Annotated in this window: 65 protein-coding genes and 4 tRNA genes (2 of these 69 running past the window's edge); 25 read left to right on the top strand and 44 right to left on the bottom strand. The window is 59.3% G+C overall.

The genetic code is table 11. From position 1 onward, the window contains the following. From ACKPCU_RS10450 to ACKPCU_RS10425, 6 genes are all read right to left on the bottom strand, one after another. Positions 1–776 carry the 5' portion of a toll/interleukin-1 receptor domain-containing protein gene (locus ACKPCU_RS10450; RefSeq protein ID WP_321346475.1) on the bottom strand. The gene continues 106 nt to the left of window position 1, outside the view, so the window shows 776 of its 882 coding nt (coding positions 1–776); its start codon is at positions 774–776; the stop codon falls past the left edge of the window. A 95-nt stretch (positions 777–871) separates the two neighbouring features. Next, a complete protein-coding gene (locus tag ACKPCU_RS10445) occupies positions 872–1,303 on the bottom strand; it encodes a hypothetical protein (protein ID WP_321346473.1) in 432 nt (143 codons plus the stop codon). After that, positions 1,303–4,596, bottom strand: a complete 3,294-nt coding sequence (locus ACKPCU_RS10440; protein WP_321346471.1) for a tape measure protein — start codon at positions 4,594–4,596, stop codon at positions 1,303–1,305. Before ACKPCU_RS10440 ends, ACKPCU_RS10445 begins: the two co-directional genes overlap by 1 nt. Before the next feature lie 90 nt (positions 4,597–4,686). Beyond that, complete coding sequence (locus tag ACKPCU_RS10435; RefSeq protein ID WP_321346469.1) at positions 4,687–5,529, bottom strand: BRO-N domain-containing protein; 843 nt, start codon at positions 5,527–5,529, stop codon at positions 4,687–4,689. Beyond that, positions 5,526–5,921: a hypothetical protein gene (locus ACKPCU_RS10430; protein ID WP_321346467.1), complete on the bottom strand. Its 396-nt coding sequence runs from the start codon at positions 5,919–5,921 to the stop codon at positions 5,526–5,528. The genes ACKPCU_RS10435 and ACKPCU_RS10430 overlap by 4 nt, the downstream gene beginning before the upstream one ends. Next, positions 5,885–6,034: an Arc family DNA-binding protein gene (locus tag ACKPCU_RS10425; protein WP_407651744.1), complete on the bottom strand. Its 150-nt coding sequence runs from the start codon at positions 6,032–6,034 to the stop codon at positions 5,885–5,887. Before ACKPCU_RS10425 ends, ACKPCU_RS10430 begins: the two co-directional genes overlap by 37 nt. A gap of 66 nt (positions 6,035–6,100) precedes the next feature. Between ACKPCU_RS10425 and ACKPCU_RS10420 the strand changes: the two genes are divergently transcribed. Beyond that, positions 6,101–6,475, top strand: a complete 375-nt coding sequence (locus ACKPCU_RS10420; protein ID WP_321346465.1) for an Arc family DNA-binding protein — start codon at positions 6,101–6,103, stop codon at positions 6,473–6,475. 59 nt (positions 6,476–6,534) lie between these two features. Here ACKPCU_RS10420 and ACKPCU_RS10415 read toward each other — a convergent pair whose 3' ends face one another. The 14 genes from ACKPCU_RS10415 to ACKPCU_RS10350 form a co-directional block, all read right to left on the bottom strand. Next, positions 6,535–7,014: a DUF4124 domain-containing protein gene (locus ACKPCU_RS10415; protein WP_321346464.1), complete on the bottom strand. Its 480-nt coding sequence runs from the start codon at positions 7,012–7,014 to the stop codon at positions 6,535–6,537. A gap of 49 nt (positions 7,015–7,063) precedes the next feature. Next, positions 7,064–7,807 (bottom strand): phage tail tube protein, encoded by a 744-nt coding sequence (locus ACKPCU_RS10410; RefSeq protein WP_321346463.1) that lies wholly within the window; start codon positions 7,805–7,807, stop codon positions 7,064–7,066. A 15-nt stretch (positions 7,808–7,822) separates the two neighbouring features. Next, positions 7,823–8,020, bottom strand: a complete 198-nt coding sequence (locus ACKPCU_RS10405; RefSeq protein ID WP_321346461.1) for a hypothetical protein — start codon at positions 8,018–8,020, stop codon at positions 7,823–7,825. Between the two features lie 12 nt (positions 8,021–8,032). After that, positions 8,033–8,470, bottom strand: a complete 438-nt coding sequence (locus ACKPCU_RS10400) for a hypothetical protein (RefSeq protein ID WP_321346459.1) — start codon at positions 8,468–8,470, stop codon at positions 8,033–8,035. A gap of 1 nt (position 8,471) precedes the next feature. Next, entirely contained in the window at positions 8,472–8,813 is a 342-nt protein-coding gene (locus tag ACKPCU_RS10395; RefSeq protein ID WP_321346457.1) for a hypothetical protein, read from the bottom strand. A 2-nt stretch (positions 8,814–8,815) separates the two neighbouring features. Beyond that, positions 8,816–9,814 carry a major capsid protein gene (locus ACKPCU_RS10390; protein WP_321346455.1) on the bottom strand — a complete coding sequence of 333 codons (999 nt, stop codon included), beginning with the start codon at positions 9,812–9,814 and terminating at the stop codon, positions 8,816–8,818. Positions 9,815–9,892: 78 nt separating this feature from the next. Then, a complete protein-coding gene (locus ACKPCU_RS10385) occupies positions 9,893–10,528 on the bottom strand; it encodes a head decoration protein (RefSeq protein WP_321346453.1) in 636 nt (211 codons plus the stop codon). Next, positions 10,525–11,724, bottom strand: a complete 1,200-nt coding sequence (locus ACKPCU_RS10380; protein WP_321346451.1) for a head maturation protease, ClpP-related — start codon at positions 11,722–11,724, stop codon at positions 10,525–10,527. Before ACKPCU_RS10380 ends, ACKPCU_RS10385 begins: the two co-directional genes overlap by 4 nt. Beyond that, on the bottom strand, positions 11,721–13,193 hold the full coding sequence (locus ACKPCU_RS10375; protein ID WP_321346449.1) for a phage portal protein: 1,473 nt from the start codon (positions 13,191–13,193) through the stop codon (positions 11,721–11,723). The genes ACKPCU_RS10380 and ACKPCU_RS10375 overlap by 4 nt, the downstream gene beginning before the upstream one ends. Then, on the bottom strand, positions 13,193–13,417 hold the full coding sequence (locus ACKPCU_RS10370) for a hypothetical protein (RefSeq protein WP_269687200.1): 225 nt from the start codon (positions 13,415–13,417) through the stop codon (positions 13,193–13,195). Before ACKPCU_RS10370 ends, ACKPCU_RS10375 begins: the two co-directional genes overlap by 1 nt. A gap of 15 nt (positions 13,418–13,432) precedes the next feature. After that, positions 13,433–15,433 (bottom strand): phage terminase large subunit family protein, encoded by a 2,001-nt coding sequence (locus ACKPCU_RS10365; RefSeq protein ID WP_321346446.1) that lies wholly within the window; start codon positions 15,431–15,433, stop codon positions 13,433–13,435. A 4-nt stretch (positions 15,434–15,437) separates the two neighbouring features. Continuing rightward, positions 15,438–16,019, bottom strand: coding sequence for a terminase small subunit (locus ACKPCU_RS10360; protein WP_321346445.1), 582 nt, complete (start codon positions 16,017–16,019; stop codon positions 15,438–15,440). A gap of 170 nt (positions 16,020–16,189) precedes the next feature. Then, positions 16,190–16,921: a hypothetical protein gene (locus tag ACKPCU_RS10355; protein WP_321346444.1), complete on the bottom strand. Its 732-nt coding sequence runs from the start codon at positions 16,919–16,921 to the stop codon at positions 16,190–16,192. After that, entirely contained in the window at positions 16,921–17,292 is a 372-nt protein-coding gene (locus ACKPCU_RS10350) for a phage holin family protein (RefSeq protein ID WP_321346443.1), read from the bottom strand. Before ACKPCU_RS10350 ends, ACKPCU_RS10355 begins: the two co-directional genes overlap by 1 nt. 135 nt (positions 17,293–17,427) lie before the next feature. Here ACKPCU_RS10350 and ACKPCU_RS10345 point away from each other — a divergent pair, with 135 nt between their 5' ends. Then, complete coding sequence (locus ACKPCU_RS10345; protein WP_321346442.1) at positions 17,428–17,715, top strand: hypothetical protein; 288 nt, start codon at positions 17,428–17,430, stop codon at positions 17,713–17,715. Here ACKPCU_RS10345 and ACKPCU_RS10340 read toward each other — a convergent pair. From ACKPCU_RS10340 to ACKPCU_RS10315, 6 genes are all read right to left on the bottom strand, one after another. Beyond that, positions 17,702–17,902, bottom strand: coding sequence for a hypothetical protein (locus ACKPCU_RS10340; protein ID WP_321346440.1), 201 nt, complete (start codon positions 17,900–17,902; stop codon positions 17,702–17,704). The genes ACKPCU_RS10345 and ACKPCU_RS10340 overlap by 14 nt on opposite strands. Positions 17,903–18,203: 301 nt before the next feature. Then, a complete protein-coding gene (locus ACKPCU_RS10335) occupies positions 18,204–18,770 on the bottom strand; it encodes a hypothetical protein (protein ID WP_321346438.1) in 567 nt (188 codons plus the stop codon). A gap of 60 nt (positions 18,771–18,830) precedes the next feature. Beyond that, positions 18,831–19,115: a hypothetical protein gene (locus ACKPCU_RS10330; RefSeq protein ID WP_321346436.1), complete on the bottom strand. Its 285-nt coding sequence runs from the start codon at positions 19,113–19,115 to the stop codon at positions 18,831–18,833. A 229-nt stretch (positions 19,116–19,344) separates the two neighbouring features. Next, positions 19,345–21,828: a VapE domain-containing protein gene (locus ACKPCU_RS10325; protein WP_321346434.1), complete on the bottom strand. Its 2,484-nt coding sequence runs from the start codon at positions 21,826–21,828 to the stop codon at positions 19,345–19,347. Then, a complete protein-coding gene (locus ACKPCU_RS10320; protein ID WP_321346432.1) occupies positions 21,825–22,043 on the bottom strand; it encodes a TraR/DksA C4-type zinc finger protein in 219 nt (72 codons plus the stop codon). The genes ACKPCU_RS10325 and ACKPCU_RS10320 overlap by 4 nt, the downstream gene beginning before the upstream one ends. Continuing rightward, the gene (locus tag ACKPCU_RS10315) at positions 22,036–22,521 is read right to left on the bottom strand and encodes a phage regulatory CII family protein (protein WP_321346430.1); all 486 of its coding nucleotides are present in this window, start codon (positions 22,519–22,521) and stop codon (positions 22,036–22,038) included. Before ACKPCU_RS10315 ends, ACKPCU_RS10320 begins: the two co-directional genes overlap by 8 nt. Positions 22,522–22,858: 337 nt before the next feature. Between ACKPCU_RS10315 and ACKPCU_RS10310 the strand changes: the two genes are divergently transcribed. Further along, on the top strand, positions 22,859–23,062 hold the full coding sequence (locus ACKPCU_RS10310; protein WP_321346428.1) for a hypothetical protein: 204 nt from the start codon (positions 22,859–22,861) through the stop codon (positions 23,060–23,062). Positions 23,063–23,258: 196 nt separating this feature from the next. Here ACKPCU_RS10310 and ACKPCU_RS10305 read toward each other — a convergent pair whose 3' ends face one another. Then, positions 23,259–23,495, bottom strand: coding sequence for a transcriptional regulator (locus tag ACKPCU_RS10305; protein WP_321346426.1), 237 nt, complete (start codon positions 23,493–23,495; stop codon positions 23,259–23,261). 110 nt (positions 23,496–23,605) lie between these two features. On the opposite strand from ACKPCU_RS10305, the gene ACKPCU_RS10300 reads away from it, so the two are divergent. From ACKPCU_RS10300 to ACKPCU_RS10265, 8 genes are all read left to right on the top strand, one after another. Further along, the gene (locus tag ACKPCU_RS10300) at positions 23,606–24,364 is read left to right on the top strand and encodes a S24 family peptidase (protein ID WP_321346424.1); all 759 of its coding nucleotides are present in this window, start codon (positions 23,606–23,608) and stop codon (positions 24,362–24,364) included. A gap of 84 nt (positions 24,365–24,448) precedes the next feature. After that, positions 24,449–24,643 (top strand): hypothetical protein, encoded by a 195-nt coding sequence (locus ACKPCU_RS10295; RefSeq protein WP_321346422.1) that lies wholly within the window; start codon positions 24,449–24,451, stop codon positions 24,641–24,643. Beyond that, on the top strand, positions 24,640–24,915 hold the full coding sequence (locus ACKPCU_RS10290) for a hypothetical protein (protein WP_321346419.1): 276 nt from the start codon (positions 24,640–24,642) through the stop codon (positions 24,913–24,915). The genes ACKPCU_RS10295 and ACKPCU_RS10290 overlap by 4 nt, the downstream gene beginning before the upstream one ends. After that, positions 24,912–25,244, top strand: coding sequence for a phage antirepressor KilAC domain-containing protein (locus ACKPCU_RS10285; protein WP_321346417.1), 333 nt, complete (start codon positions 24,912–24,914; stop codon positions 25,242–25,244). The genes ACKPCU_RS10290 and ACKPCU_RS10285 overlap by 4 nt, the downstream gene beginning before the upstream one ends. After that, positions 25,241–25,621, top strand: coding sequence for a hypothetical protein (locus ACKPCU_RS10280; protein ID WP_321346415.1), 381 nt, complete (start codon positions 25,241–25,243; stop codon positions 25,619–25,621). Before ACKPCU_RS10285 ends, ACKPCU_RS10280 begins: the two co-directional genes overlap by 4 nt. Beyond that, positions 25,618–25,947 (top strand): pyocin activator PrtN family protein, encoded by a 330-nt coding sequence (locus ACKPCU_RS10275; RefSeq protein WP_321346413.1) that lies wholly within the window; start codon positions 25,618–25,620, stop codon positions 25,945–25,947. Before ACKPCU_RS10280 ends, ACKPCU_RS10275 begins: the two co-directional genes overlap by 4 nt. Next, on the top strand, positions 25,944–26,441 hold the full coding sequence (locus tag ACKPCU_RS10270; protein WP_321346411.1) for a hypothetical protein: 498 nt from the start codon (positions 25,944–25,946) through the stop codon (positions 26,439–26,441). Before ACKPCU_RS10275 ends, ACKPCU_RS10270 begins: the two co-directional genes overlap by 4 nt. A 2-nt stretch (positions 26,442–26,443) precedes the next feature. Then, complete coding sequence (locus ACKPCU_RS10265; protein ID WP_321351819.1) at positions 26,444–26,755, top strand: DUF6378 domain-containing protein; 312 nt, start codon at positions 26,444–26,446, stop codon at positions 26,753–26,755. An 11-nt stretch (positions 26,756–26,766) separates the two neighbouring features. On the opposite strand, the gene ACKPCU_RS10260 is transcribed toward ACKPCU_RS10265, so the two are convergent. Continuing rightward, positions 26,767–27,417, bottom strand: coding sequence for a hypothetical protein (locus tag ACKPCU_RS10260; protein WP_321346409.1), 651 nt, complete (start codon positions 27,415–27,417; stop codon positions 26,767–26,769). Positions 27,418–27,488: 71 nt separating this feature from the next. Here ACKPCU_RS10260 and ACKPCU_RS10255 point away from each other — a divergent pair, with 71 nt between their 5' ends. Then, on the top strand, positions 27,489–27,767 hold the full coding sequence (locus tag ACKPCU_RS10255) for a pyocin activator PrtN family protein (RefSeq protein ID WP_321346408.1): 279 nt from the start codon (positions 27,489–27,491) through the stop codon (positions 27,765–27,767). Here ACKPCU_RS10255 and ACKPCU_RS10250 read toward each other — a convergent pair whose 3' ends face one another. Both ACKPCU_RS10250 and ACKPCU_RS10245 read right to left on the bottom strand, forming a co-directional pair. Then, positions 27,768–29,033: a hypothetical protein gene (locus ACKPCU_RS10250; protein WP_321346407.1), complete on the bottom strand. Its 1,266-nt coding sequence runs from the start codon at positions 29,031–29,033 to the stop codon at positions 27,768–27,770. 18 nt (positions 29,034–29,051) lie between these two features. Next, positions 29,052–30,176 carry a site-specific integrase gene (locus ACKPCU_RS10245; RefSeq protein WP_321346405.1) on the bottom strand — a complete coding sequence of 375 codons (1,125 nt, stop codon included), beginning with the start codon at positions 30,174–30,176 and terminating at the stop codon, positions 29,052–29,054. 100 nt (positions 30,177–30,276) lie between these two features. Here ACKPCU_RS10245 and dusA point away from each other — a divergent pair, with 100 nt between their 5' ends. After that, complete coding sequence (gene dusA, locus ACKPCU_RS10240) at positions 30,277–31,293, top strand: tRNA dihydrouridine(20/20a) synthase DusA (protein ID WP_321346403.1); 1,017 nt, start codon at positions 30,277–30,279, stop codon at positions 31,291–31,293. Positions 31,294–31,353: 60 nt separating this feature from the next. Continuing rightward, positions 31,354–32,304, top strand: a complete 951-nt coding sequence (gene tal, locus ACKPCU_RS10235) for a transaldolase (RefSeq protein WP_321346401.1) — start codon at positions 31,354–31,356, stop codon at positions 32,302–32,304. Here tal and rssC read toward each other — a convergent pair. Together rssC and ACKPCU_RS10225 are read right to left on the bottom strand one after the other, a co-directional pair. Beyond that, entirely contained in the window at positions 32,293–32,781 is a 489-nt protein-coding gene (gene rssC, locus ACKPCU_RS10230) for an anti-sigma factor antagonist RssC (protein WP_104738705.1), read from the bottom strand. The genes tal and rssC overlap by 12 nt on opposite strands. Next, on the bottom strand, positions 32,781–33,971 hold the full coding sequence (locus ACKPCU_RS10225; protein WP_104738595.1) for a PP2C family protein-serine/threonine phosphatase: 1,191 nt from the start codon (positions 33,969–33,971) through the stop codon (positions 32,781–32,783). Before ACKPCU_RS10225 ends, rssC begins: the two co-directional genes overlap by 1 nt. 229 nt (positions 33,972–34,200) lie before the next feature. Between ACKPCU_RS10225 and ACKPCU_RS10220 the strand changes: the two genes are divergently transcribed. Continuing rightward, positions 34,201–34,506 carry a PilZ domain-containing protein gene (locus ACKPCU_RS10220; RefSeq protein WP_104738594.1) on the top strand — a complete coding sequence of 102 codons (306 nt, stop codon included), beginning with the start codon at positions 34,201–34,203 and terminating at the stop codon, positions 34,504–34,506. Positions 34,507–34,526: 20 nt separating this feature from the next. Here the strand turns inward: ACKPCU_RS10220 and ACKPCU_RS10215 are convergent, their stop codons facing one another. Beyond that, positions 34,527–35,255, bottom strand: a complete 729-nt coding sequence (locus ACKPCU_RS10215; protein ID WP_229744433.1) for an MlaA family lipoprotein — start codon at positions 35,253–35,255, stop codon at positions 34,527–34,529. 104 nt (positions 35,256–35,359) lie between these two features. Here ACKPCU_RS10215 and ACKPCU_RS10210 point away from each other — a divergent pair, with 104 nt between their 5' ends. The 3 genes from ACKPCU_RS10210 (at position 35,360) to ACKPCU_RS10200 (ending at position 36,765) form a co-directional block, all read left to right on the top strand. After that, the gene (locus ACKPCU_RS10210; RefSeq protein ID WP_321346397.1) at positions 35,360–35,791 is read left to right on the top strand and encodes an acyl-CoA thioesterase; all 432 of its coding nucleotides are present in this window, start codon (positions 35,360–35,362) and stop codon (positions 35,789–35,791) included. Positions 35,792–35,857: 66 nt separating this feature from the next. Next, a complete protein-coding gene (locus ACKPCU_RS10205; RefSeq protein ID WP_321346396.1) occupies positions 35,858–36,412 on the top strand; it encodes a phosphonoacetaldehyde phosphonohydrolase-related protein in 555 nt (184 codons plus the stop codon). A 74-nt stretch (positions 36,413–36,486) separates the two neighbouring features. Beyond that, a complete protein-coding gene (locus ACKPCU_RS10200) occupies positions 36,487–36,765 on the top strand; it encodes a DUF4404 family protein (RefSeq protein ID WP_104738591.1) in 279 nt (92 codons plus the stop codon). Between the two features lie 43 nt (positions 36,766–36,808). Here the strand turns inward: ACKPCU_RS10200 and queF are convergent, their stop codons facing one another. Genes queF through ACKPCU_RS10185 form a run of 3 tightly spaced genes read right to left on the bottom strand, consistent with a single transcriptional unit; the run spans position 36,809 to position 39,407 of the window. After that, entirely contained in the window at positions 36,809–37,645 is an 837-nt protein-coding gene (gene queF, locus ACKPCU_RS10195) for an NADPH-dependent 7-cyano-7-deazaguanine reductase QueF (RefSeq protein WP_104738590.1), read from the bottom strand. A gap of 50 nt (positions 37,646–37,695) precedes the next feature. After that, complete coding sequence (locus ACKPCU_RS10190; protein ID WP_104738589.1) at positions 37,696–38,472, bottom strand: ABC transporter permease; 777 nt, start codon at positions 38,470–38,472, stop codon at positions 37,696–37,698. A 2-nt stretch (positions 38,473–38,474) separates the two neighbouring features. Further along, a complete protein-coding gene (locus tag ACKPCU_RS10185; protein ID WP_321346390.1) occupies positions 38,475–39,407 on the bottom strand; it encodes an ABC transporter ATP-binding protein in 933 nt (310 codons plus the stop codon). A gap of 238 nt (positions 39,408–39,645) precedes the next feature. On the opposite strand from ACKPCU_RS10185, the gene ACKPCU_RS10180 reads away from it, so the two are divergent. The 3 genes from ACKPCU_RS10180 (at position 39,646) to ACKPCU_RS10170 (ending at position 44,176) form a co-directional block, all read left to right on the top strand. Beyond that, positions 39,646–40,956, top strand: coding sequence for a spinster family MFS transporter (locus tag ACKPCU_RS10180; protein WP_104738587.1), 1,311 nt, complete (start codon positions 39,646–39,648; stop codon positions 40,954–40,956). Positions 40,957–41,202: 246 nt separating this feature from the next. After that, complete coding sequence (locus tag ACKPCU_RS10175; protein WP_321351816.1) at positions 41,203–43,671, top strand: acyl-CoA dehydrogenase; 2,469 nt, start codon at positions 41,203–41,205, stop codon at positions 43,669–43,671. A gap of 103 nt (positions 43,672–43,774) precedes the next feature. Continuing rightward, positions 43,775–44,176: a PA2817 family protein gene (locus ACKPCU_RS10170; protein WP_321346387.1), complete on the top strand. Its 402-nt coding sequence runs from the start codon at positions 43,775–43,777 to the stop codon at positions 44,174–44,176. Between the two features lie 562 nt (positions 44,177–44,738). Here the strand turns inward: ACKPCU_RS10170 and ACKPCU_RS10165 are convergent. The 4 genes from ACKPCU_RS10165 to ACKPCU_RS10150 form a co-directional block, all read right to left on the bottom strand. After that, positions 44,739–44,814, bottom strand: a tRNA-Gly gene (locus tag ACKPCU_RS10165). 17 nt (positions 44,815–44,831) lie between these two features. Continuing rightward, positions 44,832–44,907, bottom strand: a tRNA-Glu gene (locus ACKPCU_RS10160). A 334-nt stretch (positions 44,908–45,241) separates the two neighbouring features. Beyond that, positions 45,242–45,317: transfer RNA gene (locus ACKPCU_RS10155), tRNA-Gly, on the bottom strand. Between the two features lie 16 nt (positions 45,318–45,333). Then, positions 45,334–45,409: transfer RNA gene (locus tag ACKPCU_RS10150), tRNA-Glu, on the bottom strand. Between the two features lie 343 nt (positions 45,410–45,752). Between ACKPCU_RS10150 and ACKPCU_RS10145 the strand changes: the two genes are divergently transcribed. Next, a complete protein-coding gene (locus ACKPCU_RS10145; protein WP_321346385.1) occupies positions 45,753–46,517 on the top strand; it encodes a hypothetical protein in 765 nt (254 codons plus the stop codon). Between the two features lie 150 nt (positions 46,518–46,667). Then, complete coding sequence (locus ACKPCU_RS10140) at positions 46,668–47,327, top strand: glutathione S-transferase family protein (protein ID WP_321346383.1); 660 nt, start codon at positions 46,668–46,670, stop codon at positions 47,325–47,327. A gap of 25 nt (positions 47,328–47,352) precedes the next feature. Here ACKPCU_RS10140 and ACKPCU_RS10135 read toward each other — a convergent pair whose 3' ends face one another. After that, complete coding sequence (locus ACKPCU_RS10135) at positions 47,353–48,240, bottom strand: ATP-binding protein (RefSeq protein WP_407651742.1); 888 nt, start codon at positions 48,238–48,240, stop codon at positions 47,353–47,355. A gap of 138 nt (positions 48,241–48,378) precedes the next feature. Between ACKPCU_RS10135 and ACKPCU_RS10130 the strand changes: the two genes are divergently transcribed. Next, positions 48,379–50,721: an ATP-binding protein gene (locus ACKPCU_RS10130; RefSeq protein ID WP_321346381.1), complete on the top strand. Its 2,343-nt coding sequence runs from the start codon at positions 48,379–48,381 to the stop codon at positions 50,719–50,721. A 1-nt stretch (position 50,722) separates the two neighbouring features. On the opposite strand, the gene ACKPCU_RS10125 is transcribed toward ACKPCU_RS10130, so the two are convergent. The 3 genes from ACKPCU_RS10125 to msrB form a co-directional block, all read right to left on the bottom strand. Further along, a complete protein-coding gene (locus ACKPCU_RS10125) occupies positions 50,723–51,196 on the bottom strand; it encodes a MarR family winged helix-turn-helix transcriptional regulator (RefSeq protein ID WP_321346379.1) in 474 nt (157 codons plus the stop codon). After that, positions 51,193–51,675, bottom strand: coding sequence for a glutathione peroxidase (locus ACKPCU_RS10120; RefSeq protein ID WP_407651741.1), 483 nt, complete (start codon positions 51,673–51,675; stop codon positions 51,193–51,195). The genes ACKPCU_RS10125 and ACKPCU_RS10120 overlap by 4 nt, the downstream gene beginning before the upstream one ends. Positions 51,676–51,769: 94 nt before the next feature. Then, positions 51,770–52,168: a peptide-methionine (R)-S-oxide reductase MsrB gene (gene msrB, locus ACKPCU_RS10115; RefSeq protein ID WP_321346377.1), complete on the bottom strand. Its 399-nt coding sequence runs from the start codon at positions 52,166–52,168 to the stop codon at positions 51,770–51,772. A gap of 142 nt (positions 52,169–52,310) precedes the next feature. Between msrB and ACKPCU_RS10110 the strand changes: the two genes are divergently transcribed. Further along, a protein-coding gene (locus ACKPCU_RS10110; RefSeq protein ID WP_321346370.1) for a pyridoxal phosphate-dependent aminotransferase crosses the window boundary here: on the top strand, positions 52,311–52,539 show its 5' end (the start). 983 nt of this gene lie beyond the right edge of the window; only the first 229 of its 1,212 coding nucleotides appear in the window; it begins with the start codon at positions 52,311–52,313; its stop codon lies beyond the right edge, outside the window.

Genomic DNA, 52,539 nt, shown 5'->3' with positions numbered 1-52,539 from the left:
TCCAAGAATTTCAGTGCGTCTTTTGCGTAGAGTCCCCTACTAACGAGCATCTCAAGAGCTTGATCCTCAGTAATAATTCCATCACGAATAGCCGCACCGATCTCACTCGCTTCTGACGCTTTAAATGACTGGTCCAGATTAATATCTGACGTTGCCGACATTGTTCGCGTGGAGTTACCCCTGAAGCTGTTAGACTCAAGATCAGCCACCCGCTTCGACAACCCTCTAGTCAGCATCAATATTTCGCTCAGCATGCTGTCCTCAGTTCTAGGTGGCGAAGGATCTGCGACTGGATTGTCTGCCAATGCCTGGCGTAGCTCAGCCTCAAAACTGGGCCAATAAACTTGGAAAACCTTTTCCAAGATAGCCTGGTCAAGCTTCTGGTCACCTAGGCATCCATTCAGAGTAGACAGCAAACTCCACATTCCGACTTTATCTAGACTGGTATGGTTGAACTGCGCTAGGGGCCCCTCGATGTCAGAAGCTTCTAGATCGATTAATACAGGACACACTCGGTTTGTGGTAAGCCCTTTGGCCAGCGCACCTGCCTCAAAAAGAATCCAAGGCTTCTCTTTATTGCTTTTCGTGAGACAAATTATACCGATAGACGCCTCTTGGAGTCGGCCTGATATCTCCGCGAACCATGCAGCACCACGATCAATGTCATGCGTAGAGATCCATGGCTCGGATGATTGAAGTGTGCACTTAATCCACCCTTTCAGCAGCTCAGCAACCGCCTGACTCGGCTGGCCAGACCAGCTAATGAATACTTTCATCTCAATCCCTTGGACAAGTGAAGAAAGCTCGATGATTGCACAGCTCCCGCAGCCAACACCACCACCGAAGTTAACGGTTGCTGTCTAGGCAGCCTTCACGCTTTAAGATCCGGGTCTAGCGGCGGCGCTACAGTGATCAGCCGCAGGGTCAGCTCGTACACGGTGTCAGCCATTTCCTGCGAGCGCTCGACTTGCTTGGCGGCAAGCGGCGGGCCATCTGCCCTGTTCCAGGTGACCCAATGCTGATCGCCGCGCGGCAGCACCAGCAGCATCTGGGCGCTGGGCTGGTCGCGTAGTGCTTCCAGCGCCCGCACGGTGGCCAGCGTGAACCACGCTCCTCCGTTGCTCTGCAGGGTGATCGGGCGCCCGTACAGCTTGACGCCTTCCTGAACCAGAAACGCACCGGACAAGCTGCGCTCCTGGCTCTGGGTAATGGCGTCCCACTCAAACTCATCTACCCACTCCAGCTGGTCGCCGGCCAAATCCGGGTCATCAGCCAGATCCACAGCGCCAAGGGTTAATGGCATCACACACTCCTCAATCCGGCTTGCTCAAGAATCCCCAGCAGCGCATCTTCCTGCCCTGACGCAACGCTCACATCCACCGAGCTACCGCGCGCCGTCTCCAGCCTGATGATCTTGCTGGGGGTGGCCGCTGCCGCCTCGGGCGCTGCTGCCGCTGTCGGAGCGGTTGCTGGGCCTGCGGCGTTGCGGTTCGCCCGGCGCGTTTCATCCGTAATGGACTGCAGCAGGGTCATGGCCTCGGCAATGTTGCGCACCGCCTCTTCATTGCCAGCGGCCTGCGCCTCAGCCATTTGCGCCTGCAGCTCACGCTGCCGGCTTTCCAACCGGCGGCGCTCAATGGCTTCGGTGTTGCCCTGCAGGCGGTCCAGCTCATCGCGCAGGCTGTCCAGCGTTGCACGGCTGCTGTTGCCCAGCTCCTGCATGCGCTGCTGGGCACCGGCAATCGCGGCGTCCAGCTGCTGCAGATCGGAGTCTTCCAGCAGCTCCAGCTCCTGCCGGGCTTGCTTGGCCTTCGCCGCAAAGTCCTTCAGGTCATTGCCGCCGGCTTCATACTCCTGCATCAGCGCCTGGACGGTTTGCTTCTGGTCCAGAAACTGCCGCTGGATTAGACGGCTGGCCGCAAGCGTCTCATCTGCCCAGCGCGCGAACGGGCTACGGAAGCGATCGTTCAGGTTGTCCTGAATATCGGCCAACTGGTCGTTGACGATGTTCAGCGATGCCGCCGTGCCGTCAATGCTGCTGGTGTCCAGGTCGATATCAACGTTGCTGATGCCCTTGAGCGCATCGAACGCTTCCAGCGCCTTCTCGCTCAGCTCGGCCAGCGGCGCGCGGGCAGCGGTCATCACCTCATCAAAGAAGGTGCTGAACGCATCACGGAACACCGCTTGCTGCTCTGCCCGCGCATCTGCAGCAGCCTGCTCAGCTGCTGCCTGCTCGGCCAGCGCATCGGTCACCGCCTGCAGTTGACGCTCCAGATTAGACTGGGCGTCTGCCTGAGTGCCGGTGGATTTGGTCAGCCGCTGCTGCTGCTTTTCCAGATCCTTGATGGCCTTGTTGTACTGATCAACCGAGAGCTTGCCATCCTCATACAACTTGCTGATGGCTGTGCGCAGTTTGCTGATATCAACGTCAGTCTTGGCGTTGCTGATGGCCTTCTGTGCGCCGGCGAAGTCTTCCAGCTCGTCGATCAGATCAGAGAGGGACTTTGCCGTTTTCTCGGCTTCGCCCCCTACTTCGTCCAGCTTATCGGCAACAATGCCGAGCCCGGCGGCGTATTCCTGCTGGGTGATGGCACCGTCTTGGTATGCACTCAGCATGGCCGCGCGCAGGCCTTGCAGCTGCTCAACAGTGGTAGCGGTGTCGATCAGCTTTTGGGCTTCGGCAAAGTCCGCAATGGCCTTAGTGCCAGTAACTGCAGCATCAATGGCGGCGTTTGCCATGACCTGCTGGGCGATGACCATTTCATCAGCGAGCGCCTGATGCATCATCCGCTGTTGGTCAGTCTCGCTTTTGACCGCCTGGGTTACGTCCCGCGCGCCCTGCACCTGATGCCGGGTGGTCACATCCCAAGCATTGCGAATGCTTTCGCCGGACTGCTCGATCTGATTGACCAGCGCGCCCTGCAGCATTGTGATCTCGCCGCGGGCGTTGGTGATCCTCTCTTTCAGGGAATCCAGATTGAAGGCGTCAGCAATGGCCTCCCCTGCTGCCAGAAACGGGTCAGCGATGTTCTTCGCCAGTGTCACGGCTGCAAGGCCGATTGCCGCGAAGCCAGCCACCAGCCCCTGAAACAGGGTGGTGAAGGGGGCCACAAACAGCTGCACCCGCATGCGGGCATCGTCCAGCTTGGCACCCAGATCGCTCAGCCAGGCGCCTGCCTTGTCGCTCAGCTCGCTGAGGTCGAAGTCGGCAATGTCACCGATGAAGCGCTTAACCCACTCCGACGCCTCGATGAAAGCATCAGACAGCGTGGTCGCCAACTGATCCAGCTTGCCGTCACGATCCATCTGGTCGATGGCGTCGGCCACGCCCAAAAGCTGCTGCTTGACGTAATCGAGCGCGCCGCTTTCGCCAATGCGGTTTAGGAAGCCATCAAACACATCGCGCAGGTTGCTCACGATACCTACCAGCCGCGTCATGTTCGCAGCTGCAGCACCCTCCGCGTCGCGACCGATCTCTTCGATCAACTGCCGGATAACATCACGGCCAAGCTTGCCCTTGCTGGCCAGCTCTTCGACCTTAGCAGCCGTCTGGCCGGTGACTTTCGCAAGCATTTCCCACGCAGGCACGCCGCGCTCGACTAGCTGCAGGATCTCCTCAGTCTGCAGCTTCTGCTTGGCCCAGGCTTGGCCGAGAGCCGACGAGATGCCGGTCAGCTTTTCCAGGCCGCCACCAAGCTTCTGCGACTGGTCAGTAACTGCCTGCAGAGTGCCATCCATGGGGTCAAGGCCATAAGCCTTGAGCAGCGTGAACGCTTCGGTTACGTCCTGCAGCTGGAGCGGCGTGTCCTTTGCAAACCGCGTGATCCACTCCGTCGCCCGCTCACCACCTTCAACAGACCCCATTAGTGCCTCAAGCTGGGTCCGCATTCCTTCAAACTTATCGCCTGTTTCAAGCATCTTGAAGATGCCATCGCGCACCAGATTCAGGCCTTTCTGTACCAGGCCAAACGCGGCATTCAGCGAGATATAGGCCGCAGCAAAGGCCAGCACCTGCCTGGCACCGGAGGACATAGCCGCACGGGCGGCATCAACGCGCGAGCGATACTCGGATGACGCCCGCGACACTCGCCGCAACTCGGCTTCCAGGCGCCGCACCTCATCGGTGTTGTCACCTACTGCCGCCTTGGCCTTGGCCAGCTCGGCGGCTAGCCGCTTCTCTTCGTTGGCCAAGTCTGCCGTATCAATACCCGCATCACGGGCGGCGGCCTCCTGATCGCTCAGGCTGGCGTTCAGTGCGGCCACTTGCTTGGACAGCTTGCGGCCTTCGCGCTCGGCTTCTTTGAGAGACTGTGCCAGACCCGCAGCGCCCGGGGATTGGTTCAGCGCCTCACGCAGCTCCCGCACCTGCAGGTCATTCTGCACCAGCGCCTGCTCTGCCTGCTCGGCAGCGCGCTGGGTTTGCTTCAGGCTCTCAGCCAAGCCACGGGCGGACTTTGCCCGGTCAAACTCGTCACGCAGGCTCTGGCTCTGTGACTGCACATCCTCCAGCGCCTTGGCCGCTTTGCGGGCCTCGGGCGACAGATCATCCTTGCCGCGCAAGATGAACTGAATCAGGCGGTCTTTGATGCCAGCCATGGGTTTTCTCCGGACATAAAAAACCCCGCATTGAGCGGGGTATAAAAAGGCTATCTGGTAGCTCTGGGATGGCCTGCTAGAGGCTCTGCTCTACCCGCGTGCAACTACGGGCAGGGTGGCTTGCAGCTGCCGGGCCAAGCCCTGCAGCACCTGCAATACCGATTCACGCCAGCGTATCTGCTGCACTGGCGTACCGTCTGAGTGCCGCTTGGCGGTGTCCAGAATCACACCGTGCTTGCGCCCCTCTGGCGTCAACTCCCAACGGTGCTTGCCTTTGGCGTATTCAAAGCGGCGCTGCAAGCCAACCTGAGCCAGCAACTTATTCATGGCATTGGCGCTCATGCCGTGCTTCTTACCCAGCTCGGTGGCCGTGTAGTGCAGCTCCTGCTCCTGATTGACCAGCCCGGTGATACCAAGCAGCGCCATTGGTGCAACCCCGGTTTGCTTCTCTACCGCCTTGTTGGTGTAAAGCAACAGCTGGTTGCCCTGCAGCCCGTATGCCGAGCCAAGCGCCATCATGCTGGCGTTGACCTTGACGATTCCCTCAAGAATCTCAGCTCGACTGCTCTGAAACTCCCGGATCGCGCCCTGGGTGAACTCGCCGTTGGCAGCAACATGGTAGGCGCCGGTTTTGCGGATGCTGGGGAGCACCTCTGCCGTCACCCACTTTTTGAAGCGCTTCGCCTCAGCCTTACGGCTGCGAAGGATCAGGCTGTAGAGCCCTGACTCATTGATCAAGATCGGCTTGCGACCCGAACCCGAATACTCTTCGTGTTCACATTTTTCGTCGCTATCCAATCCAAGCAAGGCCTTATTGGTGTCGCTCAGCAAAAGCGCCGCGCAGACATCAACGGCGAAGAACCATGGCTGATCATCAATCAGCAGGGTGCGCACTTCGCGGACATCAAACCTAAACGGAATCACGTTGCTCATGCCGCTTGCCCCCGTTCTGCTGGTTTGCCCAAAAGCTTGATGAGTATCTCTACCTGGCTTTGCAGCAGCCACACACTGTCCAGCATGTGTTTCTGCACCACACTGCCATCCTCCACCGCCACAAACAGCAGCGTAGCCATTGCCTCTAGGCGCGATGCCACGCAGTGAAGCGGGTCGTTGATCTGGTCCAGACTGGTGATACCCCGCACATTGAGCGCCTCTTCCGGGGAGATACAGAATGTCTCGTCTGCTTGCGGTGCAAGCGATTGTCTGTTAGCGTTCGCCATGTGATCGATCCCTAAGTTGATTACATTATCTAAAGCCCCTGACGTTGCCGCGTCGGGGGCTTTCTCTTTTATGCCGCCTGCTTGCTTTCGTCCAGCGTCTGGCATCGCTCCAACTCCCTTACCAATTGTGCGTTCATTGATCTTCCACTATGTTTTGCCTTTGCCTTGAGCCAAGCGGCAACATCATGAGGAAGGCGTATCTGCGTCCTGTATTTCATGCTGCCCCCTTTGAGTGACACAGCTGTCACTATAACCACTTAACGGATAGTGTCAAGATTAGTGACATGAAAGAAGAAATTTACAGATCTCAATTCCGGCTTCCATACGAGCTGTATGAGAAGCTCAAGGAAGCTGCCGACAAAAGCGGATCATCGGTCAATGCTGAGTTGGTATTGCGACTGCAACAAAGCTTCGACAACCCCGACGAACAGCTCAAGAAAATACAAAACAAGCTAGCCGTTCAGGAGCTCAAAGCGATGCTTTCTGAAGCGAGCCTAACCGTTGGCATGATGAACTTGCTCACCAAGGTCGACACGCAAACGCCAGAAACAGCAGAAGCGGCTGAGGAGCTTTTCAATTCACTCCGAAACCGCCTTGCGAACCTCGGCGATCTTGAGCAGCGAGTCGAGGAAATAACGTCCTCGATCATTACGGAATAGCGGTTTAACCCGCGAATAAAAAACCCTGCCATAAGCAGGGTCTATAATCGCGGCGAAGGCTAATTCCAAGAGACAACACACCCAAGTTTGTCGACATAAATATAAAGACGCCCAGGGTATACCCACTGGTCATTGCCATGAGAGCCGCCATTTATCCGTAAAGGCGCACCAAGCGCTTTACGAAGCTGTTCGGTGTTCATGCCGATCAGCGCCCTCTCTTGCACGATTGCCGTGCGAATCTCTCGGTCACTCAGGTCGCTGCACTGGTAGCCAGCACCGACCACATTGATGCGAGAGCCCCCACTCGAACTCCTCTCGGGCAGCACTCCAACGTCGCCCCAAGGAATGTAATCCGAATTCCCGCTTGGCGGGTCGTTTCTTGCGTCAACAGGATCACCGCCAGAGCCGTCCGGGCAGGCCTGCTGGCTAAACACCGTGCTGCCGTCAGCACCCACACACCTGTAAACCTGCGCATACCCCGGCGCGTGCAGCGCCAATGCAGCCAGTCCAACAACTACACATGCCATCCTTGCAGCCATAAGGTGCCCTCCTTTCAACTGAGGGCACCTTAGCACATCACTCACACCATCAAGCCGCCATATCCATCTGGCAGAACTTGCTGATGCCGGTACCGGTAATGCGGTCGTCGGCCAGCGCTTCGCCCGGGATCTCCAGCTTCAGGTATTCCTGACCGAAGGCTTGCATCTGGCTGACAAGGCCCAGCTTCACGCGATGCACGCGCAGGCTGTAGGGCTCGCCCGACTGAGCGTCGTTCAGGCCAGCAATGTAAATCTCCAGCTCGACCGCAGGCGCCGTCAGCATCTGAATGACGCTGGCACCGCGCGGGGTGTAGCTGGCTTTGACGCCGGCGCTGGTGATGTTGGTTGTGCTCAACACGATGATGCCGTGCTGGTTCAGCAGGTAGTCGGTACCGGCAACCAGTGCAGTGTCTGACGCCGTTTTCAGCACCGGGGCAACCGTGAGGTCCGGCAGGTGCTTGAACGGAATCAGCTCACCCAGCACACCGGCGCAGGCCAGGGCTTCATCCGGAATGGGGGTGGTGTCGACCTCGGTCACCGTCGCCCGGGTGGCACGCGCGATGTTCTCAGGCGTGAGATCCCACAGGCCGAGGGTGGTGTTCACGTCCGTCACGCGATCACGGACGTTACGGTTGCCGCCACCGCCACGATAGTTCGGCAGGGCAATGCGGTTGGTCTGGTAGGAGATGTTGAAGACATCGCAGTTGCCGATATCCAGCAGTGCATCCTGGCTCTGATAGGCGCGGGCGTACGCAATGCCCTCACCGATAAACGAACGATCTACTTGTGCCATGAGGAGGTCCTCCCGTTAGGCCTTGGCGGCTGGCTCGGCCTTCTCAGGCGTGGCCGGCTGTTTGGCGGTTGCTTCGGTGGGCTTGGCAACAAACCCGTTTTTGATGGCGTGGGCGGCCACATCCGGCGGCAGATTCTGCTCGCCCTTTGGATAGGCCACGACCTTGCCGCCCGCATTCCAATTGAATGGTGCGGTGACGTTGTGCTTCGGCATGATTGCCTCCGGTTATTTGAGGGGTTGTTGGTAGTTGATTTGCAGCTGCATGACGTGGGCGGCCCACTGACGACCGGGCGCTGGCGGCAACGAGGACTCGCTGGGCATGGCAACCTGTTGCACACCCTGAACAGTCAGCCCTGCCTTCTGCCCTGCCAGCGCGACTTTCACTGCAAGCCGCCCAGCCCGCATCGCCGGCGCGAAAGCCCGCAGCTTGGTGACCAAGGTCACGCTTACCGTGGTTTGCTCGCGCACACCGGCGTCGCCGACGCGCTGCAACTCCTGCGTGTCGCCTGGCTGCAGGATGATGAAGCTGTCCGGCAGCGCGGGATCGGCCTCATCCAGCACCCGCAGCACGCTGTCTTCAAACACCAGCGAGCCAAAGTCGGGCACCGCCGCCAACCGCTGTTCCAGCTCTGCAAGCAGCAGGCTCTGTACGTCAGCAGGCATATCAGGGCCTCACGTAGAAGGTGATCAGGGAACCGTCATCAGACTCAATGCCGTCCAGGTGCATGGTTTTGCCGGCGATCAGCTTGACCGGCTCGCCCGCATTGCTGCGGAATGCGCCCTTGCGGTCGTAGCTGCCCAGCGCGCCTTTCAGCACGCAGATGGTGATCACGCGATCAACAGCACCGGACAGGTCGTTGATGCGCTCGACGTCCTGCTCGACGATGGCATCGATCCCCTCAACCGCAACCGAACCGGATGCGGTGAGGAAGTCGACGCGCCCATCCTTGAGCGAGTCCAGCAGGGTGGCGTCCATGTCGCCTGCCAGATCAGCGAAGCTGGCCACGGTCAGATGGTCAGCGTGCGCACCGCCAGCGGCTTGGTGCACAGGTGCAGCGGGTTGGACTGCGCCTCGCCCGCGATACCCTTATCAAAAGGCATGCGCTCCAGCTTGGCGTAGTACGGCAGGCCCTCGGTATTGACCGTTTCCATATAGTCAGCCGGGGCAAAGGCGCTGATGCACAGATCCGGCACACCTTCCGGCACCAGACGGGCCTCGTTGTCAGCCACGAAGGGCTTGCCGCCCAGCTGGCCGCGATAGCGCTCCCAGAGAATGCCGCCAAACTCGAAGGCCTTGCGACGATCCCCACGCAGAGCGCTGGCAGCCTCGCTGGCCAGATAGGTCTCGCGCACGTTCTTGTGGGAGATCAGGTTGTTCCAGAAGGTCTTACCACACCAGGCGTGAGCGCCGGTGCCAGTGAGCGCGCCCAATGCATCCTCCTGAACATCCAGCACCTCAACACATTTAGCGCTGACATCCGTGTCGGGATTGCCCAACTCAAAAGAGAACGCCTTGGGACGGGTCAGGCCAAAGCGCTGGAAGATATCCAGCAAAGGCGTCTTGCCATCGGCATCCAGCACCAGACCATTGATAGCGCCAACGCGCTGGTACTCATGAGTAACGTCCAGGCTCATCTGCGCCTTGTTAAGACGACGCTCAATAACACGCTGCGCCTGCTGCAGCTCGGTGGTGCTACCCACCGCGCGAATACCCTGGATCTCATCAGCGAGCACCTTAAAGGTCTGCGGCAGGTGCACGGTGTTGAACGGGATCAGATTGCGCTTGTCGGCAAGCACTGTCAGACCGACGCTGCCGCGTTCACCGGCAGGTACGAGTGCCAGAGTGGTGCCGTCCTTTTCGATCTGGACAACAGTGGAGTTGACGCCCTGTTCAGAGAACAGGCCCGAGGCACCGATCTGGCCGGCAACCTGCGGAGTGTCATTGATGACAGCCAACAGCGCCATTACGCCGAAGGCTTCATCTTCAAAAAGGGAAATCTCAGCCATGGTGGGCTCCTTGCAATAAAAAACCCCGCGATAGCGGGGTTGAGGGGTGAACAGTCAGATCAGCTCTGCTGGCTTGGGTCAGGGGCGGATGACGATGCCAAGCGCTGCGAGATCCGTGCGCCCGCTTGCATCTAAGCCAGTCAACAGCCGCTCGGTGACTTCCGCGTCGCGCACTACGCCGACTGCCATGGCATCCACATCGGTGGCGTCCACCGGGCCATACAGAATGGCAGAGGCAGTGCGGCGACCATCGTCGGTGCCGTCATCGTCGTACGCCACGTACTCACCCAGGTTGGCCGTCACCTCCAGCGTGAAAGCGTCGCCCTCGACAAAATCGGTGCTGCCATCAGCCAGAGTGAAACCAAGGCCTGCGGCCTCAAACGCCTCGCCCACCTCACCGGTACCGACCACCGTGCCATTCGATGCGGTGACCTCGAAGGTTCCACCGTTGGCCGCAGCTTCAGTGATGGTCAGCAGGTAAGTGCCAGACACCGCGTCACTGCTGATGGCGATGCTGCCGATGGTGCCGTTGCCGGTGTTACCCCCTGCAGCCGTTGGCACCATAGCGTTGGCGGCGGTGATCATGGCCAACAAGGTGCCAGCAGCCAGTTGACCGGCACCTTTGACGATCACAATGTTTTCTCGGCTACGCGCACCGTTGGCCTCCGAAAGGAGGAATTCACCGGCGTGCACGCCTTCGGTTTTAATGCTCATGCTTGCGCTCCTTTCGAGGCAGTTTGCTGATTACGCCGCTTGGCATACACGGCGCCAGGATCGACCGCCTTCGCACTGGGCGCGGGCTGATCGTCCACCTTGGGGTGGTTGGTGATTTCAACCTGGCCGCTGTTGGCGACCAGCTTGTCGAAGAGCTTGCTGCGGGCCACATCGACCGTGGCGCTGGCTTTGATCAGATCAGCGGCCATGCCTGCTTGCTTGGCGAGCACGCAAAGCGCCTTCACATCCTTGGCCTGTTTCACCGCAGCCATGACGGCCGCTTCATCCTTCAGGCCGCTGGCTTTAATGATCACATCTGCGTGATCAGCTATGCCTGCCTTGCTGCACTCGGCAACGGCCAGTGCGGCCAGCGCGGCCTTTTCCGGATCGTTGCTGTTCTGCGGCTCAGCAGTGGCTGGCTCATCCGTCGGCGGCACATCCGGATCAGCAGGCTGCTCCGGTTCCTTCTCAACCTGCGCACGTACCGAGTCGGGCATATTGCGGTAACGATTGAGGATGCGCAGGCTGGTGGTGTTGCTGACGCTGCCGGCACCGGTGAGCACCTCATCGACAAACCCCATGTCCTTGGCTTCGCTGGCGGTGAGCCAAGTCTCGGCATTGATCATGCGTCGCAACTCGGCTTCGTCGATACTCAACTGGCGATGCTGAAAACTGGCGACGATGCCCTCCACCATCTGATCCATGATGTCGGCGATCTTGCGAAACTCCTCGCTGTCGCCAGCGGCCCAGGTCCAAGGGTTGTGCATCATCAGCATGGCGTTGTCATGCATCTGCACCCGGTGGGCACCCATGGCCACGATGCCAGCAGAACTCAGAGCGAAGCCGTCAATGCGGGCAGTGACCCGTTCGCCGAGACGTTGCAGAGCGTTATGGATAGCGAACCCGTCGCCCACCTCCCCACCGATGCTGTTGATGGCGATTACGATGGGGCGCTGGCCATCGTCGGCGTTTTTCAGTTCAGCCAGGAACTGCTCAGCCGATTTGCCCCAATCTCCGATCTCGCCGTAGATCTCGATCTCCAGCGGCTGGCTGGCATCTTCTGTGCCAGCGTTGTTGATCCGGTACCAACCGCCGTCCGAGCTGCGAGTGCCGGACCCCTTGTTCATGATGCGCCACGGCAACAAAGCCGCAGCGGCCATTGCCATGGCGATGATGTGCTGCCAGTGCTTCTTCATGGTTTGTCTTCCTCGTCGGTGGTGCCCCCGTCGCCAGTGTCCTGAACAGCCGAGGTGTCGGTTTTGTAACTGAGGCCGAGGCGCTTGGCCCGGGCGTTGTCTTGGGCGTTCTCGTTGTCGATCACTTCCGCGTCATACCCCGTGCGCAGCGCATGTTCACTGCGGCTCAGCAGACCTGCTCCGATCTCAAGGATCTTGCCTTGCACGTCCTGCACCGGGTGGTGATATGCCCAGCCCTGCGGAATCCAGCGTGTGCGCCGATAATCCCGGTACCGCGTTGGGTACTCCGGCAGATCAAGCGCGCCGGATAGGTATGCCGTGTCCAGCCAGGCAATACGCACTGGGCGGCAAAGCTGGTGCACATAGACCGAAAATTGCAGCTGCTCAATGCGGCGCCGAAAGTCGTTCAACAGAATGCGCAGCACCCGGTCGCTGATGTCCTTCATGTCGCCAGTGAGCAGCTCATAGGGCAGCTCTACGCCGGCGGCTGCGGCCTGCAGCTGCTGCCGCATGAAGTCGACGTAGGTGTTGCCGGCGTCCGGCGGGTCGGAGAACTCAATCTCCTCGCCCTCCAGCAGCTCCTGCATTGAACCGGGCTCAAGGGCAACCATCGGTGTGCCGTCAGCAGCGGTGACAATCCGCTCGCCTGTTACCGGGTCCACCTCTGGCGGGCCTTCTGAAGGTGGCTTCTTAATGAAGCCGGCAAACAGGTTGCTGACCTCCTGCCGGAACAGCACCGCGTCGTCGTAGTTATCCAACGACTTGAGCCGCAGCAGCACAGGTGTCAGGCGCGGGATACCGCGCAGCTGTCCGGCCTCCAACAGCTCGTAAACGTGCAGTACCTGGTCAGCCGGAATCCGATGCAGCGCGTTGTAGCCAGCAATTTGAGCGCCGCTGTCACCGGGGTTCTGCTGATACATCCAGTAAGCAACCCGCTTGCCGACTGCATCAAACTCGATACCGGCCCGCACTACGTTGCCGCGTCGGGTTTTGAAGTTGCGGTCAATCGGCACAAACTCAGCTGGCAGAACCTGCAGTTGGAACGGCACCGCCAACCCATCACTGTCGCGCCGGTAGCGGTAGCGCACGAAGCACTCGCCGGCCTCTTCCACCATTCGGCCGATCAGGGCCTGCAGACCGTAGAAGTCGGTGCGCTCATCCGCATCGGCTTCGTCGCACCAGTCCTCCCAACACTCCTGCAACAGCGAGCGAATCGCGTCGTCCTTGATCTGCGGGCGCGGCGTGATGCCTGTACCGATGATGTTGGTGACGCGCTTGCTGATGGCCGACAGTGCGTATGGGTCGTTTCTGACCGCTGCGCGGCTGCGACGGCGGAGCAACGGCAACGCCGGCAATGCAACGCTGTTGAGTGCCGCTGCTGGGGCCTCCCAGCCCTTGTCGCGTCGGCCAGTCCCTGCGCCGTCATAACTGTTGCGGATACGTTGCGGGGTAACTCGGATTCTGCTCATCAGATGCCCTTGCCCCCGTGATACAACCGCACTGTGCGTGAGCGGCCAGCCTTGCCTGCGCTTTCGCGCGACAGTTGTTTGATGTACTCGGCCTCCAGCATCCGCAGGCTGGCCAGCTCGGCACGCTGCAGCTCGCGGTCGCCCTTGCGGGTCCGCTGGCCTTTCTTCAGGACTTCATCGATCTGCGCCCGAACACCGTCCAGGCGCTGCTGTGCAGTGCTCATGATTTGCCCCTTGATCTATCTGCGGGACAGGTACCCGCTGCGGGAAGTGCGACGCCGCGCTGCCGCAGGTGCAGGCGCGGGTGGTTTGGGCTCTGGCTTGCTGGGCACCTCTGACGATTCCTGCGGATCATCATCAGCCGGTGCAGGGGCTGTGATATCAGCTGGCTCGCTGAACAGGCTGCGCTGGCTGAAGGCCGTGCGTAGCCGCTCCCAGTCAGCCACGCTGTAACGCGGAATGCTCAGGTAATGCGCCATGGCCAGGTTATAAACCAGCAGGTCGAGACCTTCGTTTCGGTCAGCCTTGGCCTTGGTCCACTCCACGCGCCGGTATCCACGCACATAGCGGGTGATCTTCCGCTCGGCCACGCACTGCGCGTAGAAGTCGTCCGGCAGGTCGTTAGAAAAGTGCAGCGCGCCCGGCCCTTCCTTGAGGCCATACCGGTTGTAGATCCAGTCCTTAGCGGTGTCGGTACCGATCAACCACAGCTCGGCACCCTCTTTCTCGGTGGTCCCCTTCCATGTCACGTCGACCTTGGAAGGTCGCTGTGCAATCACAGGCCGCCCGGTCTTGCTCGCACCCTTCACCGCGAAGATGTTGCGCCAGCGCCGCAGGCGGCAGAACTGGTAAACCTCTTGCGTGTGGTGGCCACCGGAGTCGATAGGTGCAGCGCGAATCGATAGTTCAATGCCAGAGGCATGCAGGTATCGGCGCTTCAGCTCTTCATCCAGCTGCGCCCAGGTACGGTCATCCTCTGGCCGGCCCTGAATCACCTTGTGATCCACAACCCAGCGTTCCAGCCCTTCGCCCCAGCCGATCACCAGCATCTCAAGCCGGTCGTCTTGGGTATCCACTGCTGCAGTCAGCAGCATGGCCAGCGCAGGCACGGTACCCAGCCGATAATCCTCGGCCCGCTTTTGCAGCTCCTCGGCCTTGGTCATCTCCTGCGCGCTGTCCCAGACCTCTGCCAAGCGGGTGTTGTAGAACACCTGCATGGGCTCAAGGTCACCCTTTGCCAGGGCGGCAGCCGCCTTGTCGTACTGACGGGCCAGATCTACCCAGCTCTTCCAGCCCAGCGGCATGTAAAGGGCAGACAGCGTGAAGCTGACCGTCTCGCCATCGCCTGACGAATGGGCTCGCCATTCGCCCTTGGCCAGCATCTCGGCCTTGTGGTGCTCTTCGATAAAGGCACCCTGCCCGCTGCAATGTTCGTTGCAGCAGACCATGCCAGCCCAGCTGTAGTCTTTGGCCCACTTTAGGTTCTGCCACTCCAGGTGCTGGTACTCGCCGCAGTACGGGCAAGGCACGTAGTAGTGGCGCTGATCGCCCTGCTCAAACAGGTCAGTGATGCGCGAGGCACCCTTAACCGTTGGCGAGCTGGAAAAGTAGAACTTGGCGTTGCGGCCAAAGGTGGAACCGCGGGCCTCGGCCAGCTCGACCGGGTCGCCTTCGTTCTGAACGTCAACGTCCCAGCGGTCCACCTCATCGCCGTACACATACCGGGCCGATACTTCCGCCAGGTTGGCAGCGGAGCCTGCCGTGGTGACGTACAGCGTGCCGCCTTCAAATTCCTTTGTGTCCATCGTGTTGCGCGAGTCGCGTGACCGCGAAACAGCCACTTTCTCGCGCAGCGCTGGCGACGCCTTGACCGTCTTGTCGATACGGCCGCTGACCCGCTTGGCCAGGCCGAGGCTGGGCAGCAGCGTCAGGATGTTCGACGGCGCCATGTGAATCACGCCACCAATCCAGTTCAGCGCGATCTGCGTCTTCATCATCTGCGAGGCGACCTTGGTCACCACGCGCTTGGCCGGGTGTGCTGGCGACAAGCAGCGCATCGGCTCGCGGGCGTAGGGCGTGCGGTCAGTCCGGTATGGCCCTGGCTCGGCTGCCCCAGTATCACGCGGAATCCGCATGTACTCGTCGGCCCACTCATCAATCCAAAGTTCGGGGTCTGGCTCCAGCCCACGACATAACGCCGAGCGGTACTGCTCGGCACCGTCCGCGTAGTCAATGTTCATAGGTTCAGCTCAGTGTTTGCAGCACCCGCTCCAGATCCGCCGCGCTCAGTCGGCTTGCATCCTCCAGCACTCGCCGCAGATGGGTAGTCAGTACCCGTTCCAGTTCCCACGGGTCAGTGATGGCCGCCAGCTCTGGCGCAACCTGCTTGGGCAGCCCCAGCACCAGATCGCGCAGCGCGCGCCCGGCAGCAAAAGCCGTTTCTTCCACCGCCTGACGCTCAACCAGGCTGCCGGCTGCCTTACGGGCTTCGCTCTCGGCAAGCTGCGCCAGATAGTGCTCCCGCTGTGCGCGGGATGACTGGTAATCGTATTGGCCGGACGGCTTAGCACCCGGCGGCGCAGTGTCTGCAGGGGCGTTAGGTGCTACGTGAGCGCCGACGCCCTTCTCCACACGGTCGCGCTGGTGACGCTCGGCAACGCCCGCCTTGCTTGGGTCCGCACTGGCCTCCAGCAAGGCGCGCGTCTCGTCCACCAACACCTTGCCGGATTCATCCAGCACCAGCCGCCCCTGCTTAGCCAGCTTGGAGACATAGGCCTTAGAGCAGCCCATCAGCGCCGCAAACTCGGACTTACTGGCTGTCTGCATACCGTCACCCGTTAACCGTTAACCACTCCCGGTTAACCAGTTCACCCTGTTAACTAACTCTCACGCCCTCCCGCTAACGAGAAAACGCGAGCCGAATAACCCTTGCCCGTTTCGGCGCCCCAGGGGCCCCGGCCACCCTGCCGGACACCTCGGGCCAGCAGCCCGCTCACCTACCCCGCGAACCGCTCGATGGCCCGCCCGATGGCGTTCTCCACCAGCGCATCATTCTCGGCCACCCGCCGGACGACGCGGTGGAAGTCGAAGCGGGCCGAGTAGTTGGGTTGCCTAACGAACAGAAGCACCAAAGCGAGAGTCTTGCCTCTTCGCTCAGCGATACCAATGGGGCGTTTGCCACGCTTCATCACGAAGAACGCCTTCGCGTGGCCCTTCTTCAGGGAGCGTGCGCTCTGGGTTGCAACGATGGTCGAGCCTGATGGGTTGTCTGCACCAAGCCCCGATAGAATCTGCTGCATGTGGCCGCGCGACATATTGCCGTGTGCATCCATGCGGGCACCCGGCCCCGGAGCCAGAAACATGCCCGAAGGCAGAATGCCCTGCTCTCGCAGCCGGTACTCCGACCGTTTGACCGAGCGCGCACCGCCGTAGACTTGCGGCTCAAACCACGCCTCGGGCGCCTGGCCACCGCCTGCCCCATCTTTCTCGTCCTTCACCCACACCGCCGCTTCTGGGGCCGATGGCTTGGCACGCAGCAGCCTGAATGCGTTCAGGGTAAAGCGCGTGGGCCTGTCGAATGCAGTGCGGGCCTCGGCCTGCAGCATCTTGATGGCCTCGCCGCCAACCTCGTTGACCGCCCATGCCAGTGCCGGATTGGCCTGCTTGCCCAGCTTCGCCAGATCTGCCAGCGCGTCATCCAGGTCGGTGACCCTGATGGCGCCTTGCATTACTCGTCCGACCTCTGCGCGGGCCGCGTAGGCACCTCCCACACCCCAGCCCGCTTAGCGGCCCAGCGCTCGAACAGGCTGCTCGCCACATCACCGCCCAACATCGCGGAGAAGATGCACAGGGCCGCGCTGAGGTACGGGTGGACCGACAGGGCAAACGCACCCATGAACACCGCAATGCCAACCAGCCCGGCAGCGCCGAAGCGCATACCGATACGTGCAGCAATCTGCCGCCAGCTCAGGTTGATCAGCGCGGAGGCTCGCAGCATCTCGCCACTAAGCCCGGATGCCAAGGCCAGGAGAATCGCCATCCACAACGGGATCTCGGCAATCGCCTTGCCGATGGGTGCAGGGTTGCTTGGGTCAGACATGCGGCCTCCGCGAGTTGAATAAAAAACCCAGCCGAGTGGCTGGGTAAAAAGATCTATAACTTGGTCTGCTGTACTGGCTTCATGCTACCTTTTTGATTGCTGCCGTGGAGGCAGCGCCAACTAAAAGGAATCGGTATGGCCAAATACAAAATTGCTCACATCAGGGAGCAGGGGCAAGACATGATCATCGTCCCGCTAGATTCATCGTTTAATCTCAAATCCCAGCACGATCAGAATGAAGTAATGGACGCTCTACAAGCAGCCGCAACCTCTGCAGGCCTCGCTGGGCATGTAGTTCTCATCTGGAAGAACAGCAATACCGTGCGCTTTATGGCGCCGCCACAATGGCATCCGTTCTTCAAAAGCCCAGGCATCTATCAGCTAGTGATGTCCAACCTAAACAAAGAGCTCACAATTTACTGAACCTATCGCTGCCGGTCTGTTCGACTGGCAGCAACTTTTCTTCCTTAGCTCTTTCCGTAGCCATGCTCAACACAGCTAGGATCTCATCGATACGGCCATTTTTTCGATGAGACAAAGCCGTCATACCTAACTCCGGGCTTTGTGACCAAATCACCTCACCACCGTCGTCCAGTATTCGAACTTGCATTCTGATTCTCCAGAGCCGACAAAGCGTTGCACTGATATCCTGGCATTAAAAACCCCGCCGAAGCGGGGTTTGGAATAGGTGCCCTCAGATGAGGGCGGTGACCGGCAGGGTTGACCGGTCGGAGCGACACAGCACTATCGCCTTTGGCATCGTGACCCGCCACAGACGCAACGAGACACAACGTACACGCTTTGTACCCCCAGAGGCCCAAGGCGTAAACCGGCATTTAACGCCTGATCGGGAACGCTGCCGCCATCCTGCGACGATCCTGCGGCAATCCTGTTTTTGCCCTGATGAACGGTCATGCGGCCCGCTCCCGATCAGCAGCTTCCTTGATCGCCCTTGCAACTTCACGCTGCATCCGCGCACGCTGCTGCGCCAGGGCAATCGCGGGCTCCGTGCGCCGTGCGGCCTTTCGCACCTCTGCCAGCCACTTCGCCCGCACCTTCTCCGCCTGCACTCCCTTGGCCTCCAGCGCCGCCATCATGGCTGCTCCCGGTAGCACTTCCAGCAGCTCGGCGTGCAGCCGATTGAGTCGAGCCCGGTAAGTGTTGCGCGAGCACGCCAACCGGAGGTACTGCTCTGCTAGCGGCAGCATCACCTGAGCCACATAGCGCACCTCAGCCAGCGCGGTCAGTTCGCGCCCCTTCGAGCCCTGAGCATCGATCTCAGCCAATGCCTGCGCAACCGCCTCACTCAGCTGGCTTTGCACCACATGCTGCTCCACCAGCGACAGACAGCGGTGCCCGCCAACACCCGGCGCAGCTTCGTCGACGTGCCCCAGCACACACGGCACAGCAACCTCACCGATCGGGCTGGCCTGCTGCTGCCCCCACTCCACCAGAATCGCCTCGATTGTTGGATTCATTCAGCCCCCCCGCGGCAGCATTGCCATTTCAACCCGCTCGATCATCGCAGCCCCTCCCAATCAGCCTATATCCAGACCGTCAACGGCCCGCGCCACTCGATCCAGCGAGTCCGAAATAGAGCTCAAATCATTGCCTACCCGCTGCAAGCCAGCGAGATTGGTGGCGGAATGGAAATCGGCGGCGCAGGTCTGCATGAACGCAGCCACCAGCCCCGGATTAGCTGCCGCAAAACCATCACCAAACTGAGCGTCAATCTCGCGCACAGCTTCGCGCATGTAATGCGCAGCAGTGCCTGACGCCTGATCCACAAGAACCTCAAAACTTGCATCGACTGTTGGAACCATTGTTTACCCCTCCAGTTAAGGTTGTGACACTGGTGACACGGAAAAAACCTTTTAAAACAACACTGTCACCAGTGTCACCACTGTCACATGTATAAATATAAATATGAACATGCGCGCGCACGTGTGTACGCGCACGCGACTGGTGACACTGGTGACACTGGTGACACGCCCGCAATACGCGGCCTCCAGCCCGTCACATAAGTCACAGCGCGGCAAATAACCTGTGACATCACGCCGCTTCCTGATTTTGCTGGGCAGACTCCGGACGCACGTACGGCCTGATACGAACCCCCTCGCCAGGTACACGCTGCAACTTTTGCTTCGTCCAGCCAAGCCTTCTCAGAATGTCGCCAACCCGACGCTGCTCGGGCTTGTTCATGCGCGCCATATCCATCTGCAGCGCCCGCTGCAACAGCTCCATCACAGTCACCGAGTTGATCCGCCCTTGCTGCCCTGCGCGGTAGTAGACGTGCGGAGCCCTGCCCTCCAGATAATCGACAATGGCCTCCTCCCACGCGTCTTCAACGTACCGCTCATCCTGCTCGGCCTGCGCCAGATCTTTCGGATAGTCCCACCATCTGAACCCACGCTGGAACAACACCAACGCCTCAGCCCATAGTTGATCGCGCCATTGCCGCACATACCCCACGTCAGCCTTACGGCAGAGCACAGGTAAAAATCGCCGCGCACCCGTTGGGTCCAGAAGGTAGGCATCAGCGTTGGTCGTCCCGATGAAGATGCACTGGCGCGGATGGCTGCTCGCATGCCGGTCATACGGTGCCCGATACTTATCGTCCCGGCGCGTGATCGACATCTTCACCTGGTTGATATCGGCCTTCGAGAAACTCTGCATCTCGCCGATCTCCACGCCCCAGTTGCCCTGCATGGTTACGTAAAAATCCTTGGTGGCCGGCGGCTCTGCCGTTTCGAGATACCATTCCATCCCGAACAGCTCAGCCACGCAGGTCGACTTACCCAACCCCTGCCCGCCTTCCAGCACCACCATCTCATCGACTTTGCAGCCAGGGCGCTCGATACGCGCTACCGCCGATACCAGCAAGCCCTGCCCAACGTGCTCGGTGTAAGCATTGTCATCAGCACCGAAAACGTCACGCATGAACGTAGGCAGCCGCGGCACATCATCCCAGACCGGCAGCGCATCCAGATACTCACGCACCGGGTGATACCGGTTATCCCAGGCCACCATCCGCACCGCCTCATCAGCCGTGCTGCTGCTGCGCAGCCTCAGCCCCCACACCAGCTGCAGCCACACCAGAGCCTTGCTGGCATCAACGTCACCCCATGGCCCCGCCGAACCATCCGGCACTGGCGGCGCCCGCAGCTTCTCGATCCGGTCCGCAAACTCGTTGTACGCCAGCACACCCTGCCACTCCGGCGCGTGTTTCAGAATCAGGTAGGCATTCGACAGCTCAGGCAACAACACTCCACCATCGGTACGCCTCAGCTGAATCTGCCACGCATCAGGATCACCGCCCGCCGCAAGGCCATCGTAGGGGGGGATTGCAGTATCGGCATCACCGGAACTGACTTGTACCCCAGGCTCAGCCTTGCGGCTGGAGCGCGATTCATCCACGGTGCCAATGGGCGGTGCATCATCGCGCACAGACGGATTACCCTGCCGCACTGGGCGCGAATCGAGGCCGAGTATCTTTGCCGCCGCCTTGGTCGCCGCCTTCGCATCGCCGTCATGCTGCAGAATGCGGAACACATCAAAGGCGTCATTCATGTGCTCGTTAGCCAACGGGTCAGACGCATGATGCGAATACACCCGCCCATCCGTCACCGCCACACCAGGCAACCCGCTAGAGCTGCACGGCGCCAACCACTTGTTGCCCCGCCGCTCATACCCGTGCGCGGCCAGCAGGCTCTCCACATCGTGCGCCCGGTTAAACTGCTCGATCACATCCCCACCGCCAGAGGGCGGCGCAGCGGGCCGCGCTGGGTGCCTCACCACCGCTGCCGGCTTGGGTGCCCACGGGCAGGCCGCAACCGCATCACGCTTGAATGCCTGCCAGTTCAACCACACCGCCAGCAGCGCCTGCGGCAACACAGGCAAGCCTGCATCAGCATCAGGCGCAGTGCGCCAGGTGTAGGGCTTGCCGGTACCGGGGTGGATCGACGGCGGCAGCACGTCCTGCACCAGCCCTGCGCGCAGCTCAAACACCGTGAAGCGCTTGACCTTGTCCGCCTCAGCACGCGCCTGCGCCTCGCCTGCCGCGTCACCCGCCTCTTTCGCCGCCTTGGCCTGCGCCATGTATGTCTTGAAGATCGACCCGTCAGGGTCGTCTTGATGCGGCCACGTCAGCGAATGCCGGTCCAGTTCCAGCCCATCGGGCACACGGAACAGCACCCGGAACCGCGCCGGGTTGCCCACCACAGTGGGGCAGCTGTCCGCCATCGCATCCAGGTCAACACCCAGCAGCTCCCGCAGCGCATACCGCGTCCACTCCACATCATCCGCATCGAGCGAGCACACCCGGCTTGGGCCAAGCACTACGCCCAAGTTGTTCTGCGGGTTACGCTGCCAAAAAGCCTCAGCGGCTGCTGCGTCTGTGAGATAGCCTCCGGGCTGGTTCCAGCCCTTGCCTTTTGGTGCCTTCTCGCCTGGATCAATCGAGACCAGAGTCAAGCCGAAAGCATCGATATACCGCCGTGCCCAGGCGCTGATCGGGGCTTCGCGCTTCTCCGTCATCGCGCCCCCTTCCGCTGCTCGTTGATTGATTGGCAGTGAATGCAGTACTCGCACCCCGGCACCACCTCGCGGCGCTTCAGGGGTATCGCTTGCCCACAGGCAACGCAGTACGGGTTATCGATAGCCAGCCGAGAGGCTTGGTACCGACGCTCTGCCAAAGCGTCATCAATCATCTGCTGAGTACGCTCAGCGCCCAGGTCTCCAAAGTCAGGCATGGTCACAACCCTCCATCGCCTGCTCAGCACCCGCAACAATGCCCAAGATTCGCCCGACCAACTGATTCGCGTGGTAACGAAGCCGCTCAACCTCATGGGGCTCCCATCTTGAGTCAGCTGCGCCCTCAGTCAGGCTTTCGACAAATTCGCCCTCCTCCCGCAGCAGATCCGCCAGCGCCCGCAGAGCTTCCCGCGTTGCCGGTACCGGCTGCGGCACAAACGCCAGCGCACCAGCTGGCCGCACTAGCGCAGCAACAAGGCGAGGGTCTTGGGTGTGAGAGAGAATGTCCTCGATCCACTCCGGCGCGATTGGCCGGCGGTCTTTCGGATTGACCACTTTCTGCAGAGCATCCGGGTCGATGCCCATGCTCAGCGCCACGCCGGTGATGCCGGCCCGATCATCACGGCAGGCGCGATACAGCGCAGCCCTGATCGAAAGCACCGGCCCAGCGTCCGGCAACAGGTCCTTACGGCTCATAGGTTTTATTTCCCCTGTAACGCCGTAGCCGCAATGCAGGCGCTTGGCCTATCATTGCGGTACAGCAGGTGAGCCCGATTGATACGTGCTGTGTCCAAGGGCTCACTGGTTGAGGAGCGTCGGGTGGTGCCGTGCTCCGGACTGCAGGGTCAGGGTCTTACTGTGGTAGGTGGCCCCTGATTCCTGCCTCTATTCAGCCAGTCGCAATGCGGCTGGCTTTGTTTCTTGCTCTGTGCCGGTAGCGGTCTGCTGGTGAGGCTCCCGCTACCGGCTCCCGCCGCTGGATTACTTGGCTGTGTCTCCGGCGGGTTGTTACTCATTTCACAAGGATGCTGCTATGTCTGACACCCCCGAGTTAATCACTGTCGGCATGCTCAAGGACTACCTCAACGGCTATGCCGATGACATGGAACTGGACTTCAGCGGCCTGGCCTTCTACCGGCTGAAGCAACGCAGCCCCACGCTTGTTCAAGTCGAGTTCAACGAACTGGTGTACCGCGACAAGCAAACAGGCCGCGTGGTGGTTGAGAACCACGAATAAGGTGCCCGGCTGCGGCCAGTGCGGTTTCTACGTCCTTTGGTGCATAGCTCTCAAACGGCTGGCCGTCCTTGCGCGCCTGCAACATCAGGCCGTTTTCAGTATGGGTGATTGCGACTTCAAGCCCAGGGGCTACGCCGAACTGATCGCTGTAGGCGTTAAAGGTGCTCATTGCTGTGTCTCCGGCGGGTGGTGATTCTCAGGCTGCTGCTGGTTCGGCTGGCTGATTGCGTAGATAGTCCCAATCGATGTCCGGCCGAATGTCCTCACAACGGACTGCTCCGCCGCTGGCTATATCGATGCGGATCGCGAGTTCAGCGCTCGCCCGCCGACCGTAAGCAACCTGTCTGAGCTGCCCGGGAGTGCTGCGGCACTTCAGCGCAAACGCCTCCAGAGCATCCGCCTTCAACGGCTTGATGTAATCCAGCAGCTTCATAACGTGGGCTCGTTTAAAATGATTTGGCCTGATTTTGTTACCTTAAGGTAATTAATGTCAACACCTTTAGGTCAATTACTTTTTAGTAAAAATAGGTGCACAATTTTTGAATGCACACGCAATCAATCAGGCGAGCCAATCTGGCAGCTCTCATAGAAACTAAATTCGGCGGCGTCCAAAGCGCACTGGCCCAAGCTATTGAACGCTCACCCAGCTACGTGAACCGCTGCCTTCTTCCCGAAGACCATCACAACTACAAGCCCATCGGCGAAAAGTTTGCGAGGCACGTAGAGAAGATGCTCGGCATGCTGCCCGGCGCGCTCGACGCCCCCCCAGGCTCGGACAATCCAGAGCGCCGATCCCTGCTGCGCCGGGCAGGCGAGCCGTATGCGGACTCCCGCCTAGCCCCAGTCGAGACATGGAGTGACGACACCCCCCTCGGAGAGGACGAGGTAGAGCTACCGTTTTACAAGGAAGTTGAAATGTCCGCCGGCAAAGGCTCCGAAGTAAGAATTGAAGATCATGGCCGCAAGCTGCGCTTCGGGAAGCGCACCCTCAGCCGCAAGAACATCATCCCCGAATGCGCCGCCTGCGCCACCGTGACCGGCAACAGCATGGAGCCGGTGCTGCCTGACGGCACCACAGTCGGCATCAACACCAGCATCACCGGCATCAAAGACGGCCAAATGTACGCCATCGACCATGACGGTCAGCTTCGGGTTAAAGTGCTTTACCGGCGCCCAGGCAACGGCATCCGCCTGCACAGCTATAACGACGCAGAGCACCCAGACGAGGTTTATGAGGCTGATTACGTGGACGAGAAGATCCGCATTATCGGCCAAGTGTTTTGGTATTCCGTATTGCTGTGACCTTTTTTACCAAAAGGTACTGATCAGACCCTTTACTTAAAGGTACATTTGTGTTGAACCCACCTACCACACAGGTTCAACACAATGCGGACACAGCCAAGCAACACCTGCAGGGTCTACCTGCACCCCACAGCGGCCAGTAACCCGGCCACTATCAAAGACATCATCAAGCGCACCGGCCTTGCCATCGTTATCGGTGGCAATCGCGCCGCCGCCGCTCTGCGCCCTTCTCAGCCAGTCGACGACCAAGGCCCCTGGAACGGGGGTGACGCAGCATGATTCGCCTCACCGCCGTCAGCCAGCAGCTGCTGGCCCACCAGCTCAAAAGCCCCGGCACCTTCGTCACCGTGCTGCAGCGCCATACTGGCGAGCGCATCCGCGCCACGCTGACTACCGAGCGCCAAGACGGCCGCATCAGCCTAACCCTGCGCGCCCAGGGCACCGTCAACAGCACCACGCTGCCAGCCAAGCAAGCCGAAACCACCCTCAAACGCCGCGCCCAGCGCTGGATTGAAGACTGCGCTAATGGCCGGTTGGAGCGTGCAGCGTGAGCCCGGAAGAACAGCCCAAAGCCGGTTGCTCCCGAGAATTCGACCTGTCCACCGCCGCCAAACTGCTGGGCAGTGGCCGCAACCGCTTTTGCGCTGACCTGCAGGCTCGGAGAGTCCTCGACCAGTTCAACCTCCCCTACAACACCTCAGACGTAGACCGTGGGCGTTTGCGCGTGAAGCTCAAGTCACACAAGGGCAACTCGCAGATCAACAACGGTCACGGCCAGATCTATGGCAAAACCTACGTTACCGAGAAGGGCTTGCGCTGGCTCGCCGGCCTGCTGGGCGTTGAGATCGAAGAGGCAGACGGCAAGGAGGACGCAGCATGATGAAGCACCTCCCAACCAACCCTGCCCCGCTGATCAACCACGCAATCGGCGCGATCAAGCTGCTGCAGCTGCACCTGGACCACCCTACGGCCATCAACGCACGCGAAGCCCGCGCGGCCGGCACGGAAGCGGTGCAACGCCTGCAGCAGCTCGATGACACAGGCTTGCGCCTGGCAGAAGCACTGAACATCGCTGCCAGCCACTTCCCCTACCCGCTCTCCGTTAGCGTAGGGATGGCCGGCCAGCGCTACGACCAGCTGCAGGTCATCGTCAGTGACGGCAACCACATCATGCACACCATCAGCGCCAAAACCGTTGACGGCCTGCGGGAGCTGCTGGGCGTTAATGCGCACCCGGCACGGAGTGCCAGCCAATGACAGTACCGGCCACGCTGGAGCAGCTGCGCCGCCGCTACGACCGGCCATGCCTGCCCCTTGAAGAAGTCCGCGCCGAGTGGCTGCCGCACATCACCAATGTGCAACACCTGCTCAGCGAGATCCGCGCAGGCCGCATTCGCCTGCGTTACACCAAGCTCCACAGCAACAAGGGCGCCCCCGTCGTTTACCTCGACGACCTCGCCCGCTGGCTGGAGAGCTGCAACCCACGCACCACCAAACCAGCCGCCAACCAAGCGGAACTCAGCAGCACCAAAGCAAACGCGGGGCTCACCACCCCGCGTGAACCTGAAGGACACAGCACATGACACAAATCACTCAAAACCCAGCAACCGTAATCGCGATACTGATCACTGCAGCAGCCGTCCTGCCGTTGCTGGCGGGGGCGTATGCACTCGGCAGGGGTAAAAACCGACAAGAGAACCAGGCACTGAGCATCGCCTACCAAGGCGCAGTTCAGCTGGAGCGCGAAGCCACACACGCAGCCAGCGCGGCTCACCGAGCAGCAAAGGCAGCCCGTGCCGATCTGAAGCGCAGCCAAGAGAACGCCGCCCGGGCACTGGAGCAGCAACAGCTTAACCATGACCAGGAGCTGCAGGCTCTGCGAAACCAGCTCAACCCGCTCAGCGAGCGCGACATCAGCACCATCGGGAAGATGGCCGAAAAACTGAACCTCGCCGCCAACGCCTTGCACGCCACCGGCAGCTTCAGGGAGTCACGTGAAGCCAAGAACCTTGCCTCAAGCGGGTTCCGCATCGCATCCGACCTTACCCGTGCTCGCGCACTGCAGGAGGCCGCGTGACCATGCAGGCACCCGACTTTCTAAACGCAGGTTTGCGGCACATGGAAGACCGCGCGGTGACCTATGACAAGCCCCAAGGGGAGAGATCAATGGGCATGACTGTCGCCATGGCCAACATCCTGCTGGCCGACAAGTTACGCGAGCCCCTAACCGAGGAGGACGGTTGGAACTTCATGGAGCTGCTAAAGCTGGTGCGCTCAAAACAAGGTGAGTTCAAAGCAGATAACTATGAAGATCGTGCAGCATATGCAGGGCTGGCAGGGGAAGCCGCGGGCGCAGAACGTCAGGCCTCAGCTATGGATAATACGCGATGAGCGCCATAGCCTCATTCAGCCTCGGCCCCCATGGACGCGTGCAAGCTGAGCCAAGAGTTCAAACTCTCGACCCAAGCGTCCTGGTAAGCCTCTGCCTCCGCAACCAGGAGGCCCGCTTGGTCAGCCAACAAGGCAGCCCCCTTGTGAAGGGAATTGAGCATCGACCTAAAGTCCCTGAGCTCCTCGTGCAGCTGCATACAACCGAACCAACGATCAAAGTCCCTATCACGTTGCAGCATTTGCTCCAGAGCAGCGAGCAAAAAGTCGACGGTATGTGCGTAGTGCTCGTGCGTTTTCCAACTGGCCCCAGGTGCGCCCTTAGTCCACTGTTCATACTCAACGCCAAAGTCTTTAACACGAATGGTGATTTGGATAGCCGCCTGCCAATTCTTTTTTTCTTCCACAAACACGAGATGTCGCCGCTCTCGACGCTGCGTCCAGCTAGTCCAGCTCGCAACGCCTACAGCAACCAGAATAGCCAAGATACTGCCCACAGCCTGAACCCAGGCGGGAGCAGCGCTATCGGCCCAGGGCAGCGCCCTGAGCCAGTTGACCAGCATCCCTACGAGCACACCAATTGCTGCTGCTTCAATCGTGCTCCAGATCAAAACTTTAGGCCCCAGCTTTCTTACTGGCCTTCTGTACATAGCGCGCCACAACATAGCCGGCATCCTTTCCTAAATCAGATTAAGCAACCCCAAGGCGACCGCCGTCACCTGGAGAACAGGTACACATGAAAACTCTATTTCTTCTGATGGCGCAATATGATGGCCTCTCCATTATCCCACTGGACAGAGTCTGCGCGGACTATTTCAGCCACCTGAGCGTAGAGAAGCTGCAGCGCAAAGTGATGGCTGCAGAGATCGACTTGCCGATTGTGAGGATGGAAGGCAGCCAAAAAGCCGCAAAAGGGGTGCACCTGCAGGACCTAGCCCAATACCTCGACAACCAACGGACGAAGGCAGTGATTGAGAATGACAAGCTACAGGGACGCTATCGGAAAACGGGGTAACTAACCGGAGTGGATATACTTTTTTGCCCGCTGCAACAACTCTATCTGACGCTCGATAACTTGGGGATCGTTTGAGCTATCCAAAAACTTGTTAGCCTCTTGAATCGAAGTAAAAAAGTCAGACATCCCAAAGTAAAAGGCAATCATCCCTCTATAACACTCCTGAAGACTATAGCAATGACGCTCTGCCTCTTCATCCCCTACTCCGTCATGTATGTGGGCATTTCGATAATCCTTTAGATAAGTCAAAACCTGAAAGTAATACTCAGGATCATCAAACACATAAGAACAGCGCTTAATCATCACGTCCGATTTTTGCCCCACACCAATCAGCAGCGATTCCATTGCAGACCAGAGCTTATGTAGGGTTGCATTATAATCAAATTCATCTAGAGCAAGCGCATATCTTGCAATGCAAGAAACTATTCGCACCTGATCTCCCGCAGGATAGCGACTTATGTATTTAAATCTAAATCGCAAATACTTAGCAAGACTGGCTTTTTCTTTAGCCACATTACCCGGAGCCCCAGCCGGCTGAATAGCCGAGAAGTGCGGTTCATACCAATAGGAATTCACCCCGCTAAGCGCTCCATCTGCGAAATGGATACAGTGCATCCCCCCCAGCATAACCTTATTGAGAGGCCTGTATGCGCGCCCGCCATAGCTAAAACTCTGCTCAGGATTATAACGCAGCCCAAGCAGCCCCCTGAGGAAGTTTAGGTCATGCATTGCTTTATGGAATGCATCGGAAACATTCTTAGCTTTAACCATAACGACAACACGCGTGTACTGCGAGGGAAGCGGCGACTCATTAGGAAAGTTAAACCTCCAGTGCTTTTCATTGGCCGCACGGGTGCTATATTTCTTGGGCAAGGGACCAGAGTGACAATAAACCGTTGAACTAGGGAGTTTAATTCTAGCGGGCAACAAACCATGACTAATTGAAAGGGAGCTCGTCAACCTGAAATCCTGCATATCTGCAGCATCATATGCTGCCACTTGTTTACGCAGTTCCCCGATAAAATCATCTTTATTAAGAGAGCCCGCGTTAGCACAAATGGAGAAAGCCTTCATGCGAAACATGACTTTAGTGCTAAAGCTGTAATCGCGCTTATAAACAAGCATATTATGCAAAATGGGCATCAAGCCAAAATGCTCCCCATTTTCAACCCTTATTGCCCCACCATCTGAAACAGAAGTAACCTCCGCGAGTCTTGCAAGCACAAGCTCAGGTTTAGCACCCTTTTTCCACTCGACACTCTTCATTCCCTGCCTCTGCCATCCCTATGATTTTGTAAAAGCAGCTAAGAGCCTAGGGGCTTCCTTAACACTCCCCGCACTTAGCCAACCAGAGTACCGGTCGCCGCGTCCACGCAAGTGAGTGTAACGCCGCAATGAGTTCCAGTCCCGGTGCCCAGAAACGCTGGCCACCCGCGGAATATCCCAATCCATCTCAAATAATCGACTCACACCGTCATGCCGCAAGTCATGAAAGCGCAGATCCTCAATCTCTAGGAATTTGCACGCCCTTGTGAATGAGGCGGAGATAGAGCTGGAGTTGTAGGGGAAGATCTCGTCAGCCAGCCGCGGCATGCTCTGCACAATGGCCCATGCCTCATCAGGCAGGTGGCACCACACATCGTTGCCCAGTTTCTGGCCGGGGTTCTTCATATCCCGCACCAGTACACGCTGGCCAGCCTCGTCCAGGTCGGCCCAGCGAATGCGGGTGATCTCGTCTTGCCGGCGCGTAGAGAACAGCGCGAAGGCAATCACCTTTGGCATAGGAATAGATGAGGGTCGACGCTGTTGCATCTCGGAGAAGTGCGTCATGAGCAGGTCCAGCTCTTCAAGGCTCGGCCGACGATCACGCTCTTTGCTCCGAGACGCCATGCCCATTTTGCGCAGTACCTTGCGGGCATCAGCCATCGCGTGATGATCCACCTCAAAGCCCCAGGCGGGCCGCGCTACAGACATCACCGCACCCAGGTGGGAAAGGTCATTGCCGATGGTCTGCGGCTGCACCGCCCCGCCCTGCTCACTGCGGCGCCAGTGCGCATACTCGACCAGGCGCTGACTGGTGAGGTCGGTGTCGGCCAGGTCGCCCAACCAGGTATCGGCAATCGCCTTCAATGTTGCACGCTTGGTTTTGCCCAGCGGCCGCACCCGCTCAAACTCTTCCAGGTAGCGCAAGATCATTTCTCGCACAGTCACACCACCGCGCAAAGCTTTATCAAGCGCACCCGGCTGGGCCAGCTCCCCTTCTCGCTTTTTCAGCCAAGCGCCGGCGGCCTGCTTGCGCTCAAAGGTTTGGCTTTCCTGATAAACTACGCTGCCTTGGCGCTTGATCCGGATCTGCGCCGTGTAACTCGATTTTCCGTTCTTGCGTTTGCGTTCTGTGATGGTGCCCATGGCGGTGCTACATTTTTTTTAGACGGTGCTACATTGTAGCACTCACCTTAAAAAAACAGCCGAAAACAGCAGAAATTAAGCACTAAACAGGCAGTCAGAAATGCACCCAGAATCCACATCAAGCCCAGTAACCACGCGGCCAGAGCCCAATCGCCGCTTCAGCGTTGCGCCGATGATGGACTGGACCGACCGCCACTATCGCTACTTTGCGCGACTGATCAGCCGGCGTGCGCTGCTGTATACCGAAATGGTCACTACGGGCGCGGTGCTGCATGGCGACCGTGAGCGTTTTCTGGGTTACAGCGCCGAAGAGCAGCCGTTGGCACTGCAGCTGGGCGGCAGCAATCCGCAGGAGCTGGCCCAGTGCGCGGCGCTGGCTGAAGAAGCCGGCTACGCCGAGGTCAACCTGAACGTCGGCTGCCCCAGCGATCGGGTGCAGAACAATATGATTGGCGCCTGCTTGATGGCGCACCCGGCGCTGGTGGGTGACTGCGTTAAGGCGATGCAGGATACCTGCAGCACGCCGGTCACGGTCAAGCATCGTATCGGCATCAACGGTCGGGAGAGCTATGCCGAGCTATGCGATTTCGTCGGCACGGTTCACGAGGCGGGCTGCACCAGTTTCACTGTTCACGCGCGCATCGCCATTCTGGAAGGGCTATCGCCGAAGGAAAATCGCGAGATACCGCCGCTGAAGTATGAGGTAGTGCATCAGCTCAAGCGCGACTTCCCGCAGCTAGAGATCATCCTCAACGGCGGCCTGACCGACCTGGATGTCATGCAAGCGCAGCTGTCCCATGTTGATGGGGTGATGGTAGGACGCGAGGCGTACCACAACCCGTGGCTGCTGTCCGAGGTGGATAGTCGTTTCTTCGGCGACGACCATCCGCGGCCTTCACGTATCGAGGTGATGGCGCTGATGCGGCCGTACATCGAGCGGCACGTCACCGCTGGCGGCCAGATGCATCACATCACCCGCCACATGCTGGGGCTATTCCAGGGCTTACCCGGCGCACGCCACTTCCGGCGCGAGCTGAGCACCACCATCCACCGCACTAATGAGCCATTGGCGCTGTACGACCAGCTGCTGGAACAGATGCAGGCACGCGTCGGCTGATTGCGACTGTCAAAGCCTATGAGGTAAGGTCGGAGGGATACTAGGGAGTACCGCCGTAACATGACCTCAAAACTGGATAGTCTGAAACAACACACCCTGATCGTTGCCGACACTGGCGACATCGATGCCATCCGCCAGCACCAGCCAATCGACGCCACCACCAACCCGTCACTGCTACTCAAGGCCGCCGAGCTGACCAGCTGCGAGCCGCTTTTGGAGCGCGCCATCGGCGAAGCAGCAGGCGGTACAGAACCAGTCAGCAACGCCTGCGATCGCTTTGCAGTCGCCGTCGGCAGCGAAATCCTCGGCCTGATCCCGGGGCGTATCTCCACTGAGGTCGATGCCCGTCTGTCCTTTGATCAGGACGCCACCTTTCGCAAGGCCTGCGAACTGATCGAGCTATACGAACGCGCTGGCATCACCCGTGATCGGGTGCTGATCAAGATTGCCGCCACCTGGGAAGGGATTCAGGCCGCTGCAGCGCTGGAGCGAGAAGGCATCCAGTGCAACCTGACACTGTTGTTTTCCTTCGCCCAGGCTCGCGCCTGCGCGGATGCCGGGGTCTACCTCATCTCGCCGTTCGTTGGCCGCATCTACGACTGGTACAAACAGCACGAGGGTAGAGACTTCAGCGGGACTGATGATCCGGGCGTGCAATCGGTGGCGCGCATCTTCCGCTACTACAAGGCGCACATGTACGAAACGGTCGTAATGGGTGCAAGCTTCCGCAATACCGGCCAGATCGAAGCACTAACCGGCTGCGATCGCCTGACCATCAGCCCGCAATTGCTGCAAAGCCTGCAGGAGCAGCCAGGTGCACTGCAGCCGTCGACCATACTGCGTCAGGGCGTGGTCGACGAGCGCATTGAACTGGATCAGATCGCGTTCCGCTGGGCCCACAACGAGGATGCCATGGCGACGGAGAAACTGGCGGAGGGAATTCGGGCGTTTGCAGCAGATCAGCTCAAGCTGGAGAAGCTGGTCGCAGCGAAGTTGGGGTCAGTTGCCTGACCCTTCCAGGGCGCTGACCAGATCGCGAAAGGCTTCGCGATTGCTGTCGTTGAGGTCCATCAGAATGCGATGGGCCTCAAGAACCTTATGCTTGACCTTGTCTTCGGACAACATCTGAGCCGGCAGATCCTGCAGCTCTTCGCAGGTCGGCGTCGATTCCGGCACGATATTGAAGACCTGATCGAACCCCATGCTTTGCAGCAGCCGGTTCATATCTTCATGATTGGACACCAGCGTCGGCAGAAAGCCAACCTTCTGGCGCGACAGAATGGAGAGCTTGGCAAGCAGCCCCAAGGAGGTGCTGTCGATGCACTCGGTCTCTGTCAGATCAATCACAATGGCCTTGAACGTCAGGACACTGAAGATCTTTTCGATATAGGCATCCAGCGCTGCACATAGCGTCAGGCGCACATCACCAATGAACTTGAGCACAAAGGTGCCTTGCGCTTCCGCAAACTGGATTTTTCCAGTCGTCATCATTCTGCGTTCCTGCTCAACACCAACACGGATATGTCATCGGGCATCGTTTTATTGGGATCCAGCCCCAGGGCGGCCATGATACCTTGCATGCAGCCACCTTGCTCAGCAATCAGCGCGGGAAGTCGCGCCTCTTTCTCTTTCAGCGTAGTCCCTTCCAGGCAGTCCAGCACACCATCGGAACACAGCGTCAGAGTAAAGTGCTCGGGCAGCGGGATGGTTTCGTCCTGATAATCGGCATCCTCAAACAACCCGACCGGCCGCCCCTTACCCGGCAGATAACGCGCCTCACCATCGGCGTAAATCACCGGCAACGGCAAATGACCTCCGATGCTGTAGGTCAGCGTTTTTTCCTGCTCATCAATCACGCCACCGAGCATGGTTACATGCTTGCCCAGCTTGCAACTGATCAGACTGCGATTGATGTGTCCCAGCACATCGGAGGGCTTGAACTCGATACGTCCCTGCCCTTCGACCTTGCGCTGCTCGTACATCAGCCGGGTTGTCATGAACTTGAGTAGCACAGTGACGAATGCCGACGACGAGCCATGGCCGGATACATCCGCCAGATAGAACGCCAGTTGCGAGTCGGAGACGCGGAAATAATCGACAAAATCGCCAGACAGATACAGTGAGGGAATCAGCTTGTGCTCAAGCCTGTACTCACCACTGGTCCAAGGGGTGACCGGCAGCATGTTGAGCTGAACCTGATGGCCCGCAGCCTGATCATCGCGCAGTTCCTTGAGATGCATCTCAAGTTCGCGGTTGGCCCGCTCAAGACGCTCGCGAATACGCTGGTTTTCAAGCCGCAGACGATAACGGTCCAGCGCCCTGCGCACCGAGTGCTCCAGCACCTCGGGATCATTTAACGGATTGAGCAGAAAGTCGCTGGCTCCAAGGCGCAGCGCCTGAACCACATCGGTCATCGCCCCCTCGGCCGACATCACGATGACCGGCACGTCCAGACCAGATTCGGTAATTTGACGCACCAGCTCGAAACCCTGGCTGTCACCAAGGTGAAGGTCGCACAGAACCAGCTCGGGACGCTGCTTCTCGAACAGGGCCAGACCACCCCCCGCATCAGCGGCCTGGATTACGTCATGACCATTACCTTCCAACAGTGCTGACAGACGTTGGCGAACCTTGTCGTCGTCGTCAATCACCAGCAGTGTGGTGCCTGGAGGCTGCATAAAATCCCTACGTCATTGTCGCAGCGCGCATCTTTCGCGGCGACCACAGGGTGGCTGAGTCGAGCCGGAAATAACCCGGCGTTTTCAAGGGGGAAACACTACTCCCATCCGCTGCTGCAAGCAACCGTTGCAGAAGGCTGGAAGGATGCTTGTCGGAGGCCCAACTCGGAACTACGATGACCAGTAGAAAACCAAAAAACAGACGTATCTGCCGAAGCCGGAGTCGCCGATGTCGTTTCATGACCAGCAGTACAGCGAAAAGCGTGATTTCATGCGCATGACAGTGGAAACCGCCGCCACACTTACCTTTGGTGCTGACAATCACACCTGCGATGTACTGTGCCGCGATCTATCCAACCAGGGGGCTCAGGTAATGGCCAGTGAGGCAGTGGCGGAGGGTACTGTCGCGACCCTGTCCATCCCCTCACCGACTCCGGGTATGCAGGGCTTGCAGGCCAAGGGTGAAGTGGTGCGCTGTCAAGCCGAGAGCGACGGTCGCTTCAGCATCGGGCTGCGCTTTGACAGCCTGAGCTGAAGCAACCAACGCCCCGACGATCAGAACTCGTCGGGGACGTTTCCGTCGCGTACTTTGTACTCGCGATTCTGCAGGTATGCGTTACGGATAAAGGTGTAACGGTCACCGGTGATCAGGCGTTCCTGATCCAGCAGGCCGGCCCGGATATCTACCGTCTCCAGCGCAAACAGCTGGTTACGCGCACGAATGTCATTCAGGTAGCCGGTATAGGTGTAATTGAGGAAGTTTTCAGGCAGTTTTGAGCCGGTATCACGCACCGTATTCGGTCCGAGGAACGGTAGCATGACGTAAGGACCGCTCGGCACTCCCCAGTACCCCAGAGTCTGCCCCAGATCCTCGTCACTGCGTTCTAGCCCCATGCGGCTTGCCACGTCTACCAGGCCCCCGCCACCCAGCAGGGTGTTGAACAGAAAGCGCGACATATCCACCCCTGCCCGATTGAACTTGCCCTGCAATCCGTTGTTCAGGAAGTTCATCGGCTCTCCAAGGTTGTTGAAGAAGTTGCCTACCCCATCACGCATGAACTGCGGAGTCACCGACTTATACCCCTTGGCAACCGGCTTGAGCGTATAACGGTCTACCGTGTCATTGAACCGGAAGGTAGCGCGGTTAAACGTCTCCCACGGGTCGGGGTCAACATACGCCGAGTCGTAATCGTCGTAGTCATCGGCAGCAAAAACAGGTGTAATACAGGCCAGCGACAGCGCCGACAACACCATTGCCAAGGCTCCTGTATTCAGCAGATTCATCAGCGGTTTCTCCATTCTTCGCTTTTGATAGGTGCAGCAGCCCGCGGGCTCTGCCGGCCCGTCAGTGTAATGCATAACTTCCGTCAATTTCAGCGAAATTTGCCATGACAGACCATTCCACAACCCTGCTCTATACCACCGAAATACCCATCCGCTATGGCGACATGGACAGTAACCAGCACGTCAACAACACCCGCTACTACCAGTATCTGGAAGATGCCCGCATCGAATGGCTTGATGGCCTGGGCGCACCACGACGGGAAGTTGGCCAGGGCCTGGTACTGCTGACCTGCACCCATCACTTCCTGAAACCCGCCTTTCACCCCGGCACTATCGTCGTCGAGCTGTACGCCGGCGTCGTCGGTCGTACCAGCCTGACGCTGGAACACAAGCTTTACGTCAAGGGCCAACCCGACCTAATCGGCTACGGTGATGTGAAGATGGTGTGGATTACGGTGAATAATCAGCGGCCAATCCCGGTTCCCAACAGTGTGCGCGTCGCCATGGGTGCAGAACCGCTGGACGAAGCACAGTAATAAACCTGCAACACCTTGATACGATGATGTGCGGTCAACACGCGTTTCCGACCAGGAGCACGGACCATGAACGCACATCAGATCGAGGCAGTTCTCTTCGATCTTGCCGGCACCCTGACTGCAGCCCGACCGACAGCCGACGAACCGGCTCTGCTGCCACAGGCTTTGCCAGCACTCCAACGTTTGCAGCACAGCGGCATTTGCGCGGGCCTGCTGCTGGACCGACATGACCGCCAACTTACGCCGATCGAGTCGCTAATCAGCGCGACAATCTGCACCGAACCACACCTGCGACCGCTACCTGCACCGGACCTGCCCGTTACTCTGGCGCTGCGCCTGCAAGCGCACACACTTAAACACTGCGTTCTGGTCAGCGGCAGCTCCGATGGAATCCGTGCCGGGCTCAACGCAGGCCTCTGGACCATCGGCACCGCGCTGAGTGGTGCACTGGACCAACACGGCAACGCACACTGGTCCGCTCTTGGCTCCGAGGAGCAGGACCGTATTCGGCTGCAGGCCACCATGACGCTGATGAATGCAGGCGCCCACTACGTCATCGACAACGTCTCCGAACTAGACAGCTGCCTGCGCGACATTGAGCTACGGCAGGCCAAAGTTTGAATGCCGTAAAACCAGCGGACGTGTTGTCCATCTAGAGGTATAGTAAAAGCACACTGGATGGACAGGAGAGTTACATGCCCACTGATCGTTTGAAGTCGCAGCTGGAGTCGCTGCAGAACACCCTGAATGAAAGCGACTCACCACTCAGCAGCGAAGAGCGCGAGGCACTACAGGCGCTGGCAACCAGCCTGGAAGCAAAGTTGCTGAACGAAGCCAGCGACGTCGAAGTAGAGGAAGACCCAAGCCTGGTCGATGGGGTCAACCTGATGGCTGAGCAGTTCGAAGCTCGGCATCCCACCCTTGCCACCACACTGCGCAGCGTCATGCAGAGCCTGGCAGACATGGGAATCTGACTGTCCGGACGCTCCGCCGCTGGTGGAGCGTCGCCCATCTACCCTATTGGCGCGCCAGCCGCAGATTTTCCGGCATGCCCGGCTGCGTGGACCGCCAGGGATTGATATCCAGTCCGCCACGACGAACATAGCGCGCGTACACAGTCAGCGTCGCCCCCTCCCCCAATAGCTTGAGAATATCCAGGAAGATGCGCTCCACGCATTGCTCGTGGAAATCCGAGTGCTGCCTGAATGAGACCAGATACCGTACCAGAGACGCGTGATCCAGTGCCGGGCCACTGTAACTGATCTGCACTGATCCCCAATCCGGCTGCCCCGTGACCGGGCAGTTGGATTTAAGCAAGTGACTGTGCAGTACCTCGGTCACTGGCCCCGCGCTGGCCGCCAGACTCAGCAGCGAAGGATCATAGCTGTAGCTCGACACCTCGACATCCAGGTCGTCGATACAGGTCCCGGGCAGCATGAACAGCCCCGCCTGATGCAGCTGCTGCATACTTAGCAGCCGCACCATCACCGGCCCCTGCGCCGCAACCGACAGGTCGGTCTCCAGCGTCTTCAGCAGGTCATGACGATCCCGGAAAACCGTCTGATTGAGTGAGTTCAGATACAGCTTGAACGACTTGGACTCGACAATCCGCGCCGCCTTGATCGGGAAGACGAACTCTGCGGCAGCCACCACGGGCTTGCCAGAAGGTGTCAGCCAGGACAGCTCGAAGCAGTTCCAGATATCAGCGCCGTGAAACGGCAGTTGCTGCGGATCCAGCCCCAACTCCTGCCATTTCGGCAGTCGTGAGATTGGATACAGCAGCGACGGCGTGTAAACGCTGATGTAGGCACTGGACTTGCCCAGCGGCGACTCGGTCGCAGGATGATCAGTCATGGAATACCCCGGGAATCGACAACGGGCCGCCGGCTGACGGCCCGCGCCCATTATTGCCGCATACCCGTGCCTCTGACCAGCAACCAGTAGCTCACGCTGTAGAGCGCGACGGTAAAAATAGCCATGATGATAAGGGCAGTCGCGATTGGAATATCGGACACCCCCAAAATGCCGTAACGAAACGCATTGACCATGTGCAGAATCGGGTTGACCTGCGACACCGCATGCCAGAACGGCGGTAACAGGTTGATTGAGTAAAACACCCCGCCCAGATAGGTCAGCGGCGTCAGCACAAAGGTCGGCACGATCGAGATGTCATCGAAGGTACGAGCGAATACCGCGTTGATGAAGCCGCCCAGCGAAAACACCAGCGAGGTAAAGAAGATCACCACAATGGTCAGCCAAACGTGCTCCACACGCAGCTTGGTGAAGAACAGCGACGTCAGCGTCACGATCAACCCCACCGCCAGCCCACGGGCAACACCGCCGAAGGTGTAACCAAGCAGGATCACATGCGGCGACACCGGTGCCACCATCAGCTCCTCAATGGAGCGCTGAAACTTGGTACTGAAGAAACTCGAGACCACGTTGGAGTAGCTGTTGGTAATCACCGACATCATGATCAGGCCCGGCACGATGTAATCGATGTACCGGAATCCGCCCATCTCGCCGATGCGGCTGCCGATCAGATGACCAAAGATGACAAAATACAGCGTCATGGTGATCGCCGGCGGCAGCAGTGTCTGCGCCCAGATACGGGTAAAGCGGCGAATCTCCTTGGTCAGGATGGTCGTAAAGGCCACCCAGCCCTGTTGCCAGTACTGCATGCTCAGGCTCCCTTCTTCTCGGCGTTTTCATCGACCAGCGTAAGAAACAACTCCTCCAGCCGGTTACTTTTGTTGCGCATGCTCACCACATCGATTCCCGCCTCACTGAGCGCCGCAAACAGCGCATTCAGGCCTTGAGCCTTATCCACCTGCACCTCAAGCGTATGCTCGTCGACCAGTCGCGCCGTGTAACCTGTCAGCGCTGGCGCCTCGGTCAGGGTCTGGCGCGTATCGAGCAGGAAGGTTTCGACATGCAGCTCTTTCAACAGCGCGCGCATGCTGGTGTTATGAATGATCCGGCCTTCATCGATAATCGCGATGTGGCGGCACAGCTGCTCGGCCTCTTCCAGATAGTGCGTGGTGAGCACGATGGTAATGCCCTGCGCGTTGATCTCCTGCAGGAACTGCCACATCGAGCGGCGGATCTCGATATCCACACCGGCAGTGGGCTCATCCAGAATCAGCAGCCTGGGTTCGTGAATCAATGCCCGGGCGATCATCAGCCGGCGCTTCATACCGCCAGACAGCATCCGCGAAGGCACATCGCGTTTTTCCCACAAACCAAGACGCTTCAGGTAATGCTCGGCGCGTTCACGCGCACGGGCCAGCGGAATGCCGTAATACCCGGCCTGGCTGACCAGAATATCGATAACTTTCTCGAACTGACTGAAATTGAATTCCTGCGGCACCACCCCGATGCAGCGCTTTGCAGCAAGCAGCTCGCGGTCGATGTCGTGACCGAAGATGCTGACCTCGCCTGCCGACTTGTTGACCAGTGATGACAGGATGCCGATGGTAGTGGACTTGCCCGCCCCATTGGGTCCCAGCAGAGCAAAGAAGTCCCCTTCGCGCACCTCCAGATCAATGCCCTTGAGAGCACGCATTCCGGTTGCATAGGTCTTCTCAAGCCCCCGGATACGTATAGCTGCAGTCATGCCGTGCCTCACGTCTTGGAAGTTGAGGCCTAACTATGAGGGCGGATCGACAGGAATCAAGGTCAGCCACCGAAACTCCCTCTCTATCAATACTGAGACATGGTTTATGCGAATGATAATACCGCTGTGCGAAACTACGGGCTTACAATTTTGCTACAATTGCGCGCGGCCGGTCGATTGTGACGAACAACGGGACAACGTATTCTCGCTGCAGAACAACAAACGCCGGAGACAATAAATGGCCCAAACGCCAGAAAACACGGCTGACCAGAACGACGTCAGTCACCGCATCACCCCCGCCTATCGACGCTACGCGCTGTTGATTCTGGTTCTGGCGTATACGTCCAGCCACGTCGACCGCAATATCGTCGGGATCCTGATTGAACCCCTCAAGGCAGATCTGCTGCTGTCGGACACCCAGCTGGGGTTCCTGTCCGGCATCGCCTTCGCCCTGTTCTACGCGACTCTTGGCATTCCGATTGCGATCTTTGCCGACCGTTCCAACCGCCGCAATATCATCGCCTGGTCCATTGCTATCTGGAGCGTGATGACCGCCATGTGCGGCCTGGCCCAGAACTTCTGGCAGTTGGCGATCGCCCGGATCGGCGTTGGTGTCGGTGAAGCAGGGTCCAGCCCGCCGTCGCACTCCATGCTTGCCGACCTCTACCCGAAAGAAAAGCGCTCAAGCGCCATGTCCATCTACGCGCTTGGCGTCTACCTGGGCATCATGATCGGCTTCATCGTCGGCGGTTTTGTTGCCGAATGGTGGGGCTGGCGCGCAGCGTTTTTCGTTGTCGGCCTGCCGGGCATCCTGATCGCCCTGCTGGTGCGCTTCACCATGATCGAACCACCGCGCGGTTTTGCCGACGGCGTCAAGCCGCCGCCTATGGGCAAAGTCAACGTCAAGGCCGGCTTTGCAGTACTTTGGCGTGTCCGTACCACCCGTCATGTCGTTCTCGGGGTCACCCTGACCGCATTGGTCGGCTACGGCACCATTGTTTGGAACCCGGCGTTCCTGATTCGTAGCCACGGTTTGACCCCAGGCCAGGTCGGACTCTTCCTCGGCCCCCTGATGGGGATTATCGGTGGCCTTGGTGCCTGGATCGGCGGCATGTTGGCAGACAAGCTGGCCGCCCGTGATGCCAGCTGGAACGCCTGGATCGTGGGCTTGGCCAAGCTGCTGACAATTCCGTTCATTATTGCCTTCTATATGATCGACAGCACCTTCTGGGCGCTGCTCGCTTACTGCCCGGCCGTATTCCTCGGTGCCTTCTACCTCGGCCCCAGCTTCGCCATGATCCAGAGCCTGACCCCGCTGCGCAGCCGCGCGCTGGCATCGGCCATCATGTTGCTGGTACTGAACCTGGTGGGGCTTGGCCTCGGTCCACAACTAATCGGCATCGTCAGCGACCTCGTCAGCGGCCCGTTCGGTTCCGACAGCCTACGCTACGCGCTTATCGGCGCAGCATTCGTCAATATCTGGGCCTGTGCACACTACTACCTCGCTGGCCGCACCATCCGTTACGACCTCGACACTGTCGACGCCTGACGCGTTTGTTACGGGCGCCAACCGGCGCTCGTAACACCATGTCACTGCACGCGCACGACCTCAGCCGCCCAGAACAGCTATGCTGACAGGGTACTGAACAATTCCGATCCCACCTCTGAGTCGCCCTGCAACGGCCTGCCCCTAAAGGCACCCGCGCCCTGCCTGCTGCAAAATCGGAGATCGAACGGAATTATTCAGCACATCCTCTGGTCTGGAGAGATGTACCGAAAAGGAGTGCGCAATATGATGACCCTGCTTTGGCTGGTTGGACTGCTGCTCTGCATCAGCGGTCTTGCCTACATCCGAACTAGCTTGCTCAACGCCACCCTCGGCGTAGCAGCCTACCTGGCAGTAATGACACTGCTCGGCCCGGTTCACTGGTTAATCGACCTGTTGTTATGGGCCCTGTTTCTTGGTATCGCCATACCGGTCAACCTACCCGACTGGCGCAAACAGAGCATCAGCGCCCCGTTGCTGGGCTGGTTTCGCAAGGTGCTGCCCCCGCTATCCGATACCGAACAGGAAGCGCTCGACGCCGGCACGGTCTGGTGGGATGGCGAGCTGTTCAGCGGCCGTCCTGACTGGGGCAAGCTGCACAACTTCCCAACTCCGCGCTTGAGCGAGGAGGAACAGGCCTTCCTCGACGGCCCGGTGGAACAACTCTGTCAGATGACCAACGAGTGGGAGGTCACCACCGAGCTGCAGGATCTTCCTCCCCAAGTTTGGCGTTTTATCAAGGACAATGGCTTCTTCGGCCTGATCATTCCCAAGGAATATGGCGGTAAAGGCTTCTCCGCAATCGCTCACTCACAGATAGCGATGAAACTGGCCAGTCGCAGCGGCGACCTCGGCTCCACTGTCATGGTGCCGAACTCATTAGGCCCTGCCGAGCTGCTGATGCACTACGGCACAGAGGAGCAGAAGCAATATTATCTGCCGCGCCTGGCTCGCGGCGAAGAAGTTCCCTGTTTTGCGCTCACCGCACCTGAAGCGGGCTCTGACGCGGGTGCCATGCCCGACAAGGGCATCATCTGCAAGGGCCAGTGGAACGGCGAAGAAGTCATCGGCCTGCGCGTCACTTGGGAAAAGCGCTATATCACCCTCGGCCCCGTTGCCACGGTGCTCGGCCTGGCGTTCAAGGCCTACGACCCGGATCACCTGCTCGGCGATGAAGAATCGCTCGGCATTACCCTTGCACTGATCCCGACCGACACGGAAGGCGTCAACATTGGGCGACGTCACTTCCCGCTCAACGCGGCCTTCATGAACGGCCCCAATTCCGGTACCGACGTGTTCATCCCGATGGACTATCTGATCGGCGGCCAAGAGCGAATTGGTCAGGGCTGGATGATGCTGATGAACTGCCTCTCGGTCGGCCGATCCATTTCGCTGCCAGCCGGCAGCATTGGTGCCGCCAAGATGGCCAGCATGACCACCGGCGCCTACGCCCGCATTCGCCAACAGTTCAATCTGCCGATTGGCGAGTTTGAAGGCATTCAGGAAGCGCTGGCCCGGATCGGTGGTAACACTTACGTGATGGACGCCGCTCGCACCATGACCGCCGGCGCGGTAGATCTGGGCGAGAAGCCCTCGGTGCTGTCAGCAGTCGTCAAATACCACCTTACCGAACGCATGCGCCAGTGCATCAATGATGCGATGGATGTGCACGGCGGCAAGGGCATCTGCATGGGGCCACGTAATTACCTCGGTCGTGCCTACCAATCGGTACCCATTTCGATAACCGTTGAAGGTGCCAACATCCTCACCCGTAACATGATGATCTTCGGTCAGGGAGCCATCCGTTGCCATCCGTATGTGCTGCGGGAGATGCAGGCTGCCGGCCTGGAAGACCAGAACGAAGGATTGAAGCAATTTGACCGCCTGCTGTTTGAGCACATCGGTTACTCGCTCAGCAACGCCGCTGGCAGCCTGCTGCTTGGCCTCAGCGCCGGCAAGCTTGCCAGCGCGCCAGACTACCCGGAAACGCGTCGCTACTATCAGCAGCTCACGCGTCTTTCCGCTGCCTTCGCGACGCTGACCGACTGCACCATGCTCATGCTGGGCGGTGAGCTGAAACGCCGCGAACGTCTTTCTGCTCGTCTGGGCGACATCATGAGCAACCTTTATCTAGCCAGCGCCACCCTCAAGCACTTTGATGACCAGGGCCGCCCGGAAGAGGATCTGCCCTTTGTCCGGTGGGGGCTAGAAGACCTGCTGTACCGCATCGAAACCAGCCTGCATGAGGTGCTGCTCAACTTCCCGAACCGGCATCTCGGTTGCCTGCTGCGGGTGATCGTATTTCCGCTTGGACGCCGACTCGCACCGCCCAGCGATGCAACTGGCGCAGAGATCGCACGCCGGCTGATGCGTCCCGGCGCCGCACGCGACCGCCTGCTGGCGGGCTGCTATCAGAGCGATGACCCGACTGACGTGACCGGCCTGCTCAACAGCACGCTTGCCAAGGTAATCCAGGCTGATCCGATTGAGGCGCGGCTTCACAAGGCTGTCCGCTCAGGTGAGCTGGAGCACGACAGCGATGCCGACACCCTCGCTGTTGCCGCTGAAAGCGGCGTGATCAGCCCGGAGGAAGCCGAACTGGTGCGCGATGCCAGGGCTGCGCGGCTTGCCGTCATCACCGTGGACGACTTCTCCAAGGAGGAAATGACGCCACGCAAAACACGCCGCAGCAAGGCGGCAAAATCAGAGAGTGAATGATGCCTTGAGCGGCCGGCCAGGCTGGCCGGCCGCTCAACCGGCTCCCCGCGCGACAGCGCCCACAACCTGATAGACTCCCGCCCTGGCAACATCAGGAGTCCCCATGAACACCCCACCCAGTTACCACGAATACCATCTCGCCCTACTGCAGAGTCTCTACGACACCATCCGCGCACAGACTGCGCTGCTTGAGCAACTGCAAGAGGAAAGCAACGAGCTGTTCATGGAACGCTTTGACGAGCTGCTGGCGCAGCTGCAGCAAGGCGATCATGACGACCTCTATCTGGGGCAAGACATTCTCTGTCAGATCATCGCCCGCTACCCGCAGATCGCTCACCTGATTCCTCGCGACCTGCTCTGGTACTTTGGCGGCGATTGCCTGCACTACATGCCCGACGAAGAAATCACCCAGTACCAGTTGCTCGACGAGCATCGCGCTGAAGCTGAAGAGCGCGGCGAAACCTTCGACTGGGAACAGGCTCGGCAGCTGCTGCAGACCCGCTGAGCCAAGACCACGAGGCAGACCGCAGAAGCGCAGCCTGCCTCGCTTCCATTCTGGCCCGAATTTCGGGCACAAAAAAACCGTCACGTGGACGGTTTCTTTGGTGAATCTGGAGCGGGAAACGAGACTCGAACTCGCGAGGCTCCGCGCCCCGCAGCTACCCGCCCAGCCCGACCTCGGCAAGGTCGTACTCTACCAACTGAGCTATTCCTTTAGCCCCCGAATTTCGGACACAAAAAAACCGCCACGTAGGCGGTTTCTTTGATGAATCTGGAGCGGGAAACGAGACTCGAACTCGCGAGGCTCCGCGCCCCGCCCCGACCTCGGCAAGGTCGTACTCTACCAACTGAGCTATTCCTTTAGCCCCCGAATTTCGGGCACAAAAAAACCGCCACGCGGACGGTTTCTTTGATGAATCTGGAGCGGGAAACGAGACTCGAACTCGCGAGGCTCCGCGCCCCGCCCCGACCTCGGCAAGGTCGTACTCTACCAACTGAGCTATTCCTTTAGCCCCCGAATTTCGGGCACAAAAAAACCGCCACGCGGACGGTTTCTTTGATGAATCTGGAGCGGGAAACGAGACTCGAACTCGCGACCCCGACCTTGGCAAGGTCGTGCTCTACCAACTGAGCTATTCCCGCAAATCTGACGCCGAAAATGGCGTCCCCTAGGGGACTCGAACCCCTGTTACCGCCGTGAAAGGGCGGTGTCCTAGGCCACTAGACGAAGGGGACGTATCCGGACTTCTCTATGCCGAGGTGTTACCCCTGGCCACCTGCAACGTGTTGTTCGCTGCAAGTGGCGCGCATTTTATGCGCCACCTGCCACCTCGTCAACAACTAATATGCAGCATCTTCAACAAAACCCGAATTACTTGCGGGCACAAAAAAACCGCCACGTGGACGGTTTCTTTGATGAATCTGGAGCGGGAAACGAGACTCGAACTCGCGAGGCTACCCGCCCAGCCCCGACCTCGGCAAGGTCGTGCTCTACCAACTGAGCTATTCCTTTTGTGCCCGAATTTCGGGCACAAAAAAACCGCCTCAAGGACGGTTTCTTTGTTGAATCTGGAGCGGGAAACGAGACTCGAACTCGCGACCCCGACCTTGGCAAGGTCGTGCTCTACCAACTGAGCTATTCCCGCAAATCTGACGCCGAAATGGCGTCCCCTAGGGGACTCGAACCCCTGTTACCGCCGTGAAAGGGCGGTGTCCTAGGCCACTAGACGAAGGGGACGTATCCGGACTTCTCTATGCCGAGGTGTTACCTCTGGCTACTTGCAACGTGTTGTTCGCTGTAAGTGGCGCGCATTTTATGCAGCACCCGAACCACCGTCAACCCCTCAAGCTGATATTTTTTCTGGTTTTTTTGGCTTTCCCAGCCTGCCACGACCAAGGCAAATCAATACACAGGACGACACTCCAACGGCTCCCTCCCCGCTCCGCAGGAGGAAAAAAGGCTTGTCCCACCGATTTGAGTCGGCCATGATGCGAAAGTGACACTGGTCTGAGGCGCGATGCAGGCCAGTATTGGCAACGACTACCGAAAAGCTCCGACTTACATAAGAGAGACAATAATCGTGTCACCACTACTTATAGGCGGTTTGCTGGCGGGAGGTTTAACCGTTCTCGTCTGCGTAGGATTTATCAGCCATAGCCTGGAGCGCAGTCGGCTTGAACGTGCTCGACAGACTGCGGAGCTGAGCGCGCGCATCAAGCTTAGCCGTCACGCCATGGGCAGCATTCCCGGCCAGTTCCTGCCGCCCGAGCTGGTCAGCGTAGTAATGCAGATTGAAGCAGCGTTGCTGGACCGGCTCTACAGCATCAGCAAGACACCAGATATCGAAAAACGACTAGCGCAAACCCGGGCGGCCATTGCCGAGGGAAACCTGCCGAGCAATCCCGTTGTCGAGCTCGACAACGAAGCCAAGGGCAAAGAAGCGCGTGTCCAGCTGGAGAACCTGCTCAAGCAGTTGCAACTGGCCCAGCAGGACCGCCTGATCGACGCTGCCACCTTTAAGCAGGCCGGGGGCCTGGTTCGCCGCTTCCTGATAACAGCCACCCTTGAGACCTTCAACGCCACGGCCAAGCTCGGCATGCAACAGGGCAAGCCGCGCATAGCCAAGTTACAGTACGAGCGCGCCATCGCCTTCCTGACCCGGCTTAACAACCCGGCACTTGCCCAGCATCTGGAACAGTACAAGCGCCTGATGCAGCGTGCCGAGGCTGCAGTTGTTGAGCAGAACCGTGCCGACGAAGGTCAACCCAGCGAACTGACAGCCGGCCTTGCCGAACTGGAATCCGAAGACGCCGACTGGCAGAAAAAAGCGGTTTACGACGACTGATCGATTCGCGCGCGAATCAACCAAGAACCGCAGCCTGCACAGTTCGTATGCTGACACACGGGACTACGGCAGCGATCTCCCCTACCATTCGCTGCTGCGCGCGAATGCCGCCCTGACAATCTTATTACCCAACAGCTCCGGAGCCACAACATGGCCTTGACTCTCTATGGCGCCATTCTGTCGCCTTTCGTGCGCAAGGTGCGCATCCTGCTGGCCGAGCACCAGATCCCCTACGAGCAGACCTTTATTCCCCCTCGCGGCCAGCCGGACTGGTATTACGACATCAGCCCGCTTGGACGCATCCCGGCGATTGTCGATGGCGACGTCAAGCTGGCGGACTCTGCAGTCATCGCCCAATACCTGCAGGACAGCCGCGGCGGCCCCTCGCTCTACGGCACCACGCCGGAAGACGCCGCTCGCGTGCGCTGGATTGAGAAGTACGCAGATTACGAACTCGCACCGCATTGCACCTTCGCCGTGTTCTTTACACGCATTGTGGCTTGTAGCGTCGGCGAGCAGGCAGACGAAAGCAGGGCGCAGACCGCGCTGATCAAACACCTGCCGCCGCTATTTGATTATCTGGAGGGTGAGCTGGGCGACCGTAAGTACTTCCTCGGCGAGCAATTCAGCATGGCCGACATCGCCGTGGTCTGTCAGTTGATCAACATGGCGCACGGCGGCGAATTGATCGACGAACAGCGCTGGCCTGGGCTGTCCTCGTTGCTGAGCCGCGTTACCGCCCGCGAAAGCGTCTCGGCCCTGCTACCCGCCGAGCATCAACTGGTCGCCAGGCTCAGCGGCCGAATCTAGGCTAGGCCGCCGCCAACAGAGCGCGTCAGCTCACCAGCAGCTGACGCCCGACCCAGGAACGGGCAAACTGATAAGCACAGCGCCCGTTTCGATTACCCCGCCCAGTCGCCCAGCGAACGGCCTCCAGTTGCAGCGCGTCATTCCACTGCCACTGCAGGCCATGCTCATCAGCCAGTTGCCCGAGCCACTTCTGAACCACCGCCAGATAATGCTCCTGACTGAATGGGTAGAACGATACCCACAACCCAAAGCGGTCAGACAGGGCAATCTTTTCCTCAATCGCCTCGCCCGGGTGAATCTCGCCATCAACCTGCTTGGCAGACAGGTTGTCGCTATTGTGCTCCGGTAGCAGGTGTCGACGATTCGAAGTCGCGTACAGCAGGATATTTTCCGGACTGGCTTCCACGGTGCCGTCCAACACCGTCTTCAGGGCTTTGTAGCCGCTGTCATCCGCCTCGAAAGCCAGGTCGTCACAGAACAGCACGAAACGCCAGGGCTGACCGGCCAGCAGCGGCAACAGTGCAGACAAATGCACCAGATCAGCCTTGTCCACTTCAATCAGGCGCATGCCCGCCTGCGCGTACTCACTGAGCAACGCCCTGACCAGCGATGACTTGCCGGTACCGCGAGCGCCCCAAAGCAACGCATTATTGGCTGGCAACCCGCGCACAAACTGCCCGGTATTGGCCTGCAACAGCTGCTTCTGCCGCTCCACACCCACCAAATCATCCAGTCGCAGGCTAAGGCTGACCTGCAACGGGCGCAGCTGACATTGCTGCCCTTCCATGCTCCAGCGCGCGGCGAACGTGCTGCCCCAATCGACCTCCAAGGGCGCTGCCGGCAAGGTCCGCTCGAAGCGCTCGATGAAGTCAACAATACGCTGCATGAACTGCTCGCTACCGACGCCTGACATGGGTTTCTCCTCTGACCATCAAACGTGCAAGAATGCCACGCCAGCGCACCTGCCACCACCATCGCAGCGAATAGCCATCACACCGCCCACAATTGCGCTAAGCTCTGCACAGGACGCCACCGGATTCGACGCCCCATCATGGATATTCGCTTTACCAACCGACTGTCATTCAAGCAGGCGCGCCTCAGCGTTCTCGCAGCCTTTATTCTCGGCACCCTGCTCAGTCTGATTCAGGTAATCGTCGACTATCGCTCCGAAGATGCATTGATCGACCAGGAAGTACAGGCACAGATCAACGTCAGCCTGAGTCCCGCCTCACGTATCGCCTACAACATTGATGCAGAGCTGGCACTGGAACTGGTAAACGGACTACTCGAGGCCCCCGAAGTAGTACGCGCCGAAATCATCGACAACAATGGCATTGCCCTCGCCAGCGTCAGCCGGCCGATGGCAGACAGCGGCTACCGTGCTGTGAGCGACGCCCTGTTCGGCAGGCGGCGCGACTACTCCCAGCCCCTGTACGTCGATCATGCCCCCAACGAGTTGCTTGGGCACCTGGTCATCGAGGTTGACACCTTCTATCAAGGTGCGAGCTTTCTGCGCCGCGCCGGCCTCACTATGCTGTCCGGGTTTGTCCTCAGCCTGGTGCTGTCACTGATCCTCATGGTGCTGTTCTACGCCATGCTGACCAAGCCGCTGGTGCACCTGATCAACGATCTGCTGCACATGAAGACCGAGGGCGAGCGCAGCCGCCTGCCTTGCCCCGAAGGACACGAGCGAGATGAAATCGGCGCGTTGGTGGAGGTGATCAACCGCCAATTACAAAGCATCGACGTCAACTTGCGACAGAAGCTGCGTGCCGAAGAACGTCTGCGCAAGTACCTGGAGGAGCTGGAAAGCATAGTCGAAGCACGCACGACCGAGCTACAGCACACCAACGGTCAGCTGCGCGAATCCAATCGCGAACTGGAAGCCTCCCGTGAGGCCGCGCTCGACATGGCCCGGGCGCGCTCGGCATTCCTGGCCAACATGAGCCACGAGATCCGTACACCAATCAACGGCCTGCTCGGCATGATCGGCCTGACCCTGGACAGCACCCTGAATGATGAGCAGCGCCAGCAGCTGTCGATCGCCTACGACTCGGGCAAGGTTCTGGTAGCGCTGCTCAACGATATTCTCGACCTGTCCAAGTTCGAAGCCGGCAAGCTGCAGCTTGAACAAATTCCGTTTGATTTGGGTGCCCTGCTGGAAGAAACCGCCAGTCTGCTCTCACAGAACGCCGGAAAACAGGATATCGAGCTGATCTGCGAGATCGACCCCGCACTGCCCGGGCTCCTGCTGGGCGACCCGACGCGTATCCGTCAAATCATCAGCAACCTGCTCTCCAATGCGCTCAAGTTCACCGAGCATGGGCATGTCGCGCTGCGCCTGACATTGGAGCGCAGCGAGGGCGAACAGCAGCACGTCTGCATCAGTGTTAGCGACACCGGCATTGGCATCCCCGAACAGGCCATCAACGACATTTTCTCGCCATTCACCCAGGCCGACGCCCAGATTTCCCGCCGATTCGGCGGCACCGGCCTTGGCCTGACGCTGTGCAAGAGCCTGACCGACGCCATGCACGGTGAACTGAGCGTGGAGTCTACCCAGGGCCGCGGCAGCACCTTCAGCGTGCGCCTGCCATTGCTGCGCCATGAACAGGCGCCCCGCTACGCTCGCCCGCAACCTTGCTCCGTCCTGATCTGGAATCAGCGCGGACATCTACAGGGCGGTACCCTGCAGCGCCTGCTGGAAAGCTGGCAGATGCAGTGCAAGCGAATCGACTATGCCCCTGATCAGGAACTTCCTGACAGTCTACCGGCCGCCCGCTGCTGGTTGATCGACAGTCCTCAGTTAGCCGAGCGGCTGCGCGAGCGGAAACCGGATATTCCCCGCCTGCTGATCTGCAGCTACAGCCAGCAGCTCGATAAGGCCAGAGCCGAGGCCTGCCACGTCCGACAGCAGGTCGCTACGCCGCCACCACGCCACCGTCTTGCGCGCGCCATCGACAATCTGTTTGAGGCCCAGCCAAGCAGCGAGGCGAGTACCGCTCAGCAGCAAATGGGCAATGGCCAGCGGCTCTTGCTGGTAGAAGACAACGCAGTAAACCAGATGGTGGCCAAAGGCATGCTGAGCCGGCTTGGTTTTCAGGTCGATCTGGCCGAGCATGGCGAAATCGCACTTACCAAGCTCGCTGAACAGGACTATGACCTGGTGCTGATGGACTGCAACATGCCGGTAATGGACGGCTACGAAACCAGCCGCCGCATGCGCGCCGACCCGCGCTGGCAGAACCTGCCAATCGTCGCGCTCACCGCCAACGCACTGCACGAGGATCGCCAGCGCTGCAAGGACGCCGGCATGGACGACTACTTGGCCAAACCCGTCAAGCGAGAGGATTTGCAGGCAATACTGCAGCGCTGGCTGAAACCGGCCGAATAAGTTATTCCTGCAACTCCCGCAGCAACTGATCAAGCCCGCTGCGCAACACCATGACCTGTTCTTTGCTCATGCCCGTGCTGCACATCAAAGCTCTTGGCACATCACCGGCTTGTTCTCGCAAACGCTCGCCGGCAGCGGTCAGGCTAACCTGAAGCTGACGCTCATCGCCGCCCTTGACTCGCTCTCGCTGGACCAGACCCTGAGTTTCCAGCCGCTTCAGCAGCGGGGTCAAGGTACCGGAATCGAGTTGCAAGCGCTCACCGAGCGCCTTGACCCCCGGGTGCTGGGGCGGCTCCCGCTGCCACTCCCAGAGCACCAGCATGACCAGATACTGCGGATAGGTCAGGCCCAGCGGATCAAGCAGAGGACGATAGGTCCGCATCAACGCCCGCGAGGCGGCATACAGCGCAAAGCACAGCTGATTATCCAGTGCCAGCAGTTCATCCAGCTCGTCCGGGTTGCGCGCTGCAGTCACGACAACAACGCCTCGATGTCCGCACGCAACTCCTCTGGCGCAGTGGTGGGTGCATAGCGCTTGATGACCTTGCCCTGGCCATCAACCAGAAACTTGGTGAAGTTCCATTTGATGCCCTTGCTACCCAGCAGACCCGGTGCCTGCTTCTTCAATTCAACAAATAGCGGGTGGGCATTGCTGCCGTTGACGTCAACCTTTTTGAACAACGGGAAGCTGACGCCGTAGTTCAACTCGCAGAACTCGCTGATTTCGTCGCTGTTGCCAGGCTCCTGGGCACCAAACTGATTGCACGGGAAACCGGTGACCTGCAGGCCACGATCCCGGTAGTCCTGCCACAGCGCCTCAAGGCCCTTGTATTGGGGGGTAAAACCGCACTTGCTGGCGGTATTTACCACCAGATAAGCCTTACCGCCCAGCTCTGCCAGGGACGACTCGCGGTTATCGATGGTGGTGCACGGAATATCCAGCAACTTGCTCATGATGGCTTCCTTGAAAGACATGGCTGAAATTAAATAATCACCCAGCCAGCCTAGCCACAAATACATTTATGTCAATAAAATTGTGCACAACTAATTACCTATCTCGAGGTTCCAGCCGCAGGCAGACCGAGTTGATGCAGTAGCGCAGCCCGGTCGGTGGCGGCCCGTCCGGGAAGACGTGCCCCAGATGCGCGTCACACTGGGCGCAGGTTACTTCGATGCGGTGCATGCCATGGCTGAAGTCCTCGTGTTCCTCAACCACCTCCGGACGCACCGGCTGGTAATAACTCGGCCAGCCACAACCGGCATCAAACTGGGTATCGGTATCGAACAATGCCGCATCGCAACAGATGCAGTGGTACACACCGGGGGTACTGTTGCGGTAGTAGGCGCCGGTAAACGGCCGTTCTGTCCCCTTCAGGCGGCACACCTGAAACTGGGTATCCGACAGCTGTTCGCGCCACTCGGATTCACTCTTGCTGATCTTGTTCATCAAATCACTCCGGATAACCATAATCGGGCTTTCCCACTCGCCCACGCAGCACGTATGATGGGCGCTTTACGCGCGCTCAGGGAAGTCTTCAATCGCCTCCCCGACACACCCTACTCAGCCCTGGATCGACAAGGTAAGCACCATGCAGGTTAGCAAGTCCAACAAATTGGCCAATGTCTGTTATGACATTCGCGGGCCCGTTCTGCGGCACGCCAAGCGCCTCGAGGAAGAAGGCCACCGCATTCTCAAGTTGAACATTGGCAACCCTGCACCCTTTGGTTTTGAAGCGCCGGAGGAAATTCTCCAGGACGTGATTCTGAACCTGCCTACCGCCCAGGGCTACAGCGACTCGCGCGGCTTATTCTCAGCCC

It is taken from the genome of Halopseudomonas oceani (assembly GCF_963677335.1).
GTDB classification, from domain to species: domain Bacteria; phylum Pseudomonadota; class Gammaproteobacteria; order Pseudomonadales; family Pseudomonadaceae; genus Halopseudomonas; species Halopseudomonas oceani.
This window is presented reverse-complemented; position numbering and strand designations above follow the sequence as displayed.

Excerpts from the sequence above, each read along its gene's own strand:
- ACKPCU_RS10445 (WP_321346473.1), bottom strand. The coding sequence starts at position 1,303 with ATGCCATTAACCCTTGGCGCTGTGGATCTGGCTGATGACCCGGATTTG.
- ACKPCU_RS10440 (WP_321346471.1), bottom strand. The coding sequence starts at position 4,596 with ATGGCTGGCATCAAAGACCGCCTGATTCAGTTCATCTTGCGCGGCAAG.
- ACKPCU_RS10435 (WP_321346469.1), bottom strand. The coding sequence starts at position 5,529 with ATGAGCAACGTGATTCCGTTTAGGTTTGATGTCCGCGAAGTGCGCACC.
- ACKPCU_RS10430 (WP_321346467.1), bottom strand. The coding sequence starts at position 5,921 with ATGCCAGACGCTGGACGAAAGCAAGCAGGCGGCATAAAAGAGAAAGCC.
- ACKPCU_RS10425 (WP_407651744.1), bottom strand. The coding sequence starts at position 6,034 with ATGAAATACAGGACGCAGATACGCCTTCCTCATGATGTTGCCGCTTGG.
- ACKPCU_RS10420 (WP_321346465.1), top strand. The coding sequence starts at position 6,101 with ATGAAAGAAGAAATTTACAGATCTCAATTCCGGCTTCCATACGAGCTG.
- ACKPCU_RS10415 (WP_321346464.1), bottom strand. The coding sequence starts at position 7,014 with ATGGCTGCAAGGATGGCATGTGTAGTTGTTGGACTGGCTGCATTGGCG.
- ACKPCU_RS10410 (WP_321346463.1), bottom strand. The coding sequence starts at position 7,807 with ATGGCACAAGTAGATCGTTCGTTTATCGGTGAGGGCATTGCGTACGCC.
- ACKPCU_RS10405 (WP_321346461.1), bottom strand. The coding sequence starts at position 8,020 with ATGCCGAAGCACAACGTCACCGCACCATTCAATTGGAATGCGGGCGGC.
- ACKPCU_RS10400 (WP_321346459.1), bottom strand. The coding sequence starts at position 8,470 with ATGCCTGCTGACGTACAGAGCCTGCTGCTTGCAGAGCTGGAACAGCGG.
- ACKPCU_RS10390 (WP_321346455.1), bottom strand. The coding sequence starts at position 9,814 with ATGGCTGAGATTTCCCTTTTTGAAGATGAAGCCTTCGGCGTAATGGCG.
- ACKPCU_RS10385 (WP_321346453.1), bottom strand. The coding sequence starts at position 10,528 with ATGAGCATTAAAACCGAAGGCGTGCACGCCGGTGAATTCCTCCTTTCG.
- ACKPCU_RS10380 (WP_321346451.1), bottom strand. The coding sequence starts at position 11,724 with ATGAAGAAGCACTGGCAGCACATCATCGCCATGGCAATGGCCGCTGCG.
- ACKPCU_RS10375 (WP_321346449.1), bottom strand. The coding sequence starts at position 13,193 with ATGAGCAGAATCCGAGTTACCCCGCAACGTATCCGCAACAGTTATGAC.
- ACKPCU_RS10370 (WP_269687200.1), bottom strand. The coding sequence starts at position 13,417 with ATGAGCACTGCACAGCAGCGCCTGGACGGTGTTCGGGCGCAGATCGAT.
- ACKPCU_RS10365 (WP_321346446.1), bottom strand. The coding sequence starts at position 15,433 with ATGAACATTGACTACGCGGACGGTGCCGAGCAGTACCGCTCGGCGTTA.
- ACKPCU_RS10360 (WP_321346445.1), bottom strand. The coding sequence starts at position 16,019 with ATGCAGACAGCCAGTAAGTCCGAGTTTGCGGCGCTGATGGGCTGCTCT.
- ACKPCU_RS10355 (WP_321346444.1), bottom strand. The coding sequence starts at position 16,921 with ATGCAAGGCGCCATCAGGGTCACCGACCTGGATGACGCGCTGGCAGAT.
- ACKPCU_RS10350 (WP_321346443.1), bottom strand. The coding sequence starts at position 17,292 with ATGTCTGACCCAAGCAACCCTGCACCCATCGGCAAGGCGATTGCCGAG.
- ACKPCU_RS10345 (WP_321346442.1), top strand. The coding sequence starts at position 17,428 with ATGGCCAAATACAAAATTGCTCACATCAGGGAGCAGGGGCAAGACATG.
- ACKPCU_RS10340 (WP_321346440.1), bottom strand. The coding sequence starts at position 17,902 with ATGCAAGTTCGAATACTGGACGACGGTGGTGAGGTGATTTGGTCACAA.
- ACKPCU_RS10335 (WP_321346438.1), bottom strand. The coding sequence starts at position 18,770 with ATGAATCCAACAATCGAGGCGATTCTGGTGGAGTGGGGGCAGCAGCAG.
- ACKPCU_RS10330 (WP_321346436.1), bottom strand. The coding sequence starts at position 19,115 with ATGGTTCCAACAGTCGATGCAAGTTTTGAGGTTCTTGTGGATCAGGCG.
- ACKPCU_RS10325 (WP_321346434.1), bottom strand. The coding sequence starts at position 21,828 with ATGACGGAGAAGCGCGAAGCCCCGATCAGCGCCTGGGCACGGCGGTAT.
- ACKPCU_RS10320 (WP_321346432.1), bottom strand. The coding sequence starts at position 22,043 with ATGCCTGACTTTGGAGACCTGGGCGCTGAGCGTACTCAGCAGATGATT.
- ACKPCU_RS10315 (WP_321346430.1), bottom strand. The coding sequence starts at position 22,521 with ATGAGCCGTAAGGACCTGTTGCCGGACGCTGGGCCGGTGCTTTCGATC.
- ACKPCU_RS10310 (WP_321346428.1), top strand. The coding sequence starts at position 22,859 with ATGTCTGACACCCCCGAGTTAATCACTGTCGGCATGCTCAAGGACTAC.
- ACKPCU_RS10305 (WP_321346426.1), bottom strand. The coding sequence starts at position 23,495 with ATGAAGCTGCTGGATTACATCAAGCCGTTGAAGGCGGATGCTCTGGAG.
- ACKPCU_RS10300 (WP_321346424.1), top strand. The coding sequence starts at position 23,606 with ATGCACACGCAATCAATCAGGCGAGCCAATCTGGCAGCTCTCATAGAA.
- ACKPCU_RS10295 (WP_321346422.1), top strand. The coding sequence starts at position 24,449 with ATGCGGACACAGCCAAGCAACACCTGCAGGGTCTACCTGCACCCCACA.
- ACKPCU_RS10290 (WP_321346419.1), top strand. The coding sequence starts at position 24,640 with ATGATTCGCCTCACCGCCGTCAGCCAGCAGCTGCTGGCCCACCAGCTC.
- ACKPCU_RS10280 (WP_321346415.1), top strand. The coding sequence starts at position 25,241 with ATGATGAAGCACCTCCCAACCAACCCTGCCCCGCTGATCAACCACGCA.
- ACKPCU_RS10275 (WP_321346413.1), top strand. The coding sequence starts at position 25,618 with ATGACAGTACCGGCCACGCTGGAGCAGCTGCGCCGCCGCTACGACCGG.
- ACKPCU_RS10270 (WP_321346411.1), top strand. The coding sequence starts at position 25,944 with ATGACACAAATCACTCAAAACCCAGCAACCGTAATCGCGATACTGATC.
- ACKPCU_RS10265 (WP_321351819.1), top strand. The coding sequence starts at position 26,444 with ATGCAGGCACCCGACTTTCTAAACGCAGGTTTGCGGCACATGGAAGAC.
- ACKPCU_RS10260 (WP_321346409.1), bottom strand. The coding sequence starts at position 27,417 with ATGTTGTGGCGCGCTATGTACAGAAGGCCAGTAAGAAAGCTGGGGCCT.
- ACKPCU_RS10255 (WP_321346408.1), top strand. The coding sequence starts at position 27,489 with ATGAAAACTCTATTTCTTCTGATGGCGCAATATGATGGCCTCTCCATT.
- ACKPCU_RS10250 (WP_321346407.1), bottom strand. The coding sequence starts at position 29,033 with ATGAAGAGTGTCGAGTGGAAAAAGGGTGCTAAACCTGAGCTTGTGCTT.
- ACKPCU_RS10245 (WP_321346405.1), bottom strand. The coding sequence starts at position 30,176 with ATGGGCACCATCACAGAACGCAAACGCAAGAACGGAAAATCGAGTTAC.
- dusA (WP_321346403.1), top strand. The coding sequence starts at position 30,277 with ATGCACCCAGAATCCACATCAAGCCCAGTAACCACGCGGCCAGAGCCC.
- tal (WP_321346401.1), top strand. The coding sequence starts at position 31,354 with ATGACCTCAAAACTGGATAGTCTGAAACAACACACCCTGATCGTTGCC.
- rssC (WP_104738705.1), bottom strand. The coding sequence starts at position 32,781 with ATGACGACTGGAAAAATCCAGTTTGCGGAAGCGCAAGGCACCTTTGTG.
- ACKPCU_RS10225 (WP_104738595.1), bottom strand. The coding sequence starts at position 33,971 with ATGCAGCCTCCAGGCACCACACTGCTGGTGATTGACGACGACGACAAG.
- ACKPCU_RS10220 (WP_104738594.1), top strand. The coding sequence starts at position 34,201 with ATGTCGTTTCATGACCAGCAGTACAGCGAAAAGCGTGATTTCATGCGC.
- ACKPCU_RS10215 (WP_229744433.1), bottom strand. The coding sequence starts at position 35,255 with ATGAATCTGCTGAATACAGGAGCCTTGGCAATGGTGTTGTCGGCGCTG.
- ACKPCU_RS10210 (WP_321346397.1), top strand. The coding sequence starts at position 35,360 with ATGACAGACCATTCCACAACCCTGCTCTATACCACCGAAATACCCATC.
- ACKPCU_RS10205 (WP_321346396.1), top strand. The coding sequence starts at position 35,858 with ATGAACGCACATCAGATCGAGGCAGTTCTCTTCGATCTTGCCGGCACC.
- ACKPCU_RS10200 (WP_104738591.1), top strand. The coding sequence starts at position 36,487 with ATGCCCACTGATCGTTTGAAGTCGCAGCTGGAGTCGCTGCAGAACACC.
- queF (WP_104738590.1), bottom strand. The coding sequence starts at position 37,645 with ATGACTGATCATCCTGCGACCGAGTCGCCGCTGGGCAAGTCCAGTGCC.
- ACKPCU_RS10190 (WP_104738589.1), bottom strand. The coding sequence starts at position 38,472 with ATGCAGTACTGGCAACAGGGCTGGGTGGCCTTTACGACCATCCTGACC.
- ACKPCU_RS10185 (WP_321346390.1), bottom strand. The coding sequence starts at position 39,407 with ATGACTGCAGCTATACGTATCCGGGGGCTTGAGAAGACCTATGCAACC.
- ACKPCU_RS10180 (WP_104738587.1), top strand. The coding sequence starts at position 39,646 with ATGGCCCAAACGCCAGAAAACACGGCTGACCAGAACGACGTCAGTCAC.
- ACKPCU_RS10175 (WP_321351816.1), top strand. The coding sequence starts at position 41,203 with ATGACCCTGCTTTGGCTGGTTGGACTGCTGCTCTGCATCAGCGGTCTT.
- ACKPCU_RS10170 (WP_321346387.1), top strand. The coding sequence starts at position 43,775 with ATGAACACCCCACCCAGTTACCACGAATACCATCTCGCCCTACTGCAG.
- ACKPCU_RS10140 (WP_321346383.1), top strand. The coding sequence starts at position 46,668 with ATGGCCTTGACTCTCTATGGCGCCATTCTGTCGCCTTTCGTGCGCAAG.
- ACKPCU_RS10135 (WP_407651742.1), bottom strand. The coding sequence starts at position 48,240 with ATGTCAGGCGTCGGTAGCGAGCAGTTCATGCAGCGTATTGTTGACTTC.
- ACKPCU_RS10130 (WP_321346381.1), top strand. The coding sequence starts at position 48,379 with ATGGATATTCGCTTTACCAACCGACTGTCATTCAAGCAGGCGCGCCTC.
- ACKPCU_RS10120 (WP_407651741.1), bottom strand. The coding sequence starts at position 51,675 with ATGAGCAAGTTGCTGGATATTCCGTGCACCACCATCGATAACCGCGAG.
- msrB (WP_321346377.1), bottom strand. The coding sequence starts at position 52,168 with ATGAACAAGATCAGCAAGAGTGAATCCGAGTGGCGCGAACAGCTGTCG.